At 60.1% G+C, this 55,684-nt stretch carries 55 protein-coding genes (2 of these 55 only partly in view); 38 read left to right on the top strand and 17 right to left on the bottom strand.

Annotation, left to right across the window (positions count from 1 at the left end):
* Positions 1 to 399, bottom strand: the 5' portion of a protein-coding gene (locus ICY20_RS17860; protein ID WP_194938160.1) for a hypothetical protein. Its footprint begins 213 nt before the window's first position; the window shows 399 of its 612 coding nt (coding positions 1–399); it begins with the start codon at positions 397 to 399; its stop codon lies off the left edge, out of view.
* 117 nt (positions 400 to 516) lie between these two features.
* On the opposite strand from ICY20_RS17860, the gene ICY20_RS17855 reads away from it, so the two are divergent.
* Positions 517 to 846, top strand: a complete 330-nt coding sequence (locus ICY20_RS17855; protein WP_194938159.1) for a hypothetical protein — start codon at positions 517 to 519, stop codon at positions 844 to 846.
* 17 nt (positions 847 to 863) lie between these two features.
* Positions 864 to 1,412, top strand: coding sequence for a hypothetical protein (locus tag ICY20_RS17850; RefSeq protein ID WP_194938350.1), 549 nt, complete (start codon positions 864 to 866; stop codon positions 1,410 to 1,412).
* A gap of 329 nt (positions 1,413 to 1,741) precedes the next feature.
* Here the strand turns inward: ICY20_RS17850 and ICY20_RS17845 are convergent, their stop codons facing one another.
* Positions 1,742 to 2,296, bottom strand: coding sequence for a GIY-YIG nuclease family protein (locus ICY20_RS17845; RefSeq protein WP_194938158.1), 555 nt, complete (start codon positions 2,294 to 2,296; stop codon positions 1,742 to 1,744).
* A 451-nt stretch (positions 2,297 to 2,747) separates the two neighbouring features.
* On the opposite strand from ICY20_RS17845, the gene ICY20_RS17840 reads away from it, so the two are divergent.
* The 3 genes from ICY20_RS17840 to ICY20_RS17830 all read left to right on the top strand — a co-directional run bounded on the left by ICY20_RS17840 (position 2,748) and on the right by ICY20_RS17830 (position 6,870).
* On the top strand, positions 2,748 to 3,941 hold the full coding sequence (locus ICY20_RS17840; RefSeq protein WP_194938157.1) for a tyrosine-type recombinase/integrase: 1,194 nt from the start codon (positions 2,748 to 2,750) through the stop codon (positions 3,939 to 3,941).
* A 20-nt stretch (positions 3,942 to 3,961) separates the two neighbouring features.
* A complete protein-coding gene (locus tag ICY20_RS17835; protein ID WP_122488372.1) occupies positions 3,962 to 5,548 on the top strand; it encodes an ABC-F family ATPase in 1,587 nt (528 codons plus the stop codon).
* Between the two features lie 146 nt (positions 5,549 to 5,694).
* Complete coding sequence (locus ICY20_RS17830) at positions 5,695 to 6,870, top strand: MFS transporter (RefSeq protein WP_159962816.1); 1,176 nt, start codon at positions 5,695 to 5,697, stop codon at positions 6,868 to 6,870.
* On the opposite strand, the gene ICY20_RS17825 is transcribed toward ICY20_RS17830, so the two are convergent.
* Both ICY20_RS17825 and ICY20_RS17820 read right to left on the bottom strand, forming a co-directional pair.
* Positions 6,864 to 7,901, bottom strand: coding sequence for an alpha/beta hydrolase family protein (locus tag ICY20_RS17825; protein WP_159962817.1), 1,038 nt, complete (start codon positions 7,899 to 7,901; stop codon positions 6,864 to 6,866). The genes ICY20_RS17830 and ICY20_RS17825 overlap by 7 nt on opposite strands.
* A 229-nt stretch (positions 7,902 to 8,130) precedes the next feature.
* Entirely contained in the window at positions 8,131 to 8,742 is a 612-nt protein-coding gene (locus tag ICY20_RS17820) for an FMN-dependent NADH-azoreductase (protein WP_159962818.1), read from the bottom strand.
* Between the two features lie 123 nt (positions 8,743 to 8,865).
* On the opposite strand from ICY20_RS17820, the gene ICY20_RS17815 reads away from it, so the two are divergent.
* Together ICY20_RS17815 and ICY20_RS17810 are read left to right on the top strand one after the other, a co-directional pair.
* Positions 8,866 to 9,774: a LysR substrate-binding domain-containing protein gene (locus ICY20_RS17815; protein ID WP_194938156.1), complete on the top strand. Its 909-nt coding sequence runs from the start codon at positions 8,866 to 8,868 to the stop codon at positions 9,772 to 9,774.
* Complete coding sequence (locus tag ICY20_RS17810) at positions 9,771 to 10,127, top strand: MmcQ/YjbR family DNA-binding protein (protein WP_194938155.1); 357 nt, start codon at positions 9,771 to 9,773, stop codon at positions 10,125 to 10,127. Before ICY20_RS17815 ends, ICY20_RS17810 begins: the two co-directional genes overlap by 4 nt.
* Positions 10,128 to 10,131: 4 nt before the next feature.
* On the opposite strand, the gene ICY20_RS17805 is transcribed toward ICY20_RS17810, so the two are convergent.
* Together ICY20_RS17805 and ICY20_RS17800 are read right to left on the bottom strand one after the other, a co-directional pair.
* Complete coding sequence (locus ICY20_RS17805) at positions 10,132 to 10,515, bottom strand: DUF1294 domain-containing protein (RefSeq protein ID WP_159962821.1); 384 nt, start codon at positions 10,513 to 10,515, stop codon at positions 10,132 to 10,134.
* Positions 10,512 to 11,342 (bottom strand): undecaprenyl-diphosphate phosphatase, encoded by an 831-nt coding sequence (locus ICY20_RS17800; protein WP_159962822.1) that lies wholly within the window; start codon positions 11,340 to 11,342, stop codon positions 10,512 to 10,514. Before ICY20_RS17800 ends, ICY20_RS17805 begins: the two co-directional genes overlap by 4 nt.
* Positions 11,343 to 11,561: 219 nt before the next feature.
* Here ICY20_RS17800 and ICY20_RS17795 point away from each other — a divergent pair, with 219 nt between their 5' ends.
* The 3 genes from ICY20_RS17795 (at position 11,562) to ICY20_RS17785 (ending at position 14,398) form a co-directional block, all read left to right on the top strand.
* Positions 11,562 to 13,196: a methyl-accepting chemotaxis protein gene (locus tag ICY20_RS17795; RefSeq protein WP_194938349.1), complete on the top strand. Its 1,635-nt coding sequence runs from the start codon at positions 11,562 to 11,564 to the stop codon at positions 13,194 to 13,196.
* A 117-nt stretch (positions 13,197 to 13,313) separates the two neighbouring features.
* Complete coding sequence (pnuC, locus tag ICY20_RS17790) at positions 13,314 to 13,877, top strand: nicotinamide riboside transporter PnuC (RefSeq protein ID WP_159962824.1); 564 nt, start codon at positions 13,314 to 13,316, stop codon at positions 13,875 to 13,877.
* Complete coding sequence (locus ICY20_RS17785) at positions 13,874 to 14,398, top strand: AAA family ATPase (protein ID WP_194938154.1); 525 nt, start codon at positions 13,874 to 13,876, stop codon at positions 14,396 to 14,398. Before pnuC ends, ICY20_RS17785 begins: the two co-directional genes overlap by 4 nt.
* A 120-nt stretch (positions 14,399 to 14,518) precedes the next feature.
* Here the strand turns inward: ICY20_RS17785 and ggt are convergent, their stop codons facing one another.
* Positions 14,519 to 16,243 (bottom strand): gamma-glutamyltransferase, encoded by a 1,725-nt coding sequence (gene ggt / locus ICY20_RS17780; protein WP_194938153.1) that lies wholly within the window; start codon positions 16,241 to 16,243, stop codon positions 14,519 to 14,521.
* An 819-nt stretch (positions 16,244 to 17,062) separates the two neighbouring features.
* On the opposite strand from ggt, the gene ICY20_RS17775 reads away from it, so the two are divergent.
* Both ICY20_RS17775 and ICY20_RS17770 read left to right on the top strand, forming a co-directional pair.
* Entirely contained in the window at positions 17,063 to 20,758 is a 3,696-nt protein-coding gene (locus tag ICY20_RS17775; RefSeq protein WP_194938152.1) for a hypothetical protein, read from the top strand.
* 140 nt (positions 20,759 to 20,898) lie between these two features.
* Entirely contained in the window at positions 20,899 to 22,044 is a 1,146-nt protein-coding gene (locus tag ICY20_RS17770; protein WP_194938151.1) for a MalY/PatB family protein, read from the top strand.
* Positions 22,045 to 22,079: 35 nt separating this feature from the next.
* On the opposite strand, the gene ICY20_RS17765 is transcribed toward ICY20_RS17770, so the two are convergent.
* On the bottom strand, positions 22,080 to 22,295 hold the full coding sequence (locus ICY20_RS17765) for a TOBE domain-containing protein (RefSeq protein WP_003173733.1): 216 nt from the start codon (positions 22,293 to 22,295) through the stop codon (positions 22,080 to 22,082).
* Between the two features lie 316 nt (positions 22,296 to 22,611).
* Between ICY20_RS17765 and ICY20_RS17760 the strand changes: the two genes are divergently transcribed.
* Genes ICY20_RS17760 through ICY20_RS17750 form a run of 3 tightly spaced genes read left to right on the top strand, consistent with a single transcriptional unit; the run spans position 22,612 to position 25,107 of the window.
* The gene (locus tag ICY20_RS17760; protein ID WP_159962829.1) at positions 22,612 to 23,568 is read left to right on the top strand and encodes an aliphatic sulfonate ABC transporter substrate-binding protein; all 957 of its coding nucleotides are present in this window, start codon (positions 22,612 to 22,614) and stop codon (positions 23,566 to 23,568) included.
* Positions 23,569 to 23,578: 10 nt separating this feature from the next.
* The gene (locus ICY20_RS17755; RefSeq protein ID WP_159962830.1) at positions 23,579 to 24,400 is read left to right on the top strand and encodes an ABC transporter permease; all 822 of its coding nucleotides are present in this window, start codon (positions 23,579 to 23,581) and stop codon (positions 24,398 to 24,400) included.
* Positions 24,397 to 25,107: an ABC transporter ATP-binding protein gene (locus ICY20_RS17750; protein ID WP_159962831.1), complete on the top strand. Its 711-nt coding sequence runs from the start codon at positions 24,397 to 24,399 to the stop codon at positions 25,105 to 25,107. The genes ICY20_RS17755 and ICY20_RS17750 overlap by 4 nt, the downstream gene beginning before the upstream one ends.
* Positions 25,108 to 25,243: 136 nt before the next feature.
* On the opposite strand, the gene ICY20_RS17745 is transcribed toward ICY20_RS17750, so the two are convergent.
* The 3 genes from ICY20_RS17745 to ICY20_RS17735 form a co-directional block, all read right to left on the bottom strand.
* Positions 25,244 to 26,146: a DUF4880 domain-containing protein gene (locus ICY20_RS17745; protein WP_159962832.1), complete on the bottom strand. Its 903-nt coding sequence runs from the start codon at positions 26,144 to 26,146 to the stop codon at positions 25,244 to 25,246.
* Entirely contained in the window at positions 26,143 to 26,661 is a 519-nt protein-coding gene (locus ICY20_RS17740) for a sigma-70 family RNA polymerase sigma factor (protein WP_159962833.1), read from the bottom strand. Before ICY20_RS17740 ends, ICY20_RS17745 begins: the two co-directional genes overlap by 4 nt.
* A 92-nt stretch (positions 26,662 to 26,753) precedes the next feature.
* Positions 26,754 to 27,683 carry a LysR family transcriptional regulator gene (locus ICY20_RS17735; protein WP_159962834.1) on the bottom strand — a complete coding sequence of 310 codons (930 nt, stop codon included), beginning with the start codon at positions 27,681 to 27,683 and terminating at the stop codon, positions 26,754 to 26,756.
* Positions 27,684 to 27,800: 117 nt separating this feature from the next.
* Between ICY20_RS17735 and ICY20_RS17730 the strand changes: the two genes are divergently transcribed.
* The 14 genes from ICY20_RS17730 to ICY20_RS17665 all read left to right on the top strand — a co-directional run bounded on the left by ICY20_RS17730 (position 27,801) and on the right by ICY20_RS17665 (position 42,253).
* On the top strand, positions 27,801 to 29,096 hold the full coding sequence (locus ICY20_RS17730) for an MFS transporter (RefSeq protein ID WP_194938150.1): 1,296 nt from the start codon (positions 27,801 to 27,803) through the stop codon (positions 29,094 to 29,096).
* A 16-nt stretch (positions 29,097 to 29,112) separates the two neighbouring features.
* Entirely contained in the window at positions 29,113 to 30,297 is a 1,185-nt protein-coding gene (gene rhmD / locus ICY20_RS17725) for an L-rhamnonate dehydratase (RefSeq protein ID WP_194938149.1), read from the top strand.
* Between the two features lie 11 nt (positions 30,298 to 30,308).
* Complete coding sequence (locus ICY20_RS17720; protein ID WP_194938148.1) at positions 30,309 to 31,109, top strand: aldolase/citrate lyase family protein; 801 nt, start codon at positions 30,309 to 30,311, stop codon at positions 31,107 to 31,109.
* A 10-nt stretch (positions 31,110 to 31,119) separates the two neighbouring features.
* Positions 31,120 to 32,553, top strand: a complete 1,434-nt coding sequence (gene aldA / locus ICY20_RS17715) for an aldehyde dehydrogenase (RefSeq protein ID WP_194938147.1) — start codon at positions 31,120 to 31,122, stop codon at positions 32,551 to 32,553.
* Positions 32,554 to 32,625: 72 nt separating this feature from the next.
* Positions 32,626 to 33,501, top strand: a complete 876-nt coding sequence (locus tag ICY20_RS17710; protein ID WP_194938146.1) for an amidohydrolase family protein — start codon at positions 32,626 to 32,628, stop codon at positions 33,499 to 33,501.
* Positions 33,501 to 33,821 (top strand): L-rhamnose mutarotase, encoded by a 321-nt coding sequence (rhaM, locus tag ICY20_RS17705; protein WP_194938145.1) that lies wholly within the window; start codon positions 33,501 to 33,503, stop codon positions 33,819 to 33,821. The genes ICY20_RS17710 and rhaM overlap by 1 nt, the downstream gene beginning before the upstream one ends.
* 40 nt (positions 33,822 to 33,861) lie before the next feature.
* On the top strand, positions 33,862 to 34,920 hold the full coding sequence (gene rhaT, locus ICY20_RS17700; RefSeq protein ID WP_194938144.1) for an L-rhamnose/proton symporter RhaT: 1,059 nt from the start codon (positions 33,862 to 33,864) through the stop codon (positions 34,918 to 34,920).
* 28 nt (positions 34,921 to 34,948) lie between these two features.
* Complete coding sequence (locus ICY20_RS17695) at positions 34,949 to 35,719, top strand: SDR family NAD(P)-dependent oxidoreductase (protein WP_159962841.1); 771 nt, start codon at positions 34,949 to 34,951, stop codon at positions 35,717 to 35,719.
* 188 nt (positions 35,720 to 35,907) lie between these two features.
* Entirely contained in the window at positions 35,908 to 37,230 is a 1,323-nt protein-coding gene (locus ICY20_RS17690; protein WP_194938143.1) for a carbohydrate porin, read from the top strand.
* 240 nt (positions 37,231 to 37,470) lie between these two features.
* A complete protein-coding gene (locus ICY20_RS17685) occupies positions 37,471 to 38,721 on the top strand; it encodes a ribonucleotide-diphosphate reductase subunit beta (RefSeq protein WP_194938142.1) in 1,251 nt (416 codons plus the stop codon).
* A 149-nt stretch (positions 38,722 to 38,870) separates the two neighbouring features.
* The gene (locus ICY20_RS17680; RefSeq protein ID WP_194938141.1) at positions 38,871 to 39,359 is read left to right on the top strand and encodes a DUF1289 domain-containing protein; all 489 of its coding nucleotides are present in this window, start codon (positions 38,871 to 38,873) and stop codon (positions 39,357 to 39,359) included.
* Positions 39,360 to 39,521: 162 nt separating this feature from the next.
* On the top strand, positions 39,522 to 40,436 hold the full coding sequence (locus ICY20_RS17675; protein ID WP_194938140.1) for a class I SAM-dependent methyltransferase: 915 nt from the start codon (positions 39,522 to 39,524) through the stop codon (positions 40,434 to 40,436).
* A gap of 149 nt (positions 40,437 to 40,585) precedes the next feature.
* Positions 40,586 to 41,302 (top strand): phosphatidylcholine synthase, encoded by a 717-nt coding sequence (gene pcsA, locus ICY20_RS17670; protein ID WP_159959217.1) that lies wholly within the window; start codon positions 40,586 to 40,588, stop codon positions 41,300 to 41,302.
* 171 nt (positions 41,303 to 41,473) lie between these two features.
* Positions 41,474 to 42,253 carry a TSUP family transporter gene (locus ICY20_RS17665; RefSeq protein WP_159959215.1) on the top strand — a complete coding sequence of 260 codons (780 nt, stop codon included), beginning with the start codon at positions 41,474 to 41,476 and terminating at the stop codon, positions 42,251 to 42,253.
* On the opposite strand, the gene nudC is transcribed toward ICY20_RS17665, so the two are convergent.
* Positions 42,221 to 43,054 (bottom strand): NAD(+) diphosphatase, encoded by an 834-nt coding sequence (gene nudC / locus ICY20_RS17660; RefSeq protein ID WP_159959213.1) that lies wholly within the window; start codon positions 43,052 to 43,054, stop codon positions 42,221 to 42,223. The two genes, ICY20_RS17665 and nudC, sit on opposite strands and share 33 nt — an antisense overlap.
* 5 nt (positions 43,055 to 43,059) lie before the next feature.
* Entirely contained in the window at positions 43,060 to 43,872 is an 813-nt protein-coding gene (locus ICY20_RS17655; RefSeq protein ID WP_159959211.1) for a crotonase/enoyl-CoA hydratase family protein, read from the bottom strand.
* A gap of 174 nt (positions 43,873 to 44,046) precedes the next feature.
* Here ICY20_RS17655 and ICY20_RS17650 point away from each other — a divergent pair, with 174 nt between their 5' ends.
* The 3 genes from ICY20_RS17650 to ICY20_RS17640 all read left to right on the top strand — a co-directional run bounded on the left by ICY20_RS17650 (position 44,047) and on the right by ICY20_RS17640 (position 46,386).
* Positions 44,047 to 44,601 (top strand): UPF0149 family protein, encoded by a 555-nt coding sequence (locus ICY20_RS17650; protein ID WP_159959209.1) that lies wholly within the window; start codon positions 44,047 to 44,049, stop codon positions 44,599 to 44,601.
* 91 nt (positions 44,602 to 44,692) lie between these two features.
* A complete protein-coding gene (aroA, locus tag ICY20_RS17645) occupies positions 44,693 to 45,949 on the top strand; it encodes a 3-phosphoshikimate 1-carboxyvinyltransferase (protein WP_159959207.1) in 1,257 nt (418 codons plus the stop codon).
* A gap of 47 nt (positions 45,950 to 45,996) precedes the next feature.
* On the top strand, positions 45,997 to 46,386 hold the full coding sequence (locus ICY20_RS17640; RefSeq protein WP_159959205.1) for a hypothetical protein: 390 nt from the start codon (positions 45,997 to 45,999) through the stop codon (positions 46,384 to 46,386).
* 1 nt (position 46,387) lies between these two features.
* On the opposite strand, the gene ICY20_RS17635 is transcribed toward ICY20_RS17640, so the two are convergent.
* On the bottom strand, positions 46,388 to 46,987 hold the full coding sequence (locus ICY20_RS17635; RefSeq protein ID WP_194938139.1) for an NAD(P)H-dependent oxidoreductase: 600 nt from the start codon (positions 46,985 to 46,987) through the stop codon (positions 46,388 to 46,390).
* A gap of 69 nt (positions 46,988 to 47,056) precedes the next feature.
* Here ICY20_RS17635 and ICY20_RS17630 point away from each other — a divergent pair, with 69 nt between their 5' ends.
* Positions 47,057 to 47,662, top strand: a complete 606-nt coding sequence (locus ICY20_RS17630; RefSeq protein ID WP_159959201.1) for a TetR/AcrR family transcriptional regulator — start codon at positions 47,057 to 47,059, stop codon at positions 47,660 to 47,662.
* A gap of 135 nt (positions 47,663 to 47,797) precedes the next feature.
* Here ICY20_RS17630 and ICY20_RS17625 read toward each other — a convergent pair whose 3' ends face one another.
* Together ICY20_RS17625 and ICY20_RS17620 are read right to left on the bottom strand one after the other, a co-directional pair.
* Positions 47,798 to 48,475 carry a GNAT family N-acetyltransferase gene (locus tag ICY20_RS17625; protein WP_159959199.1) on the bottom strand — a complete coding sequence of 226 codons (678 nt, stop codon included), beginning with the start codon at positions 48,473 to 48,475 and terminating at the stop codon, positions 47,798 to 47,800.
* Positions 48,476 to 48,496: 21 nt separating this feature from the next.
* Positions 48,497 to 49,405: a LysR family transcriptional regulator gene (locus tag ICY20_RS17620; RefSeq protein WP_194938138.1), complete on the bottom strand. Its 909-nt coding sequence runs from the start codon at positions 49,403 to 49,405 to the stop codon at positions 48,497 to 48,499.
* A 113-nt stretch (positions 49,406 to 49,518) separates the two neighbouring features.
* Here ICY20_RS17620 and ICY20_RS17615 point away from each other — a divergent pair, with 113 nt between their 5' ends.
* From ICY20_RS17615 to nadS, 5 genes are all read left to right on the top strand, one after another.
* Positions 49,519 to 50,733, top strand: coding sequence for an MFS transporter (locus tag ICY20_RS17615; RefSeq protein WP_194938137.1), 1,215 nt, complete (start codon positions 49,519 to 49,521; stop codon positions 50,731 to 50,733).
* A gap of 81 nt (positions 50,734 to 50,814) precedes the next feature.
* Complete coding sequence (locus ICY20_RS17610) at positions 50,815 to 51,666, top strand: CAP domain-containing protein (RefSeq protein ID WP_159959193.1); 852 nt, start codon at positions 50,815 to 50,817, stop codon at positions 51,664 to 51,666.
* 152 nt (positions 51,667 to 51,818) lie between these two features.
* The gene (locus ICY20_RS17605) at positions 51,819 to 54,005 is read left to right on the top strand and encodes a hybrid sensor histidine kinase/response regulator (protein ID WP_194938136.1); all 2,187 of its coding nucleotides are present in this window, start codon (positions 51,819 to 51,821) and stop codon (positions 54,003 to 54,005) included.
* A gap of 140 nt (positions 54,006 to 54,145) precedes the next feature.
* Positions 54,146 to 54,460: a type II toxin-antitoxin system RelE/ParE family toxin gene (locus ICY20_RS17600; RefSeq protein WP_194938135.1), complete on the top strand. Its 315-nt coding sequence runs from the start codon at positions 54,146 to 54,148 to the stop codon at positions 54,458 to 54,460.
* Positions 54,461 to 54,462: 2 nt separating this feature from the next.
* Entirely contained in the window at positions 54,463 to 54,750 is a 288-nt protein-coding gene (gene nadS, locus ICY20_RS17595) for a NadS family protein (RefSeq protein WP_181081085.1), read from the top strand.
* An 86-nt stretch (positions 54,751 to 54,836) separates the two neighbouring features.
* On the opposite strand, the gene ICY20_RS17590 is transcribed toward nadS, so the two are convergent.
* Positions 54,837 to 55,684, bottom strand: the 3' portion of a protein-coding gene (locus ICY20_RS17590; protein ID WP_194938134.1) for a GGDEF domain-containing protein. It continues 319 nt past the right edge of the window; the window shows 848 of its 1,167 coding nt (coding positions 320–1,167); its start codon lies off the right edge, out of view — the gene reads right to left on this strand; it ends in the stop codon at positions 54,837 to 54,839.

The raw sequence follows: 55,684 nt of genomic DNA, 5'->3' as shown, positions 1-55,684 counted from the left end.
TAGGTCCCGATGCATTTCCTCAACATAGTCTAGGCACTCGCGTACATCTGTCGGAGCATCTGGAGTAACAGGACGATAGAAATTGCGGAGCCCCCCATTGAGGCAGGCAACTGCATGACGTGCCTCGAGGCAAATTTCCTCAACAGCCCTAATCACAACGAGCTCTCTGGCCCTGACGCGCTCTTTATTAAATCGCCTATCGGCAGATGAAATGATCACAGCGGCAATGATTGCAGCTACGGAACCTATCGCCTGAACCCAAGCGGCAGCATCTGTCTTCGCATCGAAAAATTCTAATACAACGAAAAGCGCCCAGCCGAGAGAGCCGATAGCGATAAACACCCATATAACCCAAGCACTTGCGAGCTTCATTGCCGCTGCGTTTTCTATCTTCTTCACCTATAGCTATTCCTTGTCTAGTTAAGGCGTTGAGCTTGACCATTTCCGATTGCTGGGTCTACGGCCAGCATCCCCTATTCCTCCAAAGTCAGCCGCAATAGCGGCAAGGACGAAGTCATGCCTGAAGAAATCAAATTGATCCAGCCAGCCCCGGTCGTGCGCGACGAAAATGGCATGTTTGCTCACCCGGATATGCCCGACTTTGATGAGGGCGATGGTGATAAGTGCAAGGCTTGGGTCGCTGAACAGCGCTTGCAGGTGACGATGGCGCAGCTCGAATACCACAGCGACGAAGCTGTATCTGAGCGCTATTTCGAAGCAGGCGACCCGGACTGCAGTTACTGGGAGCCGGATCGCCCTGATGGTGAGGGATGGTTCTGCCTGGCGATTCACGAAACCGACGACGGTCCCGTCTGCTGGTGGGCACGCCGGGAGGTGACAGCGTGAGCATCATCGACGACGTAATGACCGACAAGATCACCCTGCACGGCCTGGGCTTTGTGCAGGTTCAGCTGGAAGGCGGCCAGCGCCTCCACGTCTGGCACCCTGAGTTGCCCCGCCGCGCATGCTTCAAGTACTCCGCGATCCATGACCACCGTTTCAATTTCACCTCCCGAGTGATCGTCGGGAAGCAGATCAATCACTGCTTTGAGCTGGAGCGCAACGACGAAGGCGGCTTCGTGCTGTATCTACACGAGGGCGCCCGCACACTAGGTGGCGGCAGGCCGTGGACGCCAGACGGCCGCGCGCACCTGATACCGGATGGAACGATTACCGTGGAAGCCGGCAACGACTACAACGCTCGGGCTTACCACTACCACCGCACTGAGCCCGGTGGTGATGGCCGAGTCGCCACGATCATGGCGAAGCGCGGCGAGTATCCCGCCGGCGCCCACTCAACCTGCGTCTACGGCATACAGCCCGACACCGACTTCGACCGTTATCAGTGGTCACCGGCCCAACTCTGGGAAATTGTCGCCGACGTGATGCTCGGCCAGCGGGTGACACCATGATCGCCGCCTTTTGGATCTCGAGCGCGGCGATCTGAAAGGGCTTGGCGTGGATGTGACCAATGGACCAAGGCGTTGAGTTACTAGCCCAGAGGAAGGGAGTTGTTTAACTCGCAGCTAACTACTACGGTCCACTAAATCACTGCCCACAGCATGAAGGGCGCGCTCCAATGGCTTGATAGAGCGCCAGCCGGCATTACACCTCAACAGCAAATTTCTGAAATGCATGCGCGACGTGTCATTTCTAGCACAGCTTTCGATCTGGTCCAGGATCGATTTCAAATTTAGCCCTACCTAAGCAAAGCCAGCCGCTATAACGACTAAGCGATAAGCTAAGATCTAAACTCGTCAGCATATTTATTTATAAACTTCCCGCCAAACCACGCAAGCTTGGCCGGGTAACTCTCACCAGCCCAGTCAATCAAATCAGGCCATGCTCCGTTCGGACGCATAGCGTGAGGAGTTTCATAATCTATTCTCCACCAACGATTGTATACAACAATAGGTCTTTCTGGCGGAGATTTCCTCTTCTGAGTATTCAAAGGTAACTGTAAAAAAAAAGCGTGCGCCCACTCCGCCAAGTCGAGCATCTGATCGGTGGCTTTTAGCTTCTTTCCTGGTGTTCGAGGAGAAACCACCTCTCCAAGCCATAGCCCTTTATAACTAGGGTGTTCAGCCAAAAATTTAGAGAGCACGGGGTGGCGCGCATTGAGTCTTGATCGAAGATTCTTGGCGATCCCAATATATTGCAATTTGGACCTTGACTCTCCAGAGAGCTTCCCGACGAACATATATAAACCGTCGCCGTAATCATTAGCCATTGCCTCTTTGGCGCCAGCGAAATCGTATGGACCGTACCATTCGATAATTGCTGTAATTGATTTCATACATTTCCTTGCGACACAGCCAACTTTCTACACTAAGCATCATCTGGATCAACCCGGTGCTAGATAAGCCAACATCCACTCTCACGCAGACCGGTATTTCCGAAGGCAAAACTGCACACCGTAAGCGCCAGCCCCACTTAGACATTGGCAGCATGATCGACTTATCAGTCTTTCGATTCGATTCAAGATCTTATCCTATTAAACCATATGTGCCTGCCGGTGAGCGGCAGGCCACCTTCTGCCGCCCCGTGCGGCTAGGACACCCCATGTCAGCAGCCGAACAATTCAAAGACGGCGTCACCGGCGACAAAGTCTCCGAGGCGCAGATGGCCCAAATCCTCGGTACCACTCTCGCCGCCCTGCGCTCCAAGCGCGCCAGAAAGCAGATACCCGAAGGTGTCTGGAACACTCATTGCGGCAGGATTATCTACAGCATCAGGAGATACTACGAATGGCTCGAAAGCCAATGGGTTTGCCCGCAGGAATGGACCTCCACCACGGATCGATCCGCATCCGCTTTATGTGGAACGGCAGCCGGCGCAGTGAAACGCTCCCCTATCCAGCGACACAGAAAGGAATCAAGTCTGCCTCACAGGTTGTTGATCAAGTAAAAGGCCTGATCAAGCTGGGGTTGCTCGACGACGACAAGTACGCCGAGCTGTTCCCCAGTTCCAGCAACGTATCCGGGGGCAAAATCAACTTCGGCGAGTACGCCCAGCTCTGGCTGGATAGTCGGGAGGTGGTCGCTGGCACGAAGGGGAACTACAAGGGCGCGCTGAACCGCTACTGGATGCCTGGCCTGGCCCTAGTGCGGATCGATCTGATCACTACCACCCTGCTGCGCCGGGTCATGGCCGCCAGTGAGTGGAAGTCGCCCGGGGTGAAACGCAACGCGATCTCGAAACTGTCGACCATCCTGAATTCGGCGGTCAACGAAGAGCTGATCCCGAAGAACCCGGCGGCTATTCTGGAGCTGCCCAAGCGCAGCAAAAAGGAGATCGACCCGTTCACCCTAGACGAGGCGAACCAGATCATCACCAAGATGTACGAGCACGAACACTGGCCCAGCACGATCTATGCGGCATTTTTTGAGTTTGTGTTTTTTACAGGAATGCGTCTCTCCGAAGCCCTTGCGATGCGCTGGGATGAGGTAGATGAGCAGAAGAAGACGGCCCACGTGTGTCGTGGTGTCGCACTAGGGGAAGTGGTGGAGCGCACAAAAACGGGTGGTGACCGATTTGTTTTGTTGAATGACCGCGCCCTGCATGCCTTGGATTTCGCCAAGGAATACGCAGAGCGTCGGAAAAAGGGCAAGGGAAAAGTGCTGGAAACCCCGTTCATCTTCCCGCCGTCGAAGAACGCAGAATACGTCCGGCAGACGTCCGACCTGCACAAGCAATGGATTCCGACACTAAAGGCACTGAATATCCGTCGTCGCCCGCCATACAACTGTCGTCACACCTATGCGACAATATGCATTATGTCTGGCATGAACCCCGCCTTCATCTCCCAGCAGCTCGGCCATAGTGTGCAGATGCTGCTCTCGACTTATGCGCGTTGGATCAACTCAAGCTCGGACTGGAGCGAAATGCAAAAGCTCCAGATTGGTCCCAAATTGGTCCCAGTTCAAATAAGCGCACCCTAAGCTATTGATAGGTAAAGTAATTGATCTCCACAGCTAACATCACCATGCAGTTCGGCGCCAAGCCGCTCTTCGAGAATGTCTCGGTCAAGTTCGGCGCTGGCAACCGTTATGGTTTGATCGGTGCCAACGGTTGCGGCAAGTCGACCTTCATGAAAATCCTCGGTGGCGACCTGGATCCGTCCGGCGGCCAGGTCATGCTGGAGCCGAATGTGCGCCTGGGTAAGCTGCGCCAGGACCAGTTCGCCTACGAAGAATTCACCGTGCTCGACACCGTGATCATGGGTCACGAGGAGCTGTGGAAGGTCAAGGCCGAGCGCGATCGTATCTACTCGCTGCCGGAAATGAGCGAAGCAGACGGCATGGCCGTGGCCGAGCTGGAAACCGAGTTTGCCGAGATGGACGGCTATACCGCCGAGTCCCGTGCCGGTGAGCTGCTGCTGGGCCTGGGTATTCCGTTGGAGCAACACTTCGGCCCGATGAGCGAAGTGTCCCCGGGCTGGAAGCTGCGTGTTTTGCTGGCCCAGGCGTTGTTCTCCGACCCTGAAGTGCTGTTGCTCGACGAACCGACCAACCACTTGGACATCAACACCATCCGCTGGCTGGAAAACATCCTGACCCAGCGCTCCAGCCTGATGATCATCATCTCTCACGACCGTCACTTCCTGAACAGCGTGTGCACCCACATGGCTGACCTGGACTACGGCGAGCTGCGCCTGTTCCCGGGCAACTACGACGAGTACATGACCGTGGCGACCCAGTCCCGCGAGCAGTTGCTGTCGGACAACGCCAAGAAGAAGGCGCAGATCTCCGAGCTGCAATCCTTCGTCAGCCGCTTCTCGGCCAACGCCTCCAAAGCCAAGCAGGCCACTTCCCGTGCCAAGGCGATCGACAAGATCCAGCTGGCCGAGGTCAAGCCTTCGAGCCGTGTGAGCCCGTTCATCCGTTTCGAGCAGAACAAAAAACTGCACCGCCAGGCGGTCATCGTCGAGCGTATGGCCAAAGGCTTCGACGGTAAGCCGTTGTTCAAAGACTTCAGCTTCCAGGTTGAAGCCGGCGAGCGCGTCGCGATCATCGGCCCGAACGGTATCGGCAAGACCACCCTGCTGCGCACCCTGGTCAGCGAGCTGACCCCGGATGCCGGTAGCATCAAGTGGACCGACGCGGCGGAGCTGGGCTACTACGCCCAGGACCACGCCCACGACTTCGAAGACGACGTGACCCTGTTCGACTGGATGGGCCAATGGACCCAAGGCGAGCAGATGATCCGTGGCACCCTGGGTCGCATGCTGTTCTCCAACGACGAGATCCAGAAGTCGGTGAAGGTGATTTCCGGTGGTGAACAAGGCCGCATGTTGTTCGGCAAGTTGATCCTGCAAAAGCCCAACGTGCTGATCATGGACGAACCGACCAACCACTTGGACATGGAATCCATCGAAGCGCTGAACCTGGCGCTGGAAAACTACCCGGGCACGCTGATCTTCGTCAGCCACGACCGTGAGTTTGTATCGTCCCTGGCCACCCGCATCATCGAGTTGAGCGCTACCGGCGTGATCGACTTCAGCGGCACCTATGACGACTACCTGCGTAGCCAAGGCGTGGTGTTCTAAGCACCGCCCGCTACACACAAAAGCCCCGTCCACCGTGACGGGGCTTTTTGCTTCTGATGCACCATCATCATTAATAGATAGCCTGCTTTCTTTTCCCCCAAGCCCTTGCCATGATGCCCTCACCGCCCGCCCGCGAACGAGTGCCCATGTCTGCCACCGCTCCCAGCTCTATGTCGATCACCCTGCAGATCGTCTCCATCGTCTTCTACACCTTCATCGCCTTTATCTGCATCGGTTTACCGATCGCGGTCATCCCTGGCTATGTGCACGAGACACTGGGGTTCAGCGCGGTGGTGGCGGGTATCACCATTGGTTCGCAGTACCTGGCCACCCTGCTCAGTCGGCCAATGGCCGGGAGGATGTCGGATAACGTCGGTACCAAGCGTGCGATTGTGCTGGGGTTGGCGGGCATCCTGGTGAGTGGCGTGCTGACGTTTGTCGCGACGTTACTGGAGAGCATGCCGGCCCTGAGCCTGGGCGTTCTTATCGCCGCCCGGTTGCTGTTGGGCGTGGCCCAAGGCCTGATCGGTGTGGGCACCATCAGTTGGTGCATGGGCCAGGTGGGTGCCGAGCACACCGCACGCTCGATTTCCTGGAATGGGATTGCCTCCTACGGCGCCATTGCCATTGGTGCGCCGCTGGGGGTGGTGATGGTCGCGCAATACGGCTACACCAGCCTGGGTATTGCGCTGTCGGTGCTGTCGGCGCTGGGCCTGGTGTTGATCCGCAACAAGCCGTCGGTGCCCGTGGTGCGCGGTGAGCGCTTGCCGTTCTGGGCGGTGTTCGGGCGAATCGCGCCGTTTGGCGCCAGCCTGTGTCTGGCGTCGATTGGTTACGGCACCCTCACCACCTTTATCACCCTGTATTACCTCAGTCATGGCTGGACGGGTGCGGCGTACTGCCTGACGGTCTTCGGCGTGTGTTTCATCCTGTCGCGCCTGGTGTTTATTTCGGCCATCAGCCGCTTTGGCGGGTTCAGGGCGGCGATTGCCTGCATGATCATTGAGACCGTGGGCCTGACCCTGCTGTGGCTGGCACCCTCCACCGGTATCGCACTGATCGGTGCCGGGCTGACCGGCTTCGGCTTGTCATTGGTGTACCCGGCGCTGGGCGTGGAAGCCATCAAGCAGGTGCCCAACAGTAGCCGGGGCGCCGGTTTGAGTGCCTATGCGGTGTTTTTTGACCTGGCCCTGGCGATTGCCGGGCCGTTGATGGGGGCCGTGGCGCTGAACCTCGGCTACGGCTGGATCTTCTTCTGCGCGGCACTGCTGTCAGTCACCGCCCTGGCGGTAACCCTTGCGCTCAAGCGCCGCGCTTACTGATCGGCCGTCTGCATGCCGGCGCGAGTGGCTTCGCCGAGGGTGTGGCTGAAAAAACGCCCCGCTTCAGAAACCAGGTCACGGTGAATGCCCTCTCGGTCGACACCATCGGCGTCGGTGCAAATCGCTGGCATCGCCGCCAATTGGTCGCTGTCGCACGGTGCCATAAACACGAAGTGCCCTGCCCCGGCCAACAGCTTGAAGTCGGGCGGTTCCGGCAGCTTGCGTGCGAGGGCGGCGGCGTTCTTGTCCACGGCCACCAGTTTGTCGCCATCCCCACTGTAGAGCAGCACCGGCACGTGCACGTCGGCCAGGGTATGGCGGCCAAACATCAGGCTCAGGGGCGCCATCAGCATCAAGGCATGAATACGCGGGTCGGCTTGAGGTTGCAGGTCGGCGCGATCCACCACCAGCTCGCCTTTGGTGGTACAGGCATCGCGGTCTTCCGGGCGCTCTTGGCAGTAGCGGCGCAGACGGTCGAAATCGGGTTTGGCACCGGCCAGGATCAATGCCGTTTCCCCCCCGGCCGAATAGCCGATAACCCCCACCTGATCGACATCGACGAACGGCGACAGCATCGGGTCGCCCAACGTCGCGGTAATGGCCTCGGAAATCTGGATAGGTCGCCCATATAAATTGCTGACCGTGCCGAGCCGGCTGTGATCCTTGTAGTTGTCGCCCGGATGCAGCACCGCCACCACCACAAAACCTTTGCGCGCCAAGGACGTGGCCAGGTCATGCAGCGCCAGCGGCGTGCCGGTGTTGCCATGGGACAGCATCAGCATAGGGAAGCGGCCAATGGCAATCTTGGAATCTTCAGACGCAGCGACATGATAGGCGCCCACCTGGGTGGTGTGCGGGGAATCGGTGGACGGGTAAAACGCAATGGCCTTCATCGGCTGCTGATCCAGCGGGTCGAGAAACGTCATGCGATGAAAACCCACACTCCAATGGGGGTGCGGCGCAGGTGCGGCATGCACTGAAACCACGCCGCCCAGCAGGGAAAGAACCATAACTGCACAAAGACGCATCATGAGGATGTCCACCTTTGCTGCGTAAAGACCTGCATGTCTGATTGAAAAGTCCATGGTTCAAGGCGCTCGCACCGGGTGATAAACCCCTACGTGCATAACCTGGGCCAAAGTAATGACAGCGGGTAAACGAAAAAACTCCGTAGTCCGGTCGTTTTGAGGCGATCAGAATACAGAGTTTAGACGCCCCGTCTCAGATTGATACGGGGAAAAGCGCTGTTTTACTTAAGCTTTACGCGGCAGCGAACAATTGTTCGTTGATCAGCACGTTGGCGTCGCTCAGGGACTTGGTACGCACTTCATCACCGTACGCCAGGCCGTGGGCACGTACGAATTCGATGTCGGTGATGCCCAGGAACCCCAGCAGCACTTTCAAGTAGTCTTCGTGGGCCACACCGCTGGCCTGACCGGCGTGCAGGCCGCCCGACGTCGACACGATGATGACCTTCTTGTTACCGCACAGGCCTTCAGGGCCGGCTTCGGTGTAGCGGAACGTCTGGCCAGCGACGGCGATGCGGTCGATCCAGGCTTTCAATTGGGTTGGGATGGTGAAGTTGTACATCGGCGCGGCGATCACCACGGCATCGGCGGCGAGGAATTCAGCCAGGGTGCTGGCGCTCAACTCAGCTTCTTGCTGCTGAGCAGCGCTGCGCTGTTCAGCCGGAGTACCCAGGGCGCCCAAGGTCGCGCCAGAGAAGTGGTTGATGCCTTCAGCCGCCACGTCACGGTAGGTCACTTCCACACCCGGCTCGGCCGCTTGCCAGGCCTTGACCACACCAGCGCTGAGCTGACGGGAAGCCGAGTTGTCGCCGAGGATGCTGGAATCGATGTGCAACAGTTTCATGGGGAATCTCCGAGTAGGATCGTCAGTGGCGATCAGATGGGGGAATCCTACGCATGAAACCAATAGCCGATAAGGCAGCTGAAATGCGATAGTTTGTCCCACTGACAGGACAATAGGTTGCCCATGCAAGACCTCAACGACCTCTACTATTTTGCCAAAGTCGTCGAAGCCGGAGGCTTCGCGGCGGCTGGGCGGCTTTTGGGCATTCCCAAATCGCGGTTGTCGCGACGTATTGCTGAGCTTGAAGATCGCTTGGGCGCCCGCCTGCTGCAACGCACCACCCGCCAACTCACCCTGACCGCGGTCGGTGAGCGCTACCTGCGCCATTGCCAGGCCATGTTGCTGGAAGCGGAGATGGCCGACGAGGCCGTGGCGAGTATGTCCAGTGAGCCCCGTGGGCGATTGCGGGTCAGTTGCCCGGTGGGCATGGCGCAGCACATCCTGCCGGAGTTGGTGGCGGGGTTTCTGGCCGCCCACCCTCAGGTACAACTGGAAATGACCCTGGTCAACCGTCGCGTCGACCTGGTGGCCGAGGGCATCGACGTGGCCCTGCGCGTGCGCGAGTTGGGGGATGAAGACCCGCTGCTGGTGACCAAGCGCCTGCGCCCTGCGCAAACCGTGCTGGTGGCCAGCCCGGCCTTTATGCACAGCACGCAGATCAACACCCTCGAAGACCTCAAGCAACTGCCCATACTCGGTGCGCTGGAGGCCGACCGCATGGTGCATCAGCGCATCCTCGACCCACAAGGCAACCCCCACGAACTGGTGATGGAAGCGCGCCTGGGCATCGACGACTTTATCGTGCGCAAGGCCAGCGCAATCATGGGCCTGGGCTTTACCGTGCTGCCGATGATGTATTGCGAAGAGGAATTGGCTCGCGGCCAGTTGGTGCAATTGCTACCGGAGTGGTCGCTGCCAGGCGGCTGGTTGCAGGCGGTATACCCGCATCGACGGGGCGTGCTGCCGGCCATTCGCGCCTGGATCGATTACCTGGAAGAAGGCTTCAAAAGCTGCGGAGACCGCTTGTTATGAACATGACCGAAGACCAAGTCGCCACCTTCTGCCTGAGCCTGCCTGGTGCGCGGGAAGACTACAAATGGGGCGGCGTGCGCGTGTTCTCGATTGCGGGCAACAAGATGTTCGCCCTGCAAAACCTACGCGGCGAATCCCTGGCGTTCAAGGTCGACAAGGAACTGTTCCTAGGTCATGTCGACCGCCCAGGCATCCACCCGGCGCCTTACTTGGCGCGAGCGCAGTGGGTCATCATGAACACGCCCTACCCGCTGGGCGCTGAGGAGCTGCGTGGTTTGTTGCAACGTTCTCACCAGTTGGTGGTGAGTAAATTACCCAAGCGCACGCAGATTGGCTTGCTGCTAGAGGATTGAACAGCTACAGCACTGATAAAAGTGTGCCGCCCAGGAACAACTGGTCCAGCCAGAACACCTGGTGCAGCAACACGATCACCCAGAACAGCACCTGATAAGACACCTTGCGCGTCTTGTGCCGAAATACCTGCTGGGCAATCAACGCCCCCGGCCAACCGCCTGCCAGCTCCACGGCGTGCAGGATGTTTTCCGGGGTGCGCCAACTGTTGGTTTGCGCCTTGCGCTTGTCGCTCCAGTACAGCAAGAACGCAATAACGCTGACCACGCCATAGGCCGCCAGCGGGATAAACGTCTCACCGCGCAGCCACACCAATACCGAGCCCAGCAAAGGCGCGGTGCACAGCAGTGCAAAGACCACCGCTTTGAGGCGTGGGTGCTGGATATTCATGCCTTGGCCGCTGCCCAGTCGATCCAGCCAAACTGCCAGGTCGCCAGGATCAACAGGCCAAACCCGATGCGGTACCAGGCAAACGCCGCATAACTGTGGCTGGCGATAAACTTGAGCAGGCCCTTGACCGCGATCATCGCAAAGATAAACGAAGTGACGAAGCCGACAGCGAATACCGGCAAGTCAGCCGGCTGGAACAGGTCGCGGTACTTGTAACCCGAATACACCGCCGCACCCACCATGGTCGGCATCGCCAGGAAGAACGAGAACTCGGTCGCCGTCTTGCGCGACAGCCCGAACAACAACCCGCCGATAATGGTCGAGCCCGAACGCGATGTACCTGGGATCATCGCCAGGCACTGGGCAAAGCCGACTTTGAGCGCATCTTTCCAGGTGATGTCGTCGACCGTTTCGGCATGCACCGTGTGCTCACGGCGCTCAGCCCACAGCATGATGACGCCGCCCACCACCAAAGCCGTGGCCACGGTGATCGGGTTGAACAGGTAATGGTGGATCAGGTCGGCGAAAATCACCCCCAACACTACTGCTGGCATAAACGCGATCAGCAGGTTGACGGTAAAACGCTGGGCGTTGCGCTGGGTCGGCAACCCGGTGACAACGTCGAAGATCTTGCGGCGAAACTCCCAGACCACAGCCAGGATCGCGCCCAGCTGAATGATGATGTTGAAGGCCATCGCACGCTCACCACCGAAGTCGAGCAAGTCGGCCACGATGATCTGGTGGCCGGTGCTGGAAATCGGCAGGAACTCGGTGAGCCCCTCCACAACACCAAGAATCAACGCCTGAATGGCGGTCCAAAAATCCATACTTCCCCCAAAGGTCATGCGCTGCGGCATGCCTTGATAATCTTTTTTAGTGGTTCACTGACGACAAAGCCGATGTTTATTATCAACATCGGCATGCAAAAAACCCGTGAAAAATCAGACAGTATTCAGGTTTTGCGAATACAGGCCGAAAGCCTATCAGACACGCGGAAAAAGTCGATGCAGCACCCACAAATATAAAAAGCATGGAGTCACATGACGATGAACAGTTTGCGCAGTATGTCGATCAGCCGCCGCCTCTGGCTGATCCTGATAGTCGCCGTGCTGATGCTGCTCGCGTTGGGTTTGCTGATGCTCAAGCAGATTCACGACGATCTGTACCAGGCCAAGCGCCTACAGACTCAACACGTGGTGCAGACCGCCAGCGGCATCCTGACGTTTTACCAGAGCCTCGAAAAAACCGGTGTCATGACCCGCGAAGCCGCGCAAAAGCAAGCCCTGAGCGTGGTGCGCGGCTTGCGCTACGACCACGACGACTATTTCTGGATCAACGACCTCGCCCCGGTGATGATCATGCACCCGGCCAACCCCAAGCTCGACGGCCAGAACCTTTCAGCCATTCGCGACCCGGACGGCTTTGCGGTGTTCAACGAATTTGTCGTGCTTGCCAAGGCCAAGGGCGCCGGCATCGTCAACTACCGCTGGCCCAAGCCGGGCGCGGACGCACCGGTAGCAAAGACCTCGTATATCCAACTGTTCGAACCCTGGGGCTGGATCATCGGCTCGGGCGTGTACGTGGACGATGTACAGGCCGAGTTCAAAGGCCAAGTGTGGAAAGCCTCGTTTATCGGGCTGGGTATCGCGGTGGTGATGGCCCTGCTGGTCACGTTGATCGCCCGCAGTATCGTGCGCCCACTACAGGCAGCGGTGAACGCCATGGGCAATATTGCCAGCGGCGAAAGCGACCTGACCCGCAGCCTCGACACTCACGGCCAGGACGAAGTAACCCAACTGTCGCACCACTTCAACAGCTTCACCGCCAAGCTACGCCAGGTGGTGACCCAGTTGCAGGTGTGCGCCAACGCCTTGGGCCAGTCCTCCCAGGAGCTGGGCACCAACGCCACCCAGGCTCACGACCGCAGCCAACAACAGTCGCAGCAGATGGAGCTGGTGGCCACCGCTATCAACGAAGTCACCTACGGCGTGCAGGATGTAGCAAAAAACGCCGAACACGCCGCCAGCGAAATGCGCGACGCCCAGACCCAGGCGCAGCAAGGCCAGGTCAATATCGACGGCAGCCTGCAACAGATCGACCAGCTCTCCAATACCATCAGCCAGGCCGTGGAGGTGATCCGCACACTGTCGAGCGAAAGCACGCAGATTGGCGGTGTGCTGGAGGTGATCCGCTCCATTGCCGACCAGACCAACCTGCTCGCCCTCAACGCCGCGATTGAAGCGGCCCGTGCCGGCGAGCAAGGCCGGGGGTTTGCAGTGGTGGCCGATGAAGTACGGCTGCTGGCACAGCGCACACAGAAGTCTACCGCTGAAATCCAGGCGATGATCGAGCGGCTTCAAGGGCACTCCGAAGCAGCCGTGAAAGTGATCAGCGACAGCCACAGCGCCTCGCAACTGACCATCGAACAAGCCGGCCAGGCCGGGGCCAGCCTCACGGCGATTGGCCAAGCCCTGCGCAACCTCAATGGCCTGAACGCATCGATTGCCAGCGCCACGTTGCAGCAGGCCCATGTGGTGGAAGACATTAACCAGAACGTGACCCAGGCTGCCGGGCTGTCCCATAGCACGGCGTTGGCGGCGGAGCAGTCCAGCGTGGCGAGCGCGCACTTGCACTCATTGAGCGAACAACTCAACGGCCTGCTACGCCAATTCAAGGTCTAATAAAGATCCAAATGTGGGAGGGGGCTTGCTCCCTCCCACATTTGTTCAGCGGTGTTTCGTAGAACTCCCACCACTGGTTACAATCCCCGCCCTCTCCCACTCTCCCAAGGAACCGCCATGTCCGGGCTTGAATTGTTCGCCGCCGCCCTGGGGGTGATCGCTGTCTGGCTGACGGTCAAGCAAAACCCCTGGTGCTGGCCCATCGGCCTGGTGATGGTGGTGCTGTACACCTGGGTGTTCTACGACGTGAAGCTATATTCGGACATGCTGCTGCAAGTGGTCTACGCCGCGTTGCAACTCTATGGCTGGTGGCAGTGGACTCGTGCTGGTGAGGTCAAGCAAGGCCGACAGGTTACGAGCCTGGGTTGGCCTGCGATCACGGCCAGCCTGGCCGTGGGCGCCGTGGGCAGCCTGTTGCTCGGCGCCGCCATGGCCCACTGGACCGACGCCGCCCAACCGTGGCTCGATGCGGCCCTCACCGGTTTCAGCCTGGTGGCGCAAATGTGGATGGCGCAAAAGCGCGTGCAATGCTGGCCGCTGTGGATCGTCGTGGATGTGATTTTTGTTGGGTTGTTCCTCTACAAAGGCCTCTACCTCACCGCCGCCCTCTACGCGCTGTTCACCGTAATCGCGGTACAAGGCTGGCGCGAGTGGCGCGCCGACCCGGCGTTGCAACCATGAAGGTGGTAGTACTGGCGGGGCCCGAATCCAGCGGTAAAAGCTGGTTGGCGGCGCAGTTGCACAAGCACTTTGGTGGCCTGATGGTCGGCGAATACGTGCGCCATTTCATCGATCATCATCAACGCGACACCTGCCTGGCCGACATCCCGGCCATCGCCCACGGCCAGCTCGCCTGGGAGGACGCCGCCCGCGCCGAAAGGCCCAACCTGCTGATCCTCGATACGCACTTGCTGACCAACAAGCTATGGAGCCAGACGCTGTTTGGCGACTACCCCAAATGGCTGGACAGCGAACTGCTGGCACGGCACTACGACCTGCACCTGCTGTTGTCGCCGGAGGATGTGGAGTGGACGGCAGATGGTCAGCGTTGCCAGCCGGAGTTGGCGGATCGCCGGGCGTTTTTCCAGGGTAGCCTGGCGTGGATGCAGCAGCATCAACAGCCGGTGGTGGTGATTCGAGGGGATTGGGAAGCGCGCAGAAACGCAGCGTTTTCAGCAGTGCAACAACTGCTTCAGGCATAACACAGTGCTCCTGTGGGAGCGGGCTTGCTCGCGAAAGCGGTGGGTCAGTCAAAACACTTTCGTCTGACACACCGCATTCGCGAGCAAGCCCGCTCCCACATTTTTTGACCGCGTCAGGCTTTAGTAGCCCAGCGACAGCCCTGTGTTACGACGCGGGTCGTTCGCCCCGTAGAAACGGTTGTTGCCCACCGGCTTGCCATCCAACGACGGCGCGCCGACCAGGATTGCGGCCAAGTGGTTGGCGTCCTGTGGCCCTGCGAACTTATGGCCCCAGCTTTCCAGGATCTTCTGGGTATCCGGGCTCACGGCAAAGGTCTCCAGGTTGGTGGTGTCGGGCATCCACTGCTGGTGGAAGCGCGGCGCGTCCACGGCTTCCTGGATATTCATCTTGTAGTCGATGACATTCAGGATCGTCAGCAACGTCGCCGTAATGATGCGACTGCCACCCGGCGTACCCACCACCATCACTGCCTTGCCGTCCTTGGTGACGATGGTCGGGCTCATCGACGACAGCGGCGCCTTGCCTGGGGCGATGGCGTTGGCTTCACCCTGCACCAGGCCGTACATGTTCGGCACACCGACCTTGACGGTGAAGTCGTCCATTTCATCGTTGAGGATCACCCCGGTCTTGCTCGCCATCACGCCCGCACCGAACCAGTCGTTAAGGGTGTAAGTCACCGAAACGGCGTTGCCCCACTTGTCGACGATGGAATAGTGAGTGGTGTTGTTGCCTTCATGGGGCGACACGCCTGGCTTGATCGCTTGGGAATCACCGGCCTTTTGCGGCGCGATGGCGGCACGCAGCTTGGCGGCGTAGTTTTTGTCCAGCAGGTGTTCGATCGGGTTCTTCACGAAGTCCGGGTCGCCCAGGTAGCTGTTGCGGTCCACGTACGCGTGGCGCATGGCTTCGATCTGGTAGTGCAGGCCCTGGGCCGAGTGGTAGCCCAGGTCGGCCATCGGGTAGCCTTCAAGGATGTTCATGATCTGGCAGATCACCACGCCGCCGGAGCTCGGAGGCGGTGCCGAGACCACGTGGTAGCCACGGTAGTCGCACTCGATGGGCGCCAGTTCGCGGGTCTTGTACTTGTCCAGGTCAGCCTGGGTGATGATGCCCTTGCCAGCCTGGCTGGAATCCACCAGGGCCTTGGCGACCCAACCTTTATAGAAACCGTCGCTGCCTTTGGCCGAGATTTCCTTGAGGGTCTTGGCCAGGTCTTTCTGCACCAGCTTCTGGCCCACCTGCATCGGTTGGCCGTTGTGCAGGAAGATGCCGCGCATGTCCTTGTCTTTCTCGAACTCGCCGGTGGCGGTGTGCAGCAGGTCGATATCACCCTGCTCCAGGGTAAAGCCGTTTTCCGCCAACTTGATCGCCGGGGCAATCACTTGGGCGCGCTTAAGAGTGCCGTACTTGCTCAGGGCCAATTCCATGCCCGAGACCGTGCCCGGTACACCGACCGCCAAGTGGCCCTTGGCGCTAAGGCCTTCAATGACGTTGCCGTCTTTATCCAGGTACATGTTGGCGGTGGCCGCCAGCGGGGCTTTTTCGCGGAAGTCGAGGAAGGTCTTGCGCCCGTCGGCCAGTTGCACGGTCATGAAACCGCCACCGCCCAGGTTACCCGCCGCCGGGTACACCACCGCCAATGCGTAACCGACTGCAACGGCGGCGTCCACCGCGTTGCCGCCGGCCTTGAGTACATCCACACCCACATGAGTGGCCAAATGCTGGGCCGTGACCACCATGCCATTTTCACCGGCCACCGGGGCCTGGGAAGCGGCTTGCACACCGCTGACCGTCAACACCAGCGCAGTGGCAATCAAGGTACGACTGAAGGGTTGGTATTTCATCCATGGCTACTCTGGTTATTGAGACGCACCAAAATAGCCCGCCCCGGATTTAATCCCCAGTGCAATGGCGTTTTTATTACAGAACTTGTCGGTCACAGAATGGCCCGGTCTGCTGGCTATCACCCGAACACTGCATCGGCGTGTCACACATAGTCGCTCTTAAGTCAGGAACATAGTTTGCCTGCACGCCACAGAGTTGCCTGTTCTGCAGTGGTTTCAGCAGCCCTCGCTCTATCAACCAAAAGACATGTCTTGATGAGTCAAATAGCGCACCGCCCAATCCCCACCGTCTCCTCACCTCACGCTTCGCAAAGCGCTTACACAAGCTCGGGCACTGAAGGCCAACAACCCGTTGCCGCAGCGGTCGAGTCAAATTCAGCAACGCGTTCAGAAACCCCAGGTAGCCTTCAGGGTGCACCTGTCTCTGCGCCACTGCCACAGCCGGTAAACCGTGATTATTGGGGATTATTGTCGCGAGAGATCCCCTTGACGCAGGCACAGCGTGCACAAGTCGTACAAGGGGTTGCGGGCTGGATCGAACCAGCCAACGGTGGCTTGCTCGACAATTTGGGCCGTATTGCGCTAAACGATAAGGACGTCCAGGAGGCGCTGAACAACCCGAGCTCTTCATACACCGTCAGTAAGCCAACGCGTACAGTAGACCGTGAGGGCTTCAGAGTCTCAGTCACTGACTACGAGCATAAAGCAATCGCCGATCCCTTCACGCGGACTTCCATATGCCGCGTCACAAGTTCCACCCCCTCAAGCTCTGCAAACAGCCATCGTCGAAGTACTTCTACCAATCTCTGTACTCAAACGTTGTCCGTAGCACCCCGCCATGCCCTTGAGCATCTTCTATCCCAACCCAAGGCGATTGAACTCGGCAAGAAACTCGAAGCGCAAATCGGCGTCCTTCCAACGGCCACAAGCGCCCGCGAATTGGTGATGGCTGCACTGGTCTTGAATGTGGACCCCCAGGCCGGTAACCCGCGCAATTCGATTCGCGGTTTTGCCCTGGACCACCCGGACAATTTCGGCAAATCACCCCAAACGCTGATTGCGGCGCTGGAAAAGCATCTGATCGATAACGCTGGAGTCAAGGACACCGACGCCCGAACGATGAGTTATTTGATGCTGTTACGGGTTGCGCCACAACTTCTGGTCAAGGACCTACCGGCAAGCCTTCTTTATGGCAGCCACGAATGGGCGCATTTCAGTGCCGCCGTGGCGCGTATCGAACAGAGTGCACCGGGCGCTAGCGCGACCCTGAGCCATAAGCAAGTCATGGACTTTGCCAAAGTCGAACCCACCACCGACCACGACAAGGCGAATGCGCTTATCGCCAGACGTGAGGCGCTGCTGGATTGGGCGGTTACCAATGGCATGCTCGACAAAAGAGCCGATAGCCCGTATTCAGAGGCCGAAATAACGCAGGCACGTGCGTCTTTCCAGCAACAGCCCTCCGACCTGCTAGTTGCCAGCAGGCGCCTGAGCCGCCCCACTCCGACACGTAAACAGATAGCGCTGGATGATCTGAAGCGGGTCTATGGTGACACAATCGACTTTACCAAACCTGTACTGCAAGCCACTTCAAGCAATAGCAATTACGACCAGAGCCATTTTTACAGCCTATTGGATGCGCATATATCGGGCGCACTTGAGCATGGTAACTGGCGTTCAATCAGCAGCACACTTTCAATGGACTTCATCGAAAGGGGCTACAGCCGACTTCGAGACATAGAGCCCACATTCAACCGAAGATTCGACAACCACTACAACGACTTGGTGACAGGTAATCGTAGCCTGGTCAAGAATCTGCTCTCGCAACTCCCGGCGGATGATCGGCGCAGCCTGCAATTGGGCAAACAGACCTTCTATAGCCTCAGAAAAGCGGTCCCTTCGCAGTACTCCCACCTGATCAGCACAGCCGACAAAGAAGCCAGCAAAGGCCGCCAGGGTTTCATCATTCGCTCCGAGCATGAGTCAAAAGTCACTTACTACGAAGTGTTCCCCCAACAGGGCAAAATCCAGATCCGCACCGACCTTCCGGATCAACTGCACGTGGGCGCAAACATCCAAGGCGGCATCAATATGGAGTCCAATAAAAGTCAGCCGTTTGACTGGCGGGCCTACAGCGACGGCGAAGCACCCCGTGAGGGGGAGTCTTCATCGCTGATCATCGAAGAAATCCGGACATCAAGGCAATGGCAACGCCAGGCCAGCGACAACACCCCAGACCTTTCCTTCCTGGGAGGCAAGGTTCACGAGTTGGCCGATATTGCCGCCTCCCTGCACCTGGTTCCTGATAAAGAAACGTTGCGTCAGCACGCCGGTGGCGAAAGCGGCCTGGAACGGGACCGGCGCTACCAGAAGGCTGGCGCGGCGGCGGTGCTGGGCTTGATTCCTTTTGCAAATACGCTGAAGCATGCGATCAACGGTGAGGCAATAGAAGCGATCAATAGCTTTATATTCGATGGCGCCGCCCTCCTCCTGCCTGGCGTCCCTGGATTTCGTGCGGTTGTTCATGACGTCAAGTCAGCCGCAAAGCTGTTCAATATGCTGAGAAAAGCCAGCAGCTCCACCGATGATCTGCTCATGCTCATCAACGCAGGCAAGACGGCCAAACCGTTTTACTCAACGATCCCAAGGTTTGGCAGCGCTGTTGGCAACGCACTGACGTCAGTTGGAGGCCCCGCCGCAAATGGTTTGCTCAAGGCGGGCTCGGAAAGCATGGCCATGGGCACCGTAAGGTTGGGGGGTGAAACGGGGGAAGCCACACGGGTGCTGGCGAAATTTGACGGTGTCGACAAATGGCATCCGGTTGACCCGATCAGTGGCGAACCTTACGGCACTGCGCTGGAGAACTTTGGTGCTGGAAGTACCGGTTTCATACCTGACTCATCGATTCCATTGAATCGACCGGCCTCTAGCCTTCCAACAGGCACGCTGGAAAACGCAAGGATGCTGTCGAGCGACGCTTATGTCATCCCTAGATCCAAAGGTTATGACTTCATTGACGGTGAAAAGGTATACCGCTACGAACCGAACCGACCAGACTACTTGGTTGACGTAGAAGCACCTGGGGCTAAGCGTGAAGTAGATAATTTCGAGGCTACCTGTACCGCGCCTGCTGAAGGCAGGTCCAAGCGCGGCTTTAACGATGTATGTTTTTCAAAAATAATCGATTCGACGCTGCTCGGAACTAATGAAACTCTTCAAGCGCTGGAGCATCAACGTCTTTTCCCAGCCCCTGTTAGGCCGGATAGCTCGCGCACAGTCGTGTATGAGCGACGCCTACATAATGTAGTAAACGATAAATTGGTACCCTACCCGATCAATGCACCCATCGAATATAAAAATAGAGTAACCGGCACACTGGGTGAGGATCGATATTTCGGATTTGGCGGTAGACGTTATGATGCGAGCCTGGAGACTGAAACTCGCGTCATTAAGCTCGATGCAATCTCGCCTATCAGTAACGACAAACGCGTATTGCGAGGTTTCGTGATGCCTTCCATCACCCAGAAGAATGAACGGTGCTTGGTAGTCGAGGCGGACACCGGTGTGTTTTACAGTCGCCCTCTAGATGCAGACTCCAACGCCCCCTTCAGCCGCCTGAATTTCAAGGGCGACGACCGCAGGGACGACCAGCTTATAAGCGCTTTTTGCGATCGCAAGAATAAATATCAGTTGGCATCAAGTCTGGCTCCCCGCGGTGAATTCATAGAACTCCCTCCCATGGACGCTATCTACATCTCCTTGAGAGCAAAAGGTCATACACTCGCAAAAATCAATAAGCTAAAAGAGGGAATGGCGACACTTTCCGCGGAAAAACAGCGCGAATTCGCGCTCATCTTGTGGAATAAGGGAAAGGTGCGAGACGTTGATATCGTCATGACCCCTGTGAAGGTTCCAACGCTACAAAAACCAGTTGATTTCAACCGGATGACCATTTCCGGAAAAAATGAGTTTTACGCTCGGGAAGCCAAAACCGAGGTGGATAAACAGTTCGAAATCACTGGGATTAGGTCCAGAAATCTTCGGCTTGCTGGAAACTCACAGGATGTGGCACGCAGCAAAACTGCTGCTCCAGTGACGGCATGGCTGTACGACCGAGCGTATATCGATGCCGATGGCCCTTATTTTAATAGCGTACTCAAAGTCGGAGCGGGAAACTGTGACCAGATGGCGGGTACCGCCGAAAAAATCATCGAAAAAGTTGGAGGGACCGCTCGTGTGATGGGGATGCCTGGTAAGCATGCCTTCACATTGGTCGGTAACGTCGCTCGCAACCTCACCACTGTTGATTTCTCCGAAGCTGCATGGAAAGACGCCTGGATAAGCGACCCATGGGCAGAAATATACTGCCCCGCCCCGGAATACATGAGGCGCTTCTCAGAAAAAATGGCGCAATGGAAATCCATCGGTAAACAAATCCAAACCAATGATGGCACCTGGATTGAGGCGAATGATCCTGACTGGCTCGAAGGCACGCTAAAGTCAGTTAAGAGCTAAAAACTGTGTGGTGAAGCGGTCAAACGCGTCCCTGAACTAGCCTCGTCATGATTGCCTGAGTCAATCGGCTCTGGCCTATAAAATGAATGGCGCTAAAATTAGCGCCATTCTTGCACCCGCCTCCCAGACACGAGCCCACCATGAGCTTTGATTTCGACACGCTCCACCCCCGCCAAGGCACTGGCAGTACCAAATGGAACCGCTACCCGGCAGACGTATTGCCGATGTGGATCGCCGACATGGACATCGCTGCGCCACCTGCCATCTTGCAAGCCTTGCGCGAGCGCCTCGACCAGCAAATCCTCGGCTACAGCGTGGCCGGCCCGGATGTACGCGAAGCCATCGTCGCCGACCTGTGGGCCAAGTACGCCTGGCGCGTGCAGCCTGAAGACCTGTTGTTCCTGCCCGGCGTCGAGCCTGGTTTCAACATGGCGCTGCATGCCTTTGTTCAACCTGGCCAACCCGTGGTGTTGCAAACCCCCAACTACCGGCCGATCCGCCTGGCGCCAGGGCACTGGAACCTGCCGAAAATTGAAGTGCCCTTCGAGCTGATCAACGGGGAATACCTGACCCCGCTGCCGGCCCTGCGTGACGCATTGGCCGGCGCCGGCGCACTGCTGCTGAGCAACCCGCACAACCCCATGGGCAAGGTCTTCCCTCGCGAAGAGTTGCTGGCCGTGGCCAACGCCTGCCTGGAACACGGCGCACTGATCATCAGCGACGAAATCCACGCCGAGCTGTGCTTTGACGGTCGCCGCCATATCCCCACGGCCAGCCTCAGCCCGCAAATCGCCGAGCGCACCATCACGCTGATGTCGGCGAGCAAGGCTTATAACGTGGCCGGCTTGAAAACCTGCTTCGCCGTGATCCAAAACGCCGAGATCCGCGAACGTTTCAACCAGGCCCGCTGCGGCATGGTCGACAGTGTCAGCCCCCTGGGCCTGGAAGCCACGCGTGCCGCCTACAGCCAGTGCGGCGAATGGCTCGACGCCCTCAAGCACTACCTGCAAGCCAACCGCGACTACCTGCTTGAGGTCGTGCAAACCCGTTTGCCTGGCGTGGTGATGCATGCGCCACAAGGCACCTTCCTGGCGTGGCTCGATTGCAGTGCTTTGGGCCTGGATGACCCACAGCAGTTTTTCCTGGAGCAGGCCAAGGTGGGCTTAAGCGCGGGGATTGAATTCGGCGATGACAGCCAGCAGTTCGTACGCTTGAACTTTGGCTGCCCACGAGCATTGCTGGAGCAAGGCTTGCAGCGCATGGAGGCTGCACTGCGCAGCCGCTGAAGGGCCGCCCCCGCACCGTGTGCGGGGGCAATTTGTTATAGCTTGGCGATGGACACTTCGGTGGACTTCACAAAGGCAATCACTTCACTGCCCACTTTCAATTCCAGATCACGCACCGAACGGGTGGTGATCACCGAGGTGACGATGCCGGACGCGGTTTGCACGTCGATCTCGGACACCACTTCCCCCAGCAGAATTTCCTTGATCACGCCTTTGAACTGGTTGCGCACGTTGATCGCTTTGATGGTCATGTCGGCTTTCCTTTTGGCTGTTGGGTCAATCCGCACGAATGCGCAGGCCCTCAAGATGCAGTACCGAGTGAAAACTTAAAAGGAATATATAACTCTTTATTTATTCCATAAGGATATATATCAACTGTTGCCCAGCCAACAGTGCTTCAACAATTTGCCCTTTCCCCAGACAGCATTCAGCTCTTAAACCCCCGCAAATCCTGCCTGATACCGACTGGCACAGAGCCTGCATATTCCTTAAAAGCATGATGGAACATGCGATCTAATTTTCTGAATATAAGAAAGCCTTCTCTCAATGCCTTGCCGGAGCTGTTCCATGATCCCATTTACTCAACGCTTACTCGGCGCCTGCGCGCTCGCCCTGTGCCTGCAACCCCAGGCCTTCGCCGCCGACACCGACCCGGCGCAAGTCAACCTGGATTACGCCTACTACTCGCCGGTCAGCCTGGTGCTCAAGCACTTCGGTTGGCTGGAACAGGCGCTGCCTCAATCCAAGGTGGGTTGGGTCTTGAGCCAGGGCAGCAACCGCTCCCTGGAGTATCTCAACAGCGGCGGCGTTGACTTCGCGTCCTCTGCCAGCCTGTCTGCGGTGTTGAGCCGTGCCAACGGCAGCCCGATCAAATCGGTGTACGTGTACAGCCGTGCCGAGTGGACCGCCCTGGTGGTTCGCAAAGACTCTCCACTCAAGAGCGTCACCGACCTCAAAGGCAAGAAAATCGCCGCCACCAAGGGCACCGACCCGTACCTGTTCACCCTGCGTAGCCTGCAACAGGCCGGGCTGAAAAAGGACGACGTGGAACTGGTGCATTTGCAGCACCCGGACGGTCGCACCGCGCTGGAGAAAGGCGATGTAGAAGCCTGGGCCGGCCTCGACCCGCACATGGCCGCCAGTGAAATCCAGGCCGGTTCGCGCCTGCTGTATCGCAACAAAGACTTCAACAGCTATGGCGTGGTGAGCGTCACCGAGAAGTTCGCCAAGGAGCACCCGCAAACCATCACCAAAGTGCTCGGTGCCTACGAAAAAGCCCGCGACTGGGCGGTCAAGCACCCGGATGAATTCGCCAAACTGCTGGCCGATGAATCGGGCTTGCCGTTGGAAGTTGCCAAGCTGCAACTGTCGCGTACCGACTTGAGCACACCGTTTCTAAGCAGCAAGGATGTGGTGGCCTCCAAGGCTGCCGCGCCGATCCTGGTGTCGGAGGAATTGGTGCGTCGCGGGGTGAATGTGGACCAAGTGATTGACCAGTTGATCGACACCTCGTTCGGCAAATAAGGGGCGCGTGATGACGGGAAAAACCCAAGCATTGCCACTGCCCGCACCGGTGGCGATCAACCGCAGTGCCTGGCCACGGCGACTCAAGGGGCTGGTGGTGCCGGTGCTGATCCTGCTGATACTGGAAGGCGTGGTGCGCGTCGGCTGGCTGCCGTCGTACCAAATGCCAGCCCCCAGCGAAATCGCCGTGACCCTGAGCCAACTGGCCGAAGGCGCGCTGTGCAAGCACATAAGCGCCAGCCTCGCCCGGGTGCTGCTGGGCTTTGCCATCGGCGCCAGCCTGGCCCTGGTGTTTGCTGCCTGGGTAGGCTTGAGCCGCGAGGCCGAGGCCTACCTGGAACCGACCTTCGCCGGGCTGCGCTCAATCCCGAGCCTGGCCTGGGTGCCGTTGTTGCTGCTGTGGCTGGGTATCGACGAAACCTCCAAGATCGTGTTGATCGCGATTGGCGCGTTTTTCCCGGTGTACCTCAATGGCGTCGCGGCCATACGCGATATCGACCGCAAGCTGGTGGAGGTCGGGCAGATGTATGGTTTTAGCCGACGCCGACTGGTGCGCCGTATCCTGTTGCCCGCCGCCCTGCCCGGTTTGTTTACCGGGCTGCGCAGCGGCCTGAGCCTGGCGTGGATGTTTTTGGTCGCGGCCGAGTTGATCGCCGCGACCAAGGGCTTGGGTTACCTGCTCAGCGATGGGCGCGAAACCTCGCGGCCCGATATCGTGCTCGCCGCGATCATCGTATTGGCGCTGCTGGGTAAGATCAGCGATGGCCTGCTTGCCGCGCTGGAGAAGCGCTGCCTGGCGTGGCGCGATACCTTCCAGGGGGCAGAGCGATGAGCCCTCTGTTGGATATTCATGTGCTGCGCAAAAGCTTTGCCAGCACCACCGTGCTCAAGGACGTTCACCTGTCGTTGCAACCGCGCGAAGCCGTCAGCCTGCTGGGGCCTAGCGGCTGCGGTAAAAGCACCTTGCTGCGCATCGTCGCCGGGCTGGAAAAGGACTACCAGGGCGAACTGCGCAGCCCCGACGGCGAAGTCGCATTTGTGTTCCAGGAGCCGCGGCTGATGCCTTGGCTCACGGTGGAGCAGAACATCGGTTTCAGCGATGACGGTCATTACGACAAGGCCTGGGTTACACAACTGATCGAGGAAGTCGGCCTTAAGGGGTTTGCCCAGGCGCTGCCCAAGCAGTTATCCGGCGGCATGGCGCAACGGGTGGCGATTGCTCGTGGGCTGTATTCACGCCCGCAAGTGTTGCTGCTCGATGAGCCGTTCAGCGCGGTGGATGCGTTTACCCGCATGAAGTTGCAAGACCTGTTGCTGCAACTGGCCGAGCACCACGCCATCGCCTTGCTGCTGGTGACCCATGATGTGGACGAGGCGTTGTACCTGAGTGACCGGGTGCTGGTGATGGATAATCGGCCCAGCAGTATTCGCCAGGAACTGGCGGTGGCGTTGCCACACCCCAGGGATCGGCGTGATCCGCAGCTGGCGCAGCTCAAGGCGCTGGCGTTGACCGCGTTGCAGCGGGCGCATGTGATCTAAGCGCCGGCATCCGCAACACAGCAAATCAAATGTGGGAGCTGGCTTGCCTGCGAAAGCGGTGGGCCAGCTGGCATTTTTACCGACTGCCCCACTGCTATCGGGGGCAAGCCCCCTCCCACATTGAGCCTCGGTGGCTTCAAGTGAGGGTGACCCAATAGCGCGTGCGCGCCTGTACTTCGAAGCCCAATGTCGAGGCCAACAGGTTGAGGATGCGGTCGGTGTCGTCCAGTCGAAAGCTGCCGGTAACACGCAGCGATTCCAGCCGTGGGTCCCAACGCAACACACCAGGCCGATACCGCTCCAACTCTCGCAAAAAATCCCCCAGCGCTTGGTTTTGCGCCGTCAGCACACCCTCGCGCCAGCCCAGTTGCAGCACATCAAATGGCACCCAGGCACCGAGCCCGCTGGCTTTGAGCGGCGCTTGCTGGCCGCCCTGCAAGGTTGCCAACTGCCCATTCAGATCGCGCACCTGCACCGTGCCCTTGAGCACCGAGACCAGGCAACCACTGGGCAGTAGTCGCACACAGACTTCGGCCTGGCTGACGCTGAGCTCGCCAAAAGAGGTGTGCACAGCCACCGCCTGAGTGCCCGGCACAGTGAGCGCCAACTCGCCCTCCACCAAGCGGATGCGCCCCGGTGCCACGTCCACCGCCGTGGCGGTGTTGAGTTGCAGGCTGGCGCCATCGGCCAACGGCAGGCGTTTGCGTTCGCCGGTAGCGGTGTGCAAATCGGCGCGCCAGGCCTCGACGGGCATTTGCCGGCTGATCAGCCAGGCGGTCGGCACCAACGCAGCCAGCCCGAGTGCGCGCTTGAGCACCGCGCGACGCCCCGGTTGCGGCCGGTCGAGGCTGGCCATCGCCAACGCCTGGGGCAGGCCGCTGAAACGCTGACGCAGGGTCTGGGCTTTTTGCCAGGTCTGTTCGTGTTGGGGATGGCTATCGCGCCAGTGTTGCAACGCGGCGTGGTCACGTTCGGTGGCCGCGCCAGACTCCAGCAGCGCCAGCCACTGGGCAGCGGCGCGGGCAACGTCGCGGCTCACAGGTCCACCAGCAAGCAATGCTCGTAGGCTTGGGCCATGTAACGCTTCACGGTGCGCTCGGATACGTCCAGGCGCTCGGCAATCTCGCGATACCCCAGGCCTTCAAGCTGGCTCCACAAAAAGGCACGGCGCACCAGCACCGGCAGGCCATCGAGCAATTCATCCAGCGCTTGCAGGGTTTCGAGCATCAGCCAGCGCTGCTCCGGCGACGGCACGCAGGCTTCGGGCAAGCTGGCCAAGGCATTGAGATAGGCGTGTTCGAGGCTGCGCCGCTGATGAAAGTTGACCAGCAAACGCTTGCCAACCGTCACCAGGTACGCACGCGGCTCCTGCATCTGCGCAATCGGCTGCGCACTGGCGAGTACGCGCAGGAACGTGTCCTGGCTAAGGTCTGCCGCATCCCAGGCATTGCCCAGGCGTCGGCGCAACCAGCTTTCGAGCCAGCTGCGATGGTCGCGGTACAGGCTCGACAAGGTCAGCTCAGGGCCTTGTGTCGGAGCAACAGCATCATTCATGGCAAGCAACCTGCGCGGCGCGACTGAGTCTCAAATGAGATTCATTCTATTTAATATCGTGCCGGCGCACCATGCCCTTTTCAACATTCGGTTTATAACATCGCCGCTTTACTGCGCAGCAAGTCGATAAACAGCCCCAGTTCGCGGCTCACGCCTTCGCCTTTGCGCAGCAACAGACCAAAAGGCGCCAACCGCACATCCAGCGCCACCGGCAGGGCCACCACCAGGCCCATTTTCAGGTAGTCACGCAGGGCGCTCTCCGAAAGCACCATCACTGCGTCGGTCAGTTGGATCAACTGCTGCATCGAATAGATCGAGCTGCACTCAATCACGTCCGCCGGGCTGGGCAGCGCCAGGTCTTGCAGGGCCTGGTCAAAGCCGATTCGCGCCGGGCTGGTTTGCGGTTGCAAAATCCACGGCCAGTCGCTCACCAACTCCGCCAGTTCCAGATGATCGCGTTGCACCAGAGGGTGCCCGGCGTGCACCACCACCAGCATGCGTTCGTTGCCCAGGGGTTCGAAGCTGTAGTGCTCGCTGTCGGTGGCGGCGTTGCGCCGGGTGATGCCCAAATCGATACGGCCCTGCTCAAGCAACTGGATCACCTGGTCGCTGGTGTCGCCCATGATGCGAATACGCAATTGCGGGTTGAGCGTCTTGATCTGCGCGATGGAGTCCATCACCAGGTCTGGCGCGGCGCCCATGATGGTGCCGATCGACAGGTAGCCATAACCGCCCTGCTGGCGCGCGTTCAAGTCTTCGGCGCAGCGGTCCAGGCCGCTCAAGGCCGACTCGGCAAAGCGAATCAGCTCTGCGCCCAACGCCGTTGGCCGCATGCCCCGGGGCAAACGTTCGAACAGGTCGCAACCAAACATGTCCTCGATCTCGCGCAGCATGCGTGTAGCGGCGGGTTGCGACATGTTCAGCGCCTGGGAGGCGCGGTGTAGGTTCTGGCTGGAGCTGAGCGCCACCAGCATGTGCAGGTGCTTGTAACGCAGGCGGTTAAACAGGCTGGGACTACGCATTTTTATCCTTTTTATCGATACCCTGAAGGTATCACTTGTAAGCGAGATTCGATTTGTAGCGCATTGCTCGCCCGCCGTACAGTCCGGCCCATAAGAACAAAACATCGGACTGCCACTATGAAAACCCTGCCTGCGCCCCTGCTCGCCAAGATTTCCTGGCGACTGCTGCCCTTCTTGCTGTTGATGTACATCATGGCCTTCCTCGACCGCGCCAATGTCGGGTTTGCCAAGCAAGCCTTCCAGGCCGATACCGGTTTGAGCGACGCCGCGTTCGCGTTCGGCGCCGGTGTGTTCTTCGTCGGCTACGCGCTGTTGGAAGTACCGAGCAACCTGATCCTGCACCGTGTCGGCGCCCGCCTGTGGATGTGCCGCATCATGGTCAGCTGGGGCCTTGTCTCGGCGGCGATGGTGTTTGCGCACAACGAAACCAGCTTCTACATCCTGCGCTTTCTGCTGGGCGTGGCTGAAGCGGGGTTCTTCCCCGGCGTGATCCTCTACCTCACCTACTGGTTCCCCCAGGCCGTGCGCGGCAAGGCCATGGGCTTCTTCTACTTTGGCGCGCCGCTGGCGTTTATCTTCGGCAGCCCGTTGTCTGGCCTGCTGCTGGAAATGGACGGCTGGGGCGGCGTCCACGGCTGGCAATGGCTGTTTGCAGTCGAGGGTTTGATGGCCTCGGTGGTGGGCATCTGGGCCTACTTCTACCTGGACAACCGCCCCGCAGACGCCAAATGGCTCAGCGCTGATGAACGCCAGCAAATCCAAGGCCTGCTGGATCAGGAAGACCACCACAAATCGTCCCACGGCCACAGCTTGCTCAAAGTGCTCTGCCAACCGTCGGTGCTTTACCTGTGCCTCGTGTACCTGCTCATCCAGGCCAGCGTGTATGGCGTGGTTTTCTACCTGCCAACCCAAGTCGGCGGCCTGCTCGGCACCAAGGTTGGCTTGATGGTCGGGCTGGTCTCGGCGGTCCCGTGGCTTTGCGCGCTGTTTGCCGCCTGGTGGATTCCGGCCTACTCCGACCGCACTGGCCTGCGCCGCCAAACCGCCTGCCTGACCCTGCTGATGGCCGCCGCTGGCATCGCCTGCTCGGTGACCTTCGCCAGCCCTATGCTGGGCATGCTCGCGCTGTGTTTCGCCGCGTCGGGGTTTATCGCGGTACAGCCGGTGTTCTGGACCTTCCCCTCAAGTTACCTGGCCGGCAGCGCTGCGGCGGCTGGCATTGCGCTGATCAATTCGTTCGGTGCCCTCGGCGGCTTTATCGCCCCGGTGCTCAAGCATTGGGCCGAAGGCGCCTTCCACTCCCCGGCAGCCGGTTTGTACCTGCTGTCCGCCACCACGGTACTCGCGGCATTGCTGGTACTGGGCATCCATTCACCCGGCCGCAACGCGTCGAACACGCCGGCCACCGTTTAAATCCAGGAGTCATACCATGGGTCATCTCACCATCAAACACGTGCGCGCCTTTGTACTGCGAGGCGGCGGCGCCGATTACCACGACCAGGCCGATGGCCACTGGATCGACGACCACATCGCCACGCCGATGAGCAAATACCCGGAGTACCGCCAGAGCCGCCGCAGCTTCGGCATCAACGTACTCGGCACCCTGGTGGTCGAGATCGAAGCCAGTGACGGCACCGTCGGTTTCGCCGTGACCACCGGCGGCGAGCCGGCGGCCTATATCGTCGAGAAACACCTGGCGCGCTTTATCGAAGGCGCCCGCGTCACCGACATCGAAAAAATCTGGGACCAGATGTACCAGTCCACCCTCTACTACGGCCGCAAAGGCCTGGTGATCAACACCATCTCCGGCGTCGACCTGGCGCTGTGGGACTTGCTCGGCAAGATCCGCAAGGAGCCGGTGCACCAGTTGCTCGGCGGCGCCGTGCGCGATGAATTGCAGTTCTACGCCACCGGCGCCCGCCCGGACCTGGCGCAGAAAATGGGCTTTATCGGCGGCAAGATGCCCCTGCACCACGGCCCCAGCGAAGGCGAAGAAGGCCTGCGCAAAAACCTCGAACAATTGGCCGAGATGCGCGAACGGGTTGGCCCCGATTTCTGGCTGATGCTCGATTGCTGGATGAGCCTGGACCTGAACTACGCCACCAAGTTGGCCGTCGGTGCCCACGAGCACGGGCTCAAGTGGATCGAAGAAGCGCTGTCGCCGGACGATTACTGGGGCTATGCCGCCCTGCGCAACAACGTGCCCAAGGGCATGCTGGTGACCACCGGCGAACACGAAGCCACGCGCTGGGGGTTTCGCATGCTGTTGGAGATGGGTTGCTGCGACATTATCCAGCCGGATGTGGGCTGGTGCGGCGGCCTGACGGAGCTGGTGAAAATCTCGGCCCTGGCCGATGCCCACAACGCGATGGTGGTGCCCCACGGTTCTTCGGTCTACAGCTACCACTTCGTTGCCACCCGGCATAACAGCCCATTCGCCGAGTTCCTGATGATGGCGCCAAAAGCGGATGAAGTGGTGCCGATGTTCCACCCGCAACTGCTCGGCGAGCCTGTGCCGGTCAATGGCCGCATGCGTCTGTCGGCGCTGGACAAACCCGGTTTCGGCGTTGACCTGAACCCGGATTGCCAACTGCACCGTCCGTACAACCGCTGAGGAAACGTGCGATGAATATGCCCCGCAACGGCTTCAAGGCCGCCCTCGCCCAAGACGCCACCCAATATGGCATCTGGGCCGGTTTCGCCACTGGCTACGCCGCCGAGATCGTCGCCAGCCTCGGCTACGACTGGATGCTGATCGACGGCGAACATGCCCCCAACACCGTGCCCAGCGTGCTCAGCCAATTGCAGACGGTAGCGCCCTACGCCACCGCACCGGTGGTACGTGCGGTGAACGGCGACGCCAGCCTGATCAAGCAACTGCTCGACGTTGGCGCGCAAACGCTGATGATCCCCATGGTCGAAACCGCCGAACAGGCCCAGGCCCTGGTGCGCGCCATGCGTTACCCGCCCCACGGCATTCGTGGCGTCGGCGGCGGCTTGACCCGCGCGACACGTTGGGACGGCGTAGACAATTACCTCAACACCGCCCATGAAGAGCTGTGCCTGATCGTGCAAGTAGAGTCACGCCTCGGTGTAGAAAACGTCGAAGCGATTGCCGCCGTCGAGGGCGTGCACTCGGTGTTCATCGGCCCGGCCGACCTGTCCATCGGCCTTGGCCACGCCGGCAACCCCGGCCACCCCGAGGTGCAAGAGCGCATCAAGCACGCCGTGGACGCCACCCTCGCCGCCGGCAAAGTCTGCGGCATTCTCGCGCCCAATGAAGACGACGCCCGCCGCTATCAGGCCTGGGGTTGCCGCTTTATCGCGGTGGCCATCGACATCAGCCTGTTGCGCCAGAGCGCCCTGGCCACCCTCGCCCGCTATCGCCCGCAGGCCGACAGCAAAGCCCCGTCGCGTACCTACTAAGGAGCTGCCCATGTCATCCGTTCCCGTGTACCAGAACTTCATCAACGGCCGCTTCGTATCCAGCGAAGCCCACATCGACGTGCTCAACCCGGCCACTGGCGCACTGCTGTCCAAGGTGCCGTCGTCCACCGCCGCCGATGTCGACCAGGCCCTCGCCGCCGCACGCCACGCGCAAAAAGACTGGGGGCGCAAACCCGCCATCGAACGCGCTGGCCACCTGCGCCGCATCGCCGCCAAGCTGCGCGAAAATGTCGCGCACCTCGCCCGCACGATCACCCTGGAGCAAGGCAAAGTCAGTGGCCTTGCCGAAGTGGAAGTGAATTTCACCGCTGACTACCTCGACTACATGGCCGAGTGGGCGCGGCGCATCGAAGGCGAGATCATCACCAGCGACCGCCAGAACGAAAATATCTTCCTGTTCCGCAAGCCGTTGGGCGTGGTGGCCGGCATCCTGCCGTGGAATTTCCCGTTCTTTTTGATCGCCCGCAAAATGGCGCCGGCGCTGCTTACCGGCAATACCATCGTGATCAAGCCCAGCGAAGAAACACCGAACAACTGCTTTGAATTCGCCAAGCTGGTGGCCGAAACCGACCTGCCCGCCGGCGTGTTCAACGTGGTCTGCGGTGACGGCCAGGTCGGCGGCGCACTCACGTCCCACAAGGGCGTAGACATGATCAGCTTCACCGGCAGCGTCGCCACCGGCTCGCGCATCATGACCGCGGCCGCGCCGAACATCACCAAGCTCAACCTGGAACTGGGCGGTAAGGCGCCGGCCATCGTGCTGGCGGATGCCGACCTGGAGCTGGCCGTCAAAGCCATCCGAGATTCGCGCATCATCAACACCGGCCAAGTGTGCAACTGCGCTGAGCGGGTGTACGTGGAGCGCAAAGTCGCCGACCAGTTTATCCAGCGCATCAGCGCAGCCATGTCGGCCACCCGCTACGGCGACCCGATCGCTCAAGCAGATGTAGAGATGGGCCCACTGATCAACCGCCAGGGCCTGGACAACGTCAATCGCAAGGTGCGTACCGCATTGAGCCAGGGCGCCACGCTGGTGAGCGGCGGGCAGATTGCCGACCTGGGTGCGGGCTTTCACTTCCAGCCCACCGTATTGGCGGGCTGTCGCGCCGACATGGAGATCATGCGCGAAGAGATCTTCGGCCCGGTGCTGCCGATCCAGATTGTCGATGACCTGGACGAAGCCATCGCCATGGCCAATGACTGCGACTACGGCCTGACCTCTTCGATCTACACCCGCGACTTGGGCAAGGCCATGCACGCGGTGCGCGAGATCGACTTTGGCGAAACCTACGTCAACCGCGAAAACTTCGAGGCGATGCAAGGCTTCCATGCCGGTGTGCGTAAATCCGGGGTTGGCGGCGCCGATGGTAAGCATGGCCTGTACGAATACACCCACACCCATGTGGTGTACCTGCAGAGCTGATCTGGTTAAACGGGCCTGGGCACGGTAGCGTGCGGGCCCTCCCGAATGTGCTTCTGATTAAGGACTGCCCCCATGCCCCTGACTTCCTACAGCGGCCCGATCATCGACAGCCACCTGCACCTGTTCGACCCGCGTCGGCCCCAGGGCATCGCGTGGCCCGAGCCGGGCAACCGGTTGTATAGCGCGCATTTGCCGGCCGATTACTGGGCGCTGGCCGAACCCCACAATGTGGTGGGCGCGATTGCAGTTGAGGCGAGCCCGTGGCGCGACGATAACCGCTGGCTACTGGAAACCTTGCGCAGCGAGCCGCGCATGCTCGGCTTTGTCGGCAACCTGGACCCGCTGCACGAAACGTTCAATGCCGACCTCGATGCGCTCGCAACAGAGCCGCTGTTCCTCGGCCTGCGCTACGGCAACCTTTGGGACCGCGACCTGCTTGACGATCAAGCCCGGCCCGGCTTTATCGACGGCCTGCGCCAGCTCGCCGCCTATGGCCGAAGCCTGGACAGTGCCAACCCAAACCCACGCCTGATCAAGGGTTTGTTGCACCTGAGCGATGCCTTGCCCGAACTGCGCATCATCGTCGACCACCTGCCCAACGCCCAAGTACCGGCGGGTGAAGAAGCGGCGTATCACGCCGATCTGTTGCGCCTGGCCGAGCGGCCCAATGTGTTCGCCAAACTGGCGGAAATCCCCCAGCTCGGCCCGCAAGGCTTGATCACCGACACCGCGTTCTACAACGACCGCTTGGCGGTGTTGTGGGAAGCCTTTGGCGCAGACCGCTGCTTCTTTGGCAGCGACTGGCCCAACAGCGATCACCTGGCCGATTTCGCCACCACCCTGGGCCTGGTCAAACGCTGCATGGCCGACAAGGCCGAGGCGGTGCAGGCCAAGTTCTTCGTGCACAACGCGGTGCATATCTATACGCCCACCCATGGAGCGCAGTGATGCAGACCCGCGCCTTTCGCATGAACCTCAACCCTGGCCAGGCCGATGAGTATCGGCGGCGTCACGATGAAATATGGCCTGAGCTGGCGACGGCACTGCTCGACGCAGGCGTGGTGGATTACCGGATCTTCCTCGATGAGCCCGCCAACGCGTTGTTCGCCGTGCTCACCCATGAAGACGCCCACAGCCTGGATGACCTGCCCGGCACTGCCCTGATGCAACGCTGGTGGAGCTACATGCAAGACATCATGCCCAGCCACGCGGATGCCTCGCCGATCAGTGTCGATCTACTGCCGATGTTCCAACTGACACGCCCTTGAACCAACAGACCCACAACAACAATAAAAAGGATTCGACTACGTGGAAATCATTCTCCTTGGTGTGATTCTGCACTTTATCGGCGGCTTCGCTTCCGGCAGCTTCTACATCCCTTACAAGAAGGTCCGCGGCTGGGCCTGGGAAAGTTATTGGATCACCGGCGGCCTGGTGTCGTGGCTGATCGTGCCGTTGATTGCCGCACAACTGACGGTGCCGGGCTGGGTAGAGATCTTGCGCACGGCCGACACGAGTACGCTGCTCTGGACCTATATGTTTGGCGTGCTGTGGGGCATCGGCGGGCTGACGTTCGGCCTGACCATGCGCTACCTCGGCCTGTCCCTGGGTATGTCGCTGATCATGGGCCTGACCTCGGCACTCGGCGCGTTGATGCCGGCGCTGTACCGCGACCTGTTCACCACCGAAACCGAAGGCACCCTGACGTCGATGCTGGCCTCCCAGGGCGGGCATTGGGTGTTGTGGGGAGTGGCGGTGTCGTTGATCGGTATCGCGGTATGCGGCAAGGCCGGGTTGATCAAGGAACGGGAAGTGTCCCAGGCGGTGAAGTTCGCCAGTGTCAGCGAGTTCTCGCTGGGTAAAGGCATGCTGGTGGCGGTGATCTCTGGCGTGCTGAGCGCGTGTTTCAGCTACGGCATTTCCGCCGGTCGCCCGCTGGCCGCCGCTGCGGTGGAGCATGGGGCCAACAGCCTGTTCCAGAACAACGTGACCTTTATGGTGATCATGTGGGGCGGCCTGACCACCAATGGCATCTGGTGCCTGTGGCTGAACTGGCGCAACCGCACCTTCCATAACTACACCGACCGCAGCACCCCGCTGCTGGGCAACTACCTGCTGGTGGCCATCGCCGGCACGTTGTGGTTCTTGCAGTTCTTTTTCTACGGCATGGGCGAAAGTCGCCTGCAGAATGACGCCAGTTCGTGGGTGCTGCACATGTCGTTCATCATCATCGTGTCCAACTGCTGGGGCCTGTATTTCCGCGAATGGCACGGCACCAGTGCGGCCAACAAGGGCGTACTGGTGGCCGGCATCGCCGTGATCCTGGGCGCAATCGCCATGGTCGGCTACGGCAATTACCTCGGCTGATGCCGCTTATTTTTGAAGGAGAGTTTTTATGTTGCTTGCAGACAAAACCGTGATCATCACCGGCGCCTCCCGTGGCATCGGCCGCGCTGCCGCCCGTGAATGTGCCCGCCAGGGCGCCCGCGTGGTAATCGGCCACAGCGGCAGCGGCCAAGGCACCGAGGCGGCGTATTCGTTGATCGAAGAGATCAAGGCCTTCGGTGGCCAGGCGATTGAAGTGGGCGGCGACGCCGCCGACCCGGACACCGGCGACAAGCTGGTGGCCGGCGCGGTCAAGGCTTTTGGCAGCGTCGACGTGTTCGTCAACAACGCCGGCATCTGCCCGTTCCACTCGTTCCTCGACATGCCCCGCGAGGTTTACCTCAAGACCGTCAACACCAACCTCAATGGCGCCTACTTCGCCGTGCAAGCGGCGGCCAACCAGATGAAAAACCAGGGCCGTGGCGGCGCGATCATTGCGGTCAGCTCCATCAGCGCCTTGGTGGGCGGCGGCATGCAAACCCACTACACGCCGACCAAGGCCGGGCTGCATTCGTTGATGCAGTCTTGCGCGATTGCGCTGGGGCCGTATGGCATTCGCTGCAACTCGGTGCTGCCGGGGACCATTGCCACCGATATCAACAAAGAGGATTTGGCGGATGAGGAGAAGCTTGCCTACATGACCTCGCGTACGCCGCTGGGGCGGTTGGGTGAGCCGGATGACATCGCCGGCCCCATCGTATTCCTTGCCTCCGACATGGCGCGCTATGTGACGGGCGCGTCGCTGCTGGTGGATGGCGGCCTCTACGTAAACCTCCAGTAACAACCCGCTCTCTCCCAAACACCACAGTTCCAATGTGGGAGGGGGCTTGCTCCCGATGGCGGTGTATCAGTCACACATGTACCGACTGAACCGCTGCTATCGGGAGCAAGCCCCCTCCCACAAGGGGTCTGTGTGTGCCTGAGTTTTGTGCAAGACCCAATAAAAACAACAATCCAAGGAGCTTTCCCATGCGCACCACCCTCCCCCTGGCCCTGCTCTGCAGCGCCATGTCCACCTGTGCCTACAGCGCAGGTTTCCTCGACCCCAACTCCCCCGCCATGCTCGGCGACTGGAACGGCCTACGCCCGCAACTGGCCGAGCAGGGCTACGACTTCACCCTCAAATACGTCGGCGAAGTCGGCGCAAACCTCGGCGGTGGCTACGACTCCCACACCACCGCACGCTGGAGCGACCAACTGATCCTGGGCGTGACCATGGACCTGCAAAAACTGCTCGGCTGGCAAGACGCGACCTTTCGCATCGGCATCGGCGAGCGCCATGGCAAAGACATCACCAACGACCGCGTGCATCAGCCCAATGCCACCGGCCTGACCTCCACCATGGAAGTCTTCGGCGGCGGCAATGCCTGGCGGCTGTCGCAGTTCTGGTACGAGCAAAAGTTCTTCGACAAAAAATTCGCCCTCAAACTCGGCCGCTTCGGCCATGGCGAAGACTTCGACCAGTTCCCCTGCGAATTCCAGAACGTGACCCTGTGCGGCTCCCAGGAAGGCAACTGGAACGGCGTGTGGAACAGCTTCCCCATCAGCCAGTGGGCGGTTCGCGCCAAGTATCAGTTCACCGATGAGTTCGCGATGCAGGTCGGCGCCTACGACAAGAACCCCGGCAACGCCGAAGCCAGCAATGGCTTCAAGCCGTTTATCAGCGGCTCCCAGGGCACCAGTTTTCCCATTGAAGCGATCTGGAAAGGTCAAATTGACGGCCTGAACGCCGAGTACCACGCCGGTTACTACTACGCCAACGCCGACACCAAGGACATGCTCAAGGACGCCGACGGCAACTTCGCCGCCAGCTCGCAAAAGCCCTACCGAATGTATTCCAGCAACAGCGGCTGGTGGTTGTCTGGCCAGCAGCAACTGACCACCGTGAACGGCAACAACAAGCGCGGGCTCAACGTATTCGCCAACCTCACGGTGAATGACCCGGACAAGAGCGTGATCAAGAACCTGATCCAGGTCGGGCTGATCTACCGAGGCCCATTCGACGCACGCCCCGACGATACCTTCGGCCTTGGCGCGTCCAAACTCCAGGTCAGCGACCGCTACACTCGCAATACCCAAATGCTCAATGCCTCAAACGGCGTCACGTCCATCGACGACCCGCTATACGTGCCCGAGCAACGCCGCGAATACAGCTACGAGATCAACTACGGCGTGCAGGCCACGAAATGGCTGATGGTTCGCCCCAACCTGCAATACGTGAAATACCCCGGCGGCCTTACGCAAACCAACGGTGCCGTGGTGGGCGGCGTGCAGTTTATCGCCGATTTCTAGCCTTGGGTTCTGACACAGTTCAAGACTGGCAGCGACCGAAGACCGCACATCTTGTGCGTTGACCAGTCTTGTTACACACCATATAGTGTGCCCACAAACAGAACAGACCACTACATAGTGTGCAGCATCGGTATTTACCGACCACACTATGGGCAGTATTTCAATGCCTTGAAGCCTGCAAATTGCCTATTTATGGACGGGTTCACACACCGTCAGAACAGACCAGGAAGGAGTATTTCGATGCTGAGTTGGGATGAAGTCGACAACGAAGACACCGGTGCAGCGGTGATCAAGGGCGCCAACGCCGGCCATGCAAGCGAAGCCAATATGGATCGCCTTGACGGTGCCGGCGCTGCCGCCGCGTTGGAAGCGCGCAACGTGACCGCCAACGACTCGGCCGCGATCATCCGCGCCAAGGCCGCCCTCGACAAACTCGACATCGCCGAAGGCCTCGCCGAGCTCGAAGGCTCCGCCGCCCGCGTCGCCGTTGACGAAAAGCGCATGATCAACTGCCGCGCCGACCTCAACCAACTCGTGCCGTTCAAGTACGATTGGGCTTGGCAAAAGTACCTCGACGGCTGCGCCAACCACTGGATGCCGCAAGAGGTCAACATGACCGCCGACATCGCCCTGTGGCGCAACCCTGAAGGCCTGACCGACGACGAACGCCGCATCGTCATGCGCAACCTGGGCTTCTTCTCCACCGCCGACTCCCTGGTTGCCAACAACCTGGTACTGGCCGTGTACCGCCTGATCACCAACCCGGAGTGCCGCCAGTACATCCTGCGCCAGGCCTTCGAAGAAGCGATCCACACACACGCTTACCAGTACTGCATCGAATCGCTGGCCATGGATGAAGGCGAGATCTTCAACATGTACCACGAGATTCCATCGGTCGCTAAAAAGGCCGCTTGGGGTTTGAAGTACACCCGTTCGATCTCCGACCCGAAGTTCGAAACCGGCACCGTCGAAACCGACAAAGAGCTGCTGCGCAACCTGGTCGCGTACTACTGCGTATTGGAAGGCATCTTCTTCTATTGCGGCTTCACCCAGATCCTGTCCATGGGCCGTCGCAACAAAATGACCGGCGTGGCTGAGCAGTTCCAGTACATCCTGCGCGATGAGTCGATGCACCTGAACTTCGGTATCGACGTGATCAACCAGATCAAAATCGAAAACCCACACCTGTGGGATGCCGAGATGAAAGAAGAAGCGACCCAGATGATTCTGCAAGGGACTCAGCTGGAGATCGAATACGCGCGCGATACCATGCCGCGCGGTGTGCTGGGCATGAACGCAGCGATGATGGAGGACTACCTCAAGTTCATCGCGAATCGTCGTTTGTCGCAGATTGGTTTGAAGGAAGAGTATCCAGGGACGACGAATCCGTTTCCTTGGATGAGCGAGATCATGGACTTGAAGAAAGAGAAGAATTTCTTCGAAACCCGTGTGATCGAGTACCAGACGGGTGGTGCGCTTAGCTGGGACTGATCAACGACACAAATCCAGTGTGGGAGCGGGCTTGCTCGCGAAGGCGGTGGAACAGTGCCTGATGTACTAGCTGACACACCGCATTCGCGAGCAAGCCCGCTCCCACATTGGCTTTGCGGTGCTTTCTAGATTTTGCAAACAAGCCTCTTATGCCCAACCAAACCATCAAAACCCCCTGCGTCGGCCTGTGCTCCACCGTCTATGGCGACCTGGTCTGCCGGGGCTGCAAGCGTTATCACCACGAAGTCATCCAGTGGAATGGCTACAACGCCGAAGAAAAACACGCGGTGTGGCTGCGCCTGGAGCAACTACTGGTGCAAGTGATGGCCAGCAAGCTGGAAGTGTTTGATGCACACCTGCTGCGCCAGCAACTGGAAAACCGCAAGATCCGCTTTATGCCGCACCAATCGCCGTATTGCTGGGCGTACCAGTTGATCGCCCGGGGTGCGCGGGTGATTTCCAAGCTGGATGCCTATGGGTTGGCGCTGCTGCCGGAGTTTCGCGAACGCCACCTGGCCGACCTGCGCGACGCGATTGACCGGGAGTTTTTCCTGCTGTCGGAGGCGCATTACGAGCGCTATATCGCACCCGGATTCCTGAAGGAAGCCTTTGGCCCAGCGCTGATTGCCACACTTTAAAAACCACCACAAATCCTATGTGGGAGGGGGCTTGCCCCCGATGGCAGTGTGTCAGCCAAGTATTCAGTGGCTGCTGCACCGCTATCGGGGGCAAGCCCCCTCCCACATTTTGAAGGCAAATTGTGTTTAAAATGCCGCCCGCTCAATGACCGACGTTTATCGATGACCCCAGACGCACTCGCCACCCTGCACGCCCACCTGCTCACTGCCCTTGCCACCCCTCCCAGCGAAACCCGCCGCCTGTTTCACGGCCGTGGCCGCTGCTGGCCGGGCCTTGAGCAACTGACGGTGGACTGGCTGCAAGGCGCACTGCTGGTGTCGTTGTTCAAGGAGCCGGAGCCCGCACAGCTGCAAGCCCTGAAGCAACTGCTGCAATCGCAGTTCAGCGCTTACACCGTCGCCCTGCAACACCGCTATCTGCCGCAAAGCACCACGCAGTGGCTGTCGGGCAACCCCGTCGACGAGCTGACGATCACCGAAGGCGGCCTGCGCTACCTGATCGACCTGGGTAAAAAGCAGAACAGCGGGCTGTTCCTCGATATGCGTTACGGCCGCAACTGGGTGCGTGAGCAGGCCGAGGGCCAGCGTGTGCTCAATCTGTTCGCCTACACCTGCGGTTTTTCCGTGGCGGCCATCGAAGGCGGCGCCGACCATGTGGTGAACCTGGACATGGCCCGTGGCGCCTTGAGCCGTGGCCGCGACAACCATCGCCTGAACGGTCATGACTTGAGCAAAGTGAGCTTTCTAGGCCACGACTTGTTCAAGTCCTGGGCCAAAGTCACCAACAGCGGCCCCTATGACCTGGTGATCATCGACCCGCCGTCGTTCCAGAAAGGCAGTTTTTTGCTGACCAAAGACTACCAACGCGTGCTGCGCCGCCTGCCGGATTTGCTCACGGCGCAGGGCACCGTTCTGGCCTGCATGAACGACCCGGCTTTCGGCGAAGACTTCCTGATCGACGGCGTCACCCGCGAAGCGCCGGGCCTGCGCTTTGTAGAACGCCTGGCAAACCCGCCGGAATTTCCTGATATTGATGCGCAAAGTGGCTTGAAAGCCCTGGTGTTCCGCCAAGGCTGATGCCGAAACGTCTTACGCTTGCTACGCTAAGTGATACGCCGGGGCGGTGAACCTTCTTGCCCCCTTCCCGGTCGATACCTGCATTCCCCGGCCAGACTCGACGGCGTCACGTTGTCGGCTGCCCCGTTTCACCTTTTGGAGAACCGCCCGTGATATCGACCCTGCATGTAGCCAGACTCAAAGCCTGGGGCGCCCACGGCTTCACCGCCACTGGTGTGGTGCTGGCCTTCCTGGCCACCCTGGCGCTGCTGGAAAACTCGCCCAAGGCCTGCCTGCTGTGGCTGGGGCTGGCGCTGGTGGTGGATGGCGTCGACGGCTCGCTGGCGCGTCGGGTCAATGTCAGCACGGTGTTGCCCAGCTTTGACGGCTCGGTGCTGGACTTGGTCATCGACTACCTCACCTACGTGTTTATCCCGGCGCTGTTTATCTATCGTTATATCGACCTGCCGGACTTTACCCACCTGTTTACCGTGTCGGTGATCCTGGTGTCGTCGCTGTTCTGCTTCTGCAACGTGAACATGAAGAGCAAGGACAACTACTTCGTCGGCTTCCCTGCCGCCTGGAACGTAGTGGCCTTGTGCGTGTACATCATCCAGCCAGAGGCATGGGTCACGTTGCTGACCGTGATCGGCCTGGCGCTGCTGACCGTGACGCCGATGAAGTTTTTGCACCCGTTCCGGGTCAAGCGCTTTATGCCGATCAATATCGCGGTGACCACCATTTGGCTGCTGTGCAGCTTCTTGATGGTGGTGGATTACCCGAATACCAACCCGTGGACGTTTGGGTTGTGGTCGGTGATGTCGGCGTATTTCCTCGGCATCTGTATCTGGCGTACCGCTTTGGAGTGGTTGGGCAGCCACAAATAACCCAGTGAACACAATTCAAATGTGGGAGGGGGCTTGCTCCCGATAGCGGTGGGTCAGCTATAGATAAGTTGACTGACACACTGCAATCGGGAGCAAGCCCCCTCCCACATTTGGATCTGGGTACATCAGGCAGTAATATGGCGACCGCCCTGCCAACCATAAGCCCTGCCCATGCCCTTCGAACTCAGCGTTGACCTCACCACCCTCGCCATCCTGGCGTTTGTCGCCTTTATCGCCGGCTTTATCGACGCCATCGCCGGCGGCGGCGGGCTGCTCACTACCCCCGCCCTGCTCACTGCCGGCATGCCGCCCCACCTGGTGCTAGGCACCAACAAACTGAGCTCCACCTTCGGCTCGGCCACCGCCAGCTTTACCTTCTACCGCCGCAAGCTGTTCCATCCGCGCCAGTGGGTGCACGCCATCGTCGGTACGCTGATCGGCGCGCTTACAGGTGCGGTGGTCGCCCACTACCTGCCCGCCGAAACCCTGAACAAAATGCTCCCGGTGATCGTATTTGGCTGCGGCGTGTACCTGTTGTTTGGCGGCACGCCCAAGGCGCCGCTCGACGCCGATGCGCCGATCAAGAAAAAATGGCAGTCCACCCAGGGCTTTGGCCTGGGCTTCTACGATGGCGTGGCGGGCCCCGGCACCGGCGCGTTCTGGACCGTGAGCACGATGCTGATGTACCCCGTCGACTTGGTACGGGCCAGCGGCGTGGCGCGTAGCATGAACTTCGTCAGCAATGCGGCGGCGCTGTCGGTGTTTATCTTCAACGGCACGGTGGACTGGGTCGTCGGCCTGACCATGGGCATTTGCGTGATGTTCGGCGCGTTTTTTGGCGCACGCAGCGCAATAAGCGGCGGCGCCAAATTCATTCGCCCGGTGTTTATCACCGTAGTGCTGGGCCTGACCGTGCGCCTAGCCTGGCAGCACTGGTTCAGCGTGGCCTAAGCGACGGGCCAAATAGAGGTCGATCAGGTAGCGTGCAATCGAACGTGACGCCGGCAACGGCGGCAGGTTGTGCACGTTGAACCATTGCGCATCTTCGATCTCGTCGGCCTGGGGCACGATATCGCCGCCGGCGTACTCGGCATGGAAGCCCAGCATCATCGAATGGGGGAACGGCCAGCACTGGCTGCCCATGTACTGGATGTTTTTCACCTCTACCTGCACTTCTTCGCGCACTTCACGGATCAAGCAGTCTTCGGCCGACTCACCCGGTTCTGCAAACCCCGCCAACGTGCTGTAGACCCCTGTCACAAAACGCGGCGAACGGGCCAACAGGATCTCGTCGCCACGGGTCACCAGCACGATCATGCTCGGCGAAATGCGTGGGTAGCTGCGCAGGTCGCACGCCTGGCAGAACATCGCCCGCTCCCGTGGCACCTGAACCATAGCCTGGCCGCAACTGCCGCAAAACCGGTGCTCCCGCGCCCAGGTACCGATCTGTGCGGCGTAACCCAGCACTTTGTACAGGGTGTGATCGCCTTGCAGCATAAAGGCCCGCAGGCCCTGCCAGCTGCAACCCGGCACTTCGGCCGCGGCGTTCAGCTCCAATAGGTACACCGGCTCGCCGTCGAGATGGCCGATGCCGTGTTCGGCAAATACCGACAGGTCCTGGCGTTTGAGCCACTCCCGGGGGAACAGCGGGCCATTGCTGTCATGCAAAAAGCCGTCGCGACTGCGGGCGACGGCCCAGCCGCCGGGGGTTTCGTTGTCCAAAAGCGTTGTGGTAATCCAGCCTGGGGTCATGTCGGTCAATCCACGAATTCGGGTTTCTGCTTGCTCATATGGGCCGCGATGGCCACGCGCAGGTCGTTGGATTGCAACATAGCCGAGTTCCAGGTGGCAACGTATTCCAGACCATCCTTGACTGTGTGGTCACGCATGTAGCTGATCATGGCCTTGGTACCAGTGACTGCAATCGGCGACTTCGCTGCGATTTCATGGGCGATCTCCAGTACCCCGGCCAGCAGGCTCTCTTGATCGGCATACACCCGGTTGACCAGGCCAATGCTGCGCGCTTCTTCGGCGCCGAACTGACGGCCGGTGTAGGCCAGTTCACGCAGCATGCCGTCGCCGATGATGCGCGGCAGGCGTTGCAGGGTGCCAACGTCGGCAGCCATGCCAATGTCGATTTCCTTGATGGAGAACTGCGCGCCTTCAGCGGCGTAACGCATGTCGCAGGCGCTGATCAGGTCGATGGCGCCGCCAATGCAATAGCCCTGGACCGCTGCCAACACAGGTTTGCGGCAGTTGTCGACGGCGTTGAACGAGGCTTGCAGCTCCAGGATCTTGCGGCGCAGCAGGCGCGCATTGCGGCCGACGTCCTTGCCAAAGTCGTTGGCCACCGACGCCAGCATCATCAGGTCAATGCCGGAGGAGAAATGCTTGCCGGCGCCACTGAGCACCACGGCGCGTACGGCGTCGGTGTCTTCGACCCACTGGAAAATATCGATGATCTCGGTCCAGAACGCGGCGTTCATCGCGTTGATCTTTTCCGGGCGGTTGATCTGCACATGGGCAACGTTGCCGGTGAGTTCGACGACGAAAGCTTGGTATTCGGACATGGCAGTGATCCCTGACTGGCGAGTGATAAGGCCCGAACTATATCAAGGGTGCGCCACGGCGCATCGGCCAAAAACGGGACTGGCAAAAGACGCTGGATAAAACCCCGCACACACGCCATCCTTCGCGCTTTAAGCCGCCCCATTCGCGGCGCTCGACGTTTAAAGGATATGCCCATGCACACCCAACCCCTCTCCCCAGCCGAATTCGAATTTATCGAAGACACCCTGCAAAAGTACGGCGACGACCATTCGGTGCTGAACCTGGCCGAACTCGACGGTTACTTCACGGCGCTGGTGTCCAGCCCGGTGCAGGTGGATGTGGCCGAGTGGTTCCCGGCGATTTGGGGCGGGCAGAATCCGGAATGGGAGAACATGGACGAGGCGCAAAGCTTCCTGGAGCTGTGCGTACGCCACATCAATACCCTGGCGGGGCAACTGGCCACAGATGCCAACGCCTTCAAGGCACGCTTCGATGAAACCGACCACCAGGGCCAAACCGTGACCCTCGCCGAAGAATGGTGCTTTGGCTATATCCGTGGCGCAGCCATCGGCAACTGGCCGCAACTGCCAGCCGCGCAGGCCGGCGAGCTGGAGAAAATCTCCTGGTGCGCCGAGCAGGACAACTTCGAACTGCCGGCCGACCTGGATGTACAGGCCCACCAGCAGCGCGTCAGCCAGATCGAGCCTGCGGCACGCGCCCTGCATGATTACTGGCTGAGCCTGCGCTAAGCCTCGACAAGCACCGCTGGTTTGGCCGATTATTCGGGTCCGCCCGTCGGCCACTCCGTACCACCTTGCCTTGAATCAGGAGCCTTGTACCTTGAGTTCGCAGAAAACCGTGACCGTTACACCGCCCAACTTCCCCCTCAACGGCAAGGTCGCGCCCCCCGGCTCCAAATCCATTACCAACCGCGCCCTGTTGCTGGCGGCCCTGGCCAAGGGCACCAGCCGCCTGAGCGGTGCGCTCAAGAGCGATGACACCCGCCATATGTCGGTGGCCTTGCGCCAGATGGGCGTGACCATCGACGAGCCGGACGACACCACGTTTGTCGTCACCAGCCTTGGCAAGCTGCAATTGCCCGCGCAGCCGTTGTTCCTCGGCAATGCCGGCACCGCGATGCGCTTCCTTACCGCGGCCGTTGCCACCGTTGAAGGCACCGTGGTGCTGGACGGCGACGACTACATGCAAAAACGCCCGATCGGCCCGTTGCTGGCCACACTCGGCCAGAACGGCATCAGGGTCGACAGCCCTACCGGCTGCCCACCGGTCACCGTGCACGGCGTGGGTAAAGTCCAGGCCAAGCGCTTTGAGATCGACGGCGGCTTGTCGAGCCAGTACGTCTCGGCCCTGCTGATGCTCGCGGCCTGCGGCGAAGCGCCGATTGAGGTGGCGTTGACCGGCAAGGACATCGGCGCCCGTGGTTACGTGGACCTGACCCTGGACTGCATGCGCGCCTTCGGTGCCCAGGTCGAGGCAGTCAACGACACCACCTGGCGCGTGGCCCCCACTGGCTACACCGCCCATGACTACCTGATCGAACCCGACGCGTCCGCCGCCACCTACCTGTGGGCGGCCGAAGTATTGACCGGTGGTCGTATCGACATCGGCGTTGCCGCGCAAGACTTCACCCAGCCCGACGCCAAGGCCCAAGCCGTGATCGCGCAGTTCCCGAACATGCAGGCCACCGTGGTGGGCTCGCAGATGCAGGACGCGATTCCGACTCTGGCAGTGCTGGCAGCGTTCAACAACTCCCCGGTACGTTTCACTGAACTGGCCAACCTGCGGGTCAAAGAGTGCGACCGCGTGCAAGCCCTGCATGACGGCCTCAACGAGATTCGCCCAGGCCTGGCCACCATTGAAGGTGACGACCTGTTGGTGGCCAGCGACCCTGCCCTGGCCGGCACAGCCTGTAATGCGCTGATCGACACCCATGCCGACCACCGCATCGCCATGTGCTTTGCGCTGGCGGGTTTGAAAGTGTCGGGCATCCGCATTCAAGACCCGGACTGCGTAGCCAAGACCTATCCTGAGTACTGGAAGGCCCTGGGCAGTCTTGGGGTTCAACTGAGCTACTGAGCTACTAGCTCCTGAGGAAGCAGCGTCGGAATGGGGAGGCCAAGCACATGACTATTCGCCAACCCTGCCCACCCGGCGCCTGTGTCTGTGACCGCGAGCAACTGCTGGAAACCCCGGGTACCGACCAGCGCATCCTGAAGCTCACGCGCCAGGAAGAAAAAAAGCTGATCGACCGTCTCGAAGACCTCAAGAGCCTGCAAGACCTGGAGCGTATGCAACAGCTGATGTACCAGCAATTGGGCATCCGCGTGCATATCGCGCCTGGGCATACCGAGGTCAAGAGCATGCGCGGTATCCAGATCGTGATCGATGAACTGCCGGGCATGTGCCGCAAGACTCGGCAGTCAATCCCGACCGCGATTCGACGGGGCCTGGAGAAACGCCCGGAAATTGCCTACCGCCTGCTGGATGCCCACGACCTGTTTCGCGAAGGCTGAATCAGCTGGCTACGGTTTCAGCCTGAAACAGCGCCTGGCCGATCTTATTCGCTTTCTGCAAATGCGCCTGTGCTGCGCCACTTTCCGCGTCCAGCAACAATTCGGACGTCACTACCTGCGCCCCGCAGTAATCAAAAATCCCATAGTCGATTTGCGTGCGCATGGCCTTGGCATAACCGTGACGATCAAACGCGCCATCATCGGCGGCACCCAACGCCAACAGATGCACCTGCAAATGCCGCAGTTTTTTCACCACCGGCGTATCGGGGCCGTAATCGATGGCCCAGCCGTTGATGAATACGCGGTCGACCCAGCCCTTGAGCAACGCTGGCATGGACCACCAATAGATTGGAAATGCCACTACCAGGGCGTCGGCACGGTCGATACGGGCTTGTTCGGCCAGCACGTCGGCAGGTGGCGTAGCTCGTGCGCGGTGTACCCGATGATCGGCGGCGGTGTAGCGTGGGTCGAACCCTTCGGCGGCGAGGTCGGCGATTTCAAACGTATGGCCTGACGCGGCCAGGCCTGCGGCCACTTGTGCGGCGATGCCGTGGGTAAGGGATTGTGGGTCGTGATGAGCAACAACGATCAAAGCGTGCATGACATTGACTCCCTTTCGGTTTAGGCTGGGCTTAAGTTACCTTTGGTAAGTTACTTTTGGTATATAAGCATGTCAAGCAGTGAGTCCATCGCACCACGTCGTCGCCTGTCCCGTGAAGACCGCCTGCGGCAATTGTTGGATGTGGCCTGGAGCCTGGTCCGCGATGAAGGCACCGAGGCCCTGACCTTAGGCCGCCTGGCAGAGTTGGCTGGCGTGACCAAGCCGGTGGTCTACGACCATTTCGTCACCCGCGCCGGGTTGTTGGCCGCACTGTATGAAGATTTTGACGGGCGTCAGAACCAGGTATTTGCCGACGCCATCGACGCTAGCGATGCCACGCTGGAGGACCGGGCGTGGGTGATTGCGTCATCCTATGTGGACTGCGTGTTACTGCAGGGTCGGGAAATCCCGGGAGTGATTGCGGCGTTGAGCAGCTCGCCGGAGCTGGAAAGCCTCAAGCGGCGGTACGAGGCGATCTTCCTCGACAAATGCCGTGAGGCGCTGTCGCCGTTTGGCCGCGTATCCCAGGCCGGATTACGCGCGATGCTGGGGGCTGCGGAGGCCTTGTCCCATGCGGCGGCGAGTGGCGAGATCAGTCGTGAAGAAGCCCAGCAGGAACTGTTGGCGACGATCATGGCGATGGTCAACCGCAGCCGTACAGTGCTACCCGAGTAGGCCACTGCTTATCTGATACACGCAGAGCCAAATGTGGGAGCGGGCTTGCTCGCGAAAGCGGTGTGTCAGTTGATACATGTGGTGGCTGACACGCCGCCTTCGCGAGCAAGCCCGCTCCCACATTGCGGTCGTGTTTCAGTTCCGGTTCTGTAGAAACAACTGAACCTTGCGCGCCAACTGATCCAGATGCCGATCCCGCTGCTTCTCGGCATCCACCATCGCCCGCTTGCCATGCTTTTGCAGCAGGTACGTATGAATCTGCCGCACCTCCAACGAGCTGTAGATTGGCGCAACATCCAGCACGCCCATTAGCCCGTCCGTACCGTAGTTGCGTGTGTTCATTAATACCTGGGTACCGCGCGCGCCCCGCACCTGAAAGCCCAGGGACTCGAAGGCCGGCACTTTCTCAACCGCGCACGCCAATTCGGCATGGGGATAGCGCCCCAACGCATCCTGCATCATCCCCCGTGCGACACCTTGGCGCCGATGCCCGGCTTGCACCGCCATGAACGCAACACCACAAGCTTCGGGGTCATCTTTTACCGGTAGGCACAGCATAAAACCGATGACTTTCTCAGGGTCTTCAGCGTCAGTGGCCACGACCAACTCGACCGCAATACCTTTCGCGCCATTCAACGCTTCGAGGTACAGGTGCACCTCAAAGCCGATGGCGTACTGATAGATGTTGTACAGCAGGTTGCTCGGCGGCAACGCGATGCTGCTGATGTCGGTGAGGTTGTCCACCACCATCTGCAGGACTTGCGCATTGATGGGCTCGGGGCACGGCGTGGTGTAACGGGTAAGGCTGAACATGCACATTCCTGGCGTTTCGCTTCAAGGCAGCGGCGATTGTACCTGTTGCGGCGCGCAGACCTCACGCAAACATCCGCGCAGCCAGCGATGGCCCAAGTCGGCGTCGAGCCTTGGGTGCCAGAGCATCGCGACGGTAAAGGTGGGCAACTCCAGCGGCAGCGCAAAGCTGTGCAGGCCAGCACGTTGGTGGGCGGTGTAGCGTTCGGGCACGCTGGCGATCAGGTCGGTGTGGCGGGCCAGGGCGATGGCGGTGGAGAAACCGGCGACGATGGTGCTGATATGACGGGTGAGGCCTTGGGCTTCGAGGGCATCGTCGATCTGGCCTCGGTTTTGGCCGCGTCGGGACACATAGACGTGCTGGCCTTTGGCATAGCGTTGAACGCTGACATCCCCCTGGCTGAGGGGATGACCACTGCGCACCACCCCCACCAAACGATCACGGAACAGCGCCTGGGTCAGCACTTCGGGGCTGCTCGCAAGGTCGACCACGCCGGTTTCAAGGTCGACGCTGCCTTCACGCAACAGGGTGCTGTCCTTGTCGGTCTTGTTCACAAAACGCAGGCGCACACCAGGGGCGTGCTGGGCGATACGGGCGAGCAACGCCGGGCCGAAGTTTTCGACGAACTCTTCGCTGGTGCGCAAGGTGAACGTCCGTTGCACCTGGGCCATGTCCAAAAATTGAGCGGGGCGCAGCACTGCGTGGGCCTCCTGCACCAGGCGCCCGACCTGCTCGCGCAACGCCAGCGCGCGCGGGGTGGGCACCAAGCCCCTGCCGGCGCGGACCAACAATGGATCGCCGGTGGTCTCACGCAAGCGCGCCAAGGCGCGGCTCATCGCCGACGGGCTCAAGTGCAGGCGCTGAGCGGCACGGGCGACGCTGCCTTCGGTGAGCAGCACATCCAGGGTGATCAATAAGTTGAGATCCGGCATTGGCACTCCTCATCAGGCGTTGTATGCAGTTATTTACTGCATACCCTGCGTCTTCCGCCATGTTAGATGACGCCGTAGATTTGTGACAGTTGCTTTCACCCAAGGAATGCCTCATGTCGAACTCTTCACGCGGCGCGCTGGTCAGCTTAAGCCTCTCGATGTTGCTGGCCGCTCTGGGCACCAGCATCGCCAACGTCGGCCTGCCCAGCCTTGCACAGGCGTTTGGTGCATCGTTCCATGCCGTGCAGTGGGTGGTGCTCGCGTATTTGCTGGCGATCACAGCGGTGATCTTGAGTGCGGGCCGCTTGGGCGACCGATTCGGGCGGCGGCGCTTATTGCTCCTCGGCTTGCTGCTGTTCGCCCTGGCCTGCGGGCTCTGTGGCGTCGCACCGCGCCTTGACTGGCTGATTGGCGCCCGCATCCTGCAAGGCCTCGGTGCGGCGATCATGATGGCCATGGCGCTTGCCATGGTGGGCGACACGGTAGCCCCGGAGCGCACGGGCCGGGTGATGGGCCTGCTGGGCACGATGTCTGCCGTCGGCACGGCCATGGGGCCGAGTGTAGGGGGCGTGTTGTTGGCGCTATGGGGCTGGCGCTCGCTATTTATGGTCGGCGTGCCGCTGGGGCTACTGGCTGCCGCCCTCGCCTATCGTTATGTGCCCAGCGACCGGGCACACACATCGGTATCCGCCATGCTGAGCTTGCGTACGGCATGGCATGACCGGCCGTTGCGCGCCGGTTTGGTAATGAGCGCGCTGATTGCTGCCGTCATCATGGCCACCTTTGTGGTGGGGCCGTTTTATCTGTCCCATGGCCTGGGGCTCGACCCCGCGCAGATGGGCCTGGCCATGGCGGTCGGCCCCTGCGTTGCGGCGATCAGCGGCGTGCCAGCGGGCTACCTCACCGACCGCCTCGGCAGCCAGCGCATGAGCCTGGCGGGCCTGGGCCTGCTGTTTTGCGGCGCCGTGCTGCTGTCGTTGGTCTCGGGGCTGTTGGCATACCTCGGCGCACTGGTGATTCTGACCGGCGGTTACAGCCTGTTCCAGGCCGCCAACAATACCGCCGTGATGAGCGATGTGCCGGCCGCGCGCCGTGGCACGGTGTCTGGCTTGCTGAACCTGTCACGCAACCTGGGCCTGATTGCCGGCACCTCAGGGCTGGGCGCCGTGTTCGCCTGGGCGACCCCGGATGTAACCCGCGCTGCCGGGCAATCCGTGGCCCATGGTTTGCACGTCACGTTCGCCACTGCGGCAGGCCTGATCATCACCGCAGCCGCGATGGCATGTTGCCGCATCCCTGCCATGAACACGGGCCATAACGCCCGTTGAGGCAAAAAAACAAAAAAGGCGTTGCGCAAGACTGGGTTACATCGCGCATCATGGGCACTTTCAAGCTCAAGGGTAACGTCCATGCGCGTGCTGTCATTGATGATGAGCCTGACGACGCTGGCCGCCACTACGGTGTTCTGCGCCAGCGCGATGGCGAATGAAGAAAGTCAGTTAGTACAACAGATCAACGAATACCGCAGCCAGGTACAACGCTGCGGTGACCAGGGCTCCCAGGAGCTGCCACCGCTGGCCAGCGATACACGCTTGGTGCTGCCGGCGACTAACGTCGGCGACCTGCAGCAGTCACTGGCCCGTGCGGCGTACCCGATGGTCAACGTGCAGGCCATCAGCCTGTCGGGGCCCAAGGATGCTCAAGCCGCGATGAAAGCCGTGCGCGAGAGTTTTTGCCGCGTGGTGCTTGACCCGCAATTTGTCGATATCGGCGTGAGCAACAGCGGCCAGGACTGGCGCATCGTGCTCGCCCGCCCCTTGCTGTCCAGCGGCCTGGGCGACTGGCAGACCGAAGGCAAGCAACTGCTCAACCTGATCAACGCCGCCCGCGAACAATCGCGCCAGTGCGGCACCCAGTCTTTCACCGCAACCACCCCGTTGTCGTGGAACGAAGAACTGGCCGGCGCCGCCAACAGTCACACGCGCAACATGGCCAACGGCAACTTCTTTGACCATCTGGACCACGACGGCCGTACCCCCGGCGACCGCGCTGAACTGGCCGGGTATATCGCAAAAAATATCGGTGAAAACATCGCCGCCGGCCTGGACACCCCCCGCAAGGTCGTCGACGGCTGGCTCGCCAGCCCCGGCCATTGCGCCAACCTTATGAATCCGCAATTTCGCGAGCTGGGTGCGGCCTACGCCATGGACCCAAAAAGCGATGCAGGGATTTATTGGACGGGGGTTTTCGGCACCCAATAATCGCATTTGCGGATCTATTCATTTGGATAGAGCATCAAATTGCCATCTCGTGGATAATTGCGCTGAACTGCCAGCCGCCATTCCGGTCTGTAGCTTGATGGGCTGCCAGTTCGGGCAGTTGAAACGACTGTGGTAAACAAGGTGTTCTCCCAATGATGAATTGGCTGCAAAGCAGCAGCGACATGGCTGAGCGGGTTCGCCAGCATGATTGGGCCAGTACGCCCCTCGGCCCGTTGGAACAATGGCCCGATGTGCTCAAGACCACCGTGGCACTGTGCTTTGCCTCTAGCTTCCCCCAAGCCATCGTTTGGGGGCCTAAGCTGACCATGCTCTACAACGACGCATTCCTGACGATTCTGGGGGACAAACCCTATGCACTCGGGCGTTCGTTCAGCGAGGTATGGCGCGAAGTCTGGAGCGAAGTCGGCCCAATCGCCAATGCCGCGTTCGAAGGGCATGCCACCTATGTCGAGAACTACCCGCTGCTGATTGAACGCGGCGCCGGCCTCGAACAGGCCTATTTCACCTTTTGCTACAGCCCTATCCGCGACCCTCAGGGCCACGTCGTGGGCATGCTGGACACCGTTACCGAAACCACCGCAACCGTCTTCCTGAACCGCCGCCTGGCCGTGCTGGATGCGGTAGGCAGCGCCGTGGTCAATGCCACCGACGCCGAAAGCATCATGTCCACCACCACGCGCCTGCTGGCCGAACACCTGCAGGTATCCAATTGCGCGTATGCCGACGTGGACGCCGATCAAGACGGCTTCACCATTCGCGGCAACTGGGCTGCGCCCGGCTCGCCGAGTATTGTCGGGCGCTACAGCCTGGCATCCTTCGGTGCAAGGGCTGTCCAGCAACTGCGCGCCGGCGAACCGTTGGTGGTGCAGGATAATCGCATCGAGTTTTCGCCCCGGGACGCTGCCAGTTACCAAGCACTGGGCGCATTGGCCACGGCGTGTTTCCCGCTGATCAAGGAGGGCCGCCTTACCGCCTTGATGGCCGTGCATGATAAAGCCGCGCGAATCTGGTCGCCCTACGACCTGGCGCTGGTGGGCGAAGTTACCGAGCGGTCCTGGGCACATATCGAGCGTGTCCGCGCTGATGCCGCCGTACGCGAAGGCCTGGCGGCGTTTACCGAGCTAAACGCCACCCTGGAGCAACGGGTAGAAGAACGCACCACGGCCTTGAGCCAGGCCGAAGCCGCGTTGCGCCAGTCCCAGAAACTGGAAGCCATCGGCCAGTTGACTGGAGGCGTGGCTCACGACTTCAACAACCTGCTGACCATCATTCGCTCCTCTGTAGACTTCCTGCGCAAACCGGACTTATCCGAAGAGCGCCGCCACCGTTATATGGGCGCAGTCTCCGACACCGTCGAGCGCGCCAGCAAGCTCACCAGCCAACTGCTCGCCTTCGCCCGCCGCCAGCCACTGAACCCGGAAGTCTTCGACGCAGGCCAGCGTGTGCAGACCATCGGCGAGATGCTTGAAAGTGTCACGGGGGCGCGTATTCAAGTGCAGGTGCAATTGCCCGAACACCCCAGCCATGTGCGCGTCGACGCCAGCCAGTTCGAGACCGCCCTGATCAACATCGCCCTCAATGCACGCGACGCAATGGTCGGCCAAGGCACCCTGACCCTGAGTGTCACCACGGTAGATGCCTTGCCGCGCATCCGTGGCGATGCCGGGGCCCTCAAGCCGTACGTGGCCATTGCACTTGCCGACACCGGCAGCGGCATCGACGCCGATGCATTCGAGCGCATTTTCGAGCCTTTTTTCACCACCAAGGCGGTTGGCAAAGGTACCGGGCTTGGGTTGTCCCAAGTGTTCGGGTTTGCCAAACAGTCCGGCGGCAACGTCGAAGTCACCAGCACCCTGGGTCAGGGCACGGTATTTACCCTGTACCTGCCGCAAGTGGCGTCCGAGGCGCCGCCGCAGTGCGCGCCCGTGCAGGATCACGGCCCACACCCGGACACCGCCTTGCGCCATGTCCTCATCGTCGAAGACAACCTGGAAGTGGGTCGCTTCGCCAATCAAATCCTGCAGGACCTGGGCTACCAAACCACCTGGGCCACCGATGCCGAGCAGGCACTGGCCCTGGCCGGCCCGCAGGCGCAAGTATTCGATGGGATCTTTTCGGATGTGATGATGCCCGGCATCACCGGCGTAGCCATGGCCAAACTGCTGCGTGAGCGGCGCCCGGACTTGCCGGTGGTGCTCACCTCCGGCTACAGCGAAGAGTTGGCCGACAGCGGCTATGAAGGGTTTGAATTCCTGCCCAAGCCCTACTCGGCCGATCAGGTGGCGCGGGCGCTGGCCAAGGCCATGTGCAAGGACTGAGCCGCATAAAAGGCCGTCGTAGAGCATGTAGGCCTATTTGCGCAGAAGGCCAAACAAAATAGGGTTACAACCCACCGGATGTACGCAGGGGCGCTTGGGATTAGAATTGCCGCGAACTAAGCCATTGGCGTACATTAGCGATGATTTTCATTGAAACTCCCACCTTTACGCGCAGAGTAAAGGAATTAATTGATGACGATGCCTACACCCGATTTCAACACGCCCTGATGCTACACCCCTGCGCAGGTGATCTGATCGAGGGCACAGGCGGCATTCGCAAGATACGAATTGCAGCGAAGGGGCATGGCAAGCAAGGCGGGGGTAGAGTGATCTATTACCACTTCGTATCGATGTCACAGATTATTCTGTTGATGATCTACCCGAAAAATGAACAGCACGACCTTACCAGCGACGAACGCAAGGCGTTGAAGGCTGCAATCGAACACTGGAGATAACCATGAGCAAATTTTTTGATGAACTGATGGGAAGCGTGCAGGAGATGAACGAGATACTGCGCGGCGAACGCCAGCCTTCCCGTGAATTCCACGTTGATGCGTTACAAGTTAAAGAAATTCGCAAAGCGACAGGTTTAACGCAAGCCAAGTTCGCCGCCCTGATTGATGTACAGCTCGGTACGTTGCGCAATTGGGAGCAAGGACGGCGCGAGCCTACGGGTCCGGCCAAAGCGCTGCTTAAAGCGATTCACAATGATCCAGTACACGTGTTGAATGCATTGGCCGGCTGAGACGGTATTCTGCAAAAAGCCCCTGAAGGGTGTAACCACTTCAGGGGCTTTTTCGTATTCAATAACCGTAGATCCATTGGGCAACCCTACTCCGCCACCGCCACCTGATTGCGGCCTTGAGCCTTGGCACGGTACAGCGCCTTGTCGGCGGTGTTCATCAAGCCGTGCAGGTCTTGGTCCTGTGAATGGGTGGAGGCCACACCCAGGCTGGCCGTCAGGCCATGCACCGGCTCGGCGGCCAGGCCCGAAATCGCTTTGATCAACTGCTCGGCAATATCCCGGGCGGTTTCCAGCGAGGTATTAGGCAGTAACACCGCAAACTCCTCGCCGCCCAGGCGGCCATATACATCGGCGTGTCGGAACGATGCGCTGATCACCCCGCCAATCTGGCGCAACACTTGGTCGCCGGCTTGGTGGCCATAGGTGTCGTTGATGTCTTTGAAGTGGTCCATGTCCAGCATCAGCGCACACAGCGGCTGGCCGTTATGGCGGCATTGGGCATACAGCAGCTGAGCATGTTCGAAGAATGCACGGCGATTCATCAGGCCGGTAAGTTCATCGGTCTGCGCGGCACGGTTAGAGATGGTGTGGGCCCTTTCCATCTGGCGAGTCAGGCGAAAGGCTTTTTCCAGGGCATCCGACAGTTTGCGTGTAGCACTGACCACGAAGGTGGAAAACACCAAAACCGCGATGGCCACGCCGACCTGCATTGATGAAGGCTGAAACAGCAGCCACACCGTGCAAGGCAGCAACACCAGGCCCATAGACCCCAGTGTCATATAGCGATAAGCCGAATAACACGACACTGCGCTTACCGACATCCCCACCGTAAACAGCATGACCAGCGCCTGGGACAGCCGATCGTCAGTGGGCATGAGTGCCAATGCACCAAACCCCCAGATTCCGGCCGAAACCATCAGCGTGACCCAGTAGC

Source organism: Pseudomonas pisciculturae, from assembly GCF_015461805.1.
In the GTDB taxonomy this organism is placed as follows: Bacteria; Pseudomonadota; Gammaproteobacteria; order Pseudomonadales; family Pseudomonadaceae; genus Aquipseudomonas; species Aquipseudomonas pisciculturae.
This window is presented reverse-complemented; position numbering and strand designations above follow the sequence as displayed.

What these genes read in the sequence shown, in the direction of transcription:
- nadS (WP_181081085.1), top strand. Translation starts at nt 54,463, where the DNA reads ATGAGCAAATTTTTTGATGAACTGATGGGAAGCGTGCAGGAGATGAAC.
- ICY20_RS17720 (WP_194938148.1), top strand. Translation starts at nt 30,309, where the DNA reads ATGAATATGCCCCGCAACGGCTTCAAGGCCGCCCTCGCCCAAGACGCC.
- ICY20_RS17710 (WP_194938146.1), top strand. Translation starts at nt 32,626, where the DNA reads ATGCCCCTGACTTCCTACAGCGGCCCGATCATCGACAGCCACCTGCAC.
- ICY20_RS17655 (WP_159959211.1), bottom strand. Translation starts at nt 43,872, where the DNA reads ATGTCCGAATACCAAGCTTTCGTCGTCGAACTCACCGGCAACGTTGCC.
- rhaM (WP_194938145.1), top strand. Translation starts at nt 33,501, where the DNA reads ATGCAGACCCGCGCCTTTCGCATGAACCTCAACCCTGGCCAGGCCGAT.
- ICY20_RS17650 (WP_159959209.1), top strand. Translation starts at nt 44,047, where the DNA reads ATGCACACCCAACCCCTCTCCCCAGCCGAATTCGAATTTATCGAAGAC.
- ICY20_RS17785 (WP_194938154.1), top strand. Translation starts at nt 13,874, where the DNA reads ATGAAGGTGGTAGTACTGGCGGGGCCCGAATCCAGCGGTAAAAGCTGG.
- ICY20_RS17830 (WP_159962816.1), top strand. Translation starts at nt 5,695, where the DNA reads ATGTCTGCCACCGCTCCCAGCTCTATGTCGATCACCCTGCAGATCGTC.
- ICY20_RS17770 (WP_194938151.1), top strand. Translation starts at nt 20,899, where the DNA reads ATGAGCTTTGATTTCGACACGCTCCACCCCCGCCAAGGCACTGGCAGT.
- ICY20_RS17685 (WP_194938142.1), top strand. Translation starts at nt 37,471, where the DNA reads ATGCTGAGTTGGGATGAAGTCGACAACGAAGACACCGGTGCAGCGGTG.
- ICY20_RS17795 (WP_194938349.1), top strand. Translation starts at nt 11,562, where the DNA reads ATGAACAGTTTGCGCAGTATGTCGATCAGCCGCCGCCTCTGGCTGATC.
- ICY20_RS17815 (WP_194938156.1), top strand. Translation starts at nt 8,866, where the DNA reads ATGCAAGACCTCAACGACCTCTACTATTTTGCCAAAGTCGTCGAAGCC.
- ICY20_RS17635 (WP_194938139.1), bottom strand. Translation starts at nt 46,987, where the DNA reads ATGCACGCTTTGATCGTTGTTGCTCATCACGACCCACAATCCCTTACC.
- aldA (WP_194938147.1), top strand. Translation starts at nt 31,120, where the DNA reads ATGTCATCCGTTCCCGTGTACCAGAACTTCATCAACGGCCGCTTCGTA.
- ICY20_RS17740 (WP_159962833.1), bottom strand. Translation starts at nt 26,661, where the DNA reads ATGAATGATGCTGTTGCTCCGACACAAGGCCCTGAGCTGACCTTGTCG.
- ICY20_RS17845 (WP_194938158.1), bottom strand. Translation starts at nt 2,296, where the DNA reads ATGAAATCAATTACAGCAATTATCGAATGGTACGGTCCATACGATTTC.
- ICY20_RS17610 (WP_159959193.1), top strand. Translation starts at nt 50,815, where the DNA reads ATGCGCGTGCTGTCATTGATGATGAGCCTGACGACGCTGGCCGCCACT.
- ICY20_RS17805 (WP_159962821.1), bottom strand. Translation starts at nt 10,515, where the DNA reads ATGAATATCCAGCACCCACGCCTCAAAGCGGTGGTCTTTGCACTGCTG.
- ICY20_RS17625 (WP_159959199.1), bottom strand. Translation starts at nt 48,475, where the DNA reads ATGTTCAGCCTTACCCGTTACACCACGCCGTGCCCCGAGCCCATCAAT.
- ICY20_RS17760 (WP_159962829.1), top strand. Translation starts at nt 22,612, where the DNA reads ATGATCCCATTTACTCAACGCTTACTCGGCGCCTGCGCGCTCGCCCTG.
- ICY20_RS17695 (WP_159962841.1), top strand. Translation starts at nt 34,949, where the DNA reads ATGTTGCTTGCAGACAAAACCGTGATCATCACCGGCGCCTCCCGTGGC.
- nudC (WP_159959213.1), bottom strand. Translation starts at nt 43,054, where the DNA reads ATGACCCCAGGCTGGATTACCACAACGCTTTTGGACAACGAAACCCCC.
- ICY20_RS17730 (WP_194938150.1), top strand. Translation starts at nt 27,801, where the DNA reads ATGAAAACCCTGCCTGCGCCCCTGCTCGCCAAGATTTCCTGGCGACTG.
- ICY20_RS17620 (WP_194938138.1), bottom strand. Translation starts at nt 49,405, where the DNA reads ATGCCGGATCTCAACTTATTGATCACCCTGGATGTGCTGCTCACCGAA.
- ICY20_RS17855 (WP_194938159.1), top strand. Translation starts at nt 517, where the DNA reads ATGCCTGAAGAAATCAAATTGATCCAGCCAGCCCCGGTCGTGCGCGAC.
- ICY20_RS17755 (WP_159962830.1), top strand. Translation starts at nt 23,579, where the DNA reads ATGACGGGAAAAACCCAAGCATTGCCACTGCCCGCACCGGTGGCGATC.
- ICY20_RS17800 (WP_159962822.1), bottom strand. Translation starts at nt 11,342, where the DNA reads ATGGATTTTTGGACCGCCATTCAGGCGTTGATTCTTGGTGTTGTGGAG.
- ICY20_RS17675 (WP_194938140.1), top strand. Translation starts at nt 39,522, where the DNA reads ATGACCCCAGACGCACTCGCCACCCTGCACGCCCACCTGCTCACTGCC.
- ICY20_RS17630 (WP_159959201.1), top strand. Translation starts at nt 47,057, where the DNA reads ATGTCAAGCAGTGAGTCCATCGCACCACGTCGTCGCCTGTCCCGTGAA.
- ICY20_RS17640 (WP_159959205.1), top strand. Translation starts at nt 45,997, where the DNA reads ATGACTATTCGCCAACCCTGCCCACCCGGCGCCTGTGTCTGTGACCGC.
- ICY20_RS17850 (WP_194938350.1), top strand. Translation starts at nt 864, where the DNA reads ATGACCGACAAGATCACCCTGCACGGCCTGGGCTTTGTGCAGGTTCAG.
- ICY20_RS17600 (WP_194938135.1), top strand. Translation starts at nt 54,146, where the DNA reads ATGATTTTCATTGAAACTCCCACCTTTACGCGCAGAGTAAAGGAATTA.
- ICY20_RS17750 (WP_159962831.1), top strand. Translation starts at nt 24,397, where the DNA reads ATGAGCCCTCTGTTGGATATTCATGTGCTGCGCAAAAGCTTTGCCAGC.
- ICY20_RS17825 (WP_159962817.1), bottom strand. Translation starts at nt 7,901, where the DNA reads ATGATGCGTCTTTGTGCAGTTATGGTTCTTTCCCTGCTGGGCGGCGTG.
- ICY20_RS17820 (WP_159962818.1), bottom strand. Translation starts at nt 8,742, where the DNA reads ATGAAACTGTTGCACATCGATTCCAGCATCCTCGGCGACAACTCGGCT.
- ggt (WP_194938153.1), bottom strand. Translation starts at nt 16,243, where the DNA reads ATGAAATACCAACCCTTCAGTCGTACCTTGATTGCCACTGCGCTGGTG.
- ICY20_RS17690 (WP_194938143.1), top strand. Translation starts at nt 35,908, where the DNA reads ATGCGCACCACCCTCCCCCTGGCCCTGCTCTGCAGCGCCATGTCCACC.
- ICY20_RS17765 (WP_003173733.1), bottom strand. Translation starts at nt 22,295, where the DNA reads ATGACCATCAAAGCGATCAACGTGCGCAACCAGTTCAAAGGCGTGATC.
- ICY20_RS17665 (WP_159959215.1), top strand. Translation starts at nt 41,474, where the DNA reads ATGCCCTTCGAACTCAGCGTTGACCTCACCACCCTCGCCATCCTGGCG.
- pnuC (WP_159962824.1), top strand. Translation starts at nt 13,314, where the DNA reads ATGTCCGGGCTTGAATTGTTCGCCGCCGCCCTGGGGGTGATCGCTGTC.
- ICY20_RS17680 (WP_194938141.1), top strand. Translation starts at nt 38,871, where the DNA reads ATGCCCAACCAAACCATCAAAACCCCCTGCGTCGGCCTGTGCTCCACC.
- ICY20_RS17615 (WP_194938137.1), top strand. Translation starts at nt 49,519, where the DNA reads ATGTCGAACTCTTCACGCGGCGCGCTGGTCAGCTTAAGCCTCTCGATG.
- ICY20_RS17810 (WP_194938155.1), top strand. Translation starts at nt 9,771, where the DNA reads ATGAACATGACCGAAGACCAAGTCGCCACCTTCTGCCTGAGCCTGCCT.
- ICY20_RS17840 (WP_194938157.1), top strand. Translation starts at nt 2,748, where the DNA reads ATGGCTCGAAAGCCAATGGGTTTGCCCGCAGGAATGGACCTCCACCAC.
- ICY20_RS17735 (WP_159962834.1), bottom strand. Translation starts at nt 27,683, where the DNA reads ATGCGTAGTCCCAGCCTGTTTAACCGCCTGCGTTACAAGCACCTGCAC.
- rhmD (WP_194938149.1), top strand. Translation starts at nt 29,113, where the DNA reads ATGGGTCATCTCACCATCAAACACGTGCGCGCCTTTGTACTGCGAGGC.
- ICY20_RS17605 (WP_194938136.1), top strand. Translation starts at nt 51,819, where the DNA reads ATGATGAATTGGCTGCAAAGCAGCAGCGACATGGCTGAGCGGGTTCGC.